Genomic DNA, 57,671 nt, shown 5'->3' on the forward strand with positions numbered 1-57,671 from the left:
GATACTGCCCGGCTGATGCTTATGCAGGCATTTACGGCCGATGTGCTTAAACTTATCCGCTTGGATGTGCTTAAAGACAGGTTGCAAGACCTTGTTGAAAAACGGTTCAAAGGCGAAACCGCCCGTTGTGGAAACTGTTCCATTTGCAAATAACCTAACACACAGAAGGATTCCTTTAAAACAAACTTATTATGCAACTTGATGTACAAAAAATACGGGCCGACTTCCCTATCCTATCGCAAACCGTGTACGGGAAATCTCTCGTTTATCTCGATAACGGAGCTACCACGCAAAAACCCGTATGCGTAATAGACAAGGTCAGTGAAGTTTACCGAACTATTAATGCCAATGTACATCGCGGTGTGCATCACCTCAGTCAAGAAGCAACGGAACAGGCCGAGGCCGTTCGCGAAAAAGTAAGGGCGTTTATCAATGCGAAACACAGCCACGAAATTGTATTTACCAGAGGTACTACCGAGTCGTTCAATCTTATAGCATCAAGTTTCTGCCAAGCATATTGCAAGCAAGGCGACGAAGTTATTGTGTCCACAATGGAGCATCATGCCAATATTGTACCTTGGCAACTGCAAAAAGATATCAGCGGAATAGAACTGAAGGTTACCCCTATCAATGACAAGGGCGAACTGCTTGTTGATGAATTTGAAAAACTTATTTCAGAAAAAACCAAACTGATTTCGATAACCCACGTATCGAACGTGATGGGCGTTATTAACCCCATAAAGAAAATCATAGAGATAGCTCACAAACATAATATTCCGGTGGTGATTGATGCCGCACAGTCTGTTCAACACATACCGATAGATGTTCAGGAACTGGATTGTGATTTCCTTGTTTTTTCGGCTCACAAAATATACGGGCCCACGGGCGTGGGCATTCTGTACGGGAAAGAAGAATTTCTGAACCAAATGCCTCCCTACCAAGGCGGTGGCGAAATGATTAGCCAAGTATCCTTTAAAGGAACAACTTTCAATGAATTGCCTTTCAAATTCGAAGCCGGAACGCCCAACTATGCCGATATCATTGCTTTCGGTACAGCGCTCGACTATGTTCTTTCCATAGGGCTCGATAATATCGGCCAGTACGAAGACTCCCTGTTGCAATATGCAACCGATCGGTTACTGGAAATAGATGGGCTGAGAATATACGGAACAGCCAAAGAGAAGTGCAGCGCAATATCTTTTCTCGTAGGTGATATACATCATTACGATATGGGAATGTTGCTCGACAAAATGGGAATAGCCGTGCGTACAGGCCACCACTGCGCCCAACCTCTGATGGAGCGGTTCGGTATAGAAGGTACGGTAAGAGCAAGTTTTTCGTTCTACAACACAAAAGAAGAAATAGACAGCTTGGTGGCAGGCATAAAACGTATTGTAACAATGTTTGCTTAAAGGAGAACAGAAAAAGACAGAGAGAGAAAAGGAATATCTTCCTACTCCTCTTACTCTTTGTTATCGTGGTTTATTCCCTGTAAATCGTTTTTCTTTAGCTTTATATCGTACAGGTAAATTCTTTTGTCGCCGCTAAGGTGCGACGCGTTTGCGTGTATATATCCCGAAATTTGGCAGACTTTTTTGTCCTTGAGTCTTGGTATCAGAATTTTATACTCCTTATTTTCCGTTATCTTTTGTTCTTGGATAACTACCGTGTCGGGATATTCGATACGAGCCTGAAAACGAACTGCCGTATTTTCACCTATTCCTTGTACCTTAAATTTCAAATCAAAGTCAGAGTACTGAACAGAATGGGCAGAATCGGCCGTGAACGACAAAGTAGGTGTGTACTTGGTTATGTAATATTTTTCGGGAAGTATGTCATCCGGTGTTCTTAATTTTGCGAACACAGGAGTTGATGGGGCTACTTCCGCTTTAATCCGATTAAGTTTTACTACCACCGAATCGTTAACTTTCAGATAAACGTCAACATGATCCGAATACCACATAAGGGAAGAATCTAAGTCTACCTGCGTTATCTTATGCTTTGCCAGCACCCCATCCATCAAAGCTTTCCTTGCCTCCGGGCTTCTATAATCGGGATCGCTCAAGTAAATCACACGGGCTATTTGAATATCAGATAGTACCGAAACCATTTCCTCTTGCGAGAGTATTTTTGCCTCCTTGCGGCAAGATGTTGCAAAAAGCATACAGCATACCACCAACAGAACAACATACAAGCTTCTTTTCTTACTATCCATACGTATCATATACAAGGGATTTAATTTTCACTCACTTTTTCTTCTTTATGAAAAGAAGCCGACATAGTTTTGCGATAAAACAACAGCAAGATAAAAAGGCCAACCGTAATTGCCGAATCGGCTAAGTTAAATATCGGGCGGAAAAATACAAACTCCTCCCCACCCCACACCGGAACCCACGAAGGAAATGTTCCTTCAATCAGCGGAAAATAAAACATATCTACAACCTTGCCGTGCAACCATTCCGAATAGCCTTCGCCAATAGGTACAAAGTCGGCTACATGCCCCGGATAACTGGCCGAGAATATTTCCCCATAAAACACACAATCTATTATGTTTCCGAAAGCCCCAGCCAATATAAGAGCTATACAAGCAATGTAGCCATAGTTATATTTTTCCTTAATCAGTTTACATAGGTAATAAGCTATAAAACCGATTGCTATAATCCGAAACACTGTAAGAAAAAGCTTACCTATAACCTCTATACCAAACGCCATTCCGTTGTTCTCCACAAAATATATCTTGAACCAGCTGGTTATCTCGATCGATTCGTAGAGCGACATATTCGTTTTCACCCATATCTTTATCACTTGGTCGGCAACAATTACCACCAAAACAACAAAAACGGCAATCAGCCATCGAGGTATTTTTTTCATTATCAGTAAACTTTTACTATCATTTATACATAAACAATCAGAAGAAGAAGCAGACAAAAATACTACTTCTCCCTCATGAATGTATATTCGTTATTTATAAAAATACTTATTTCACGCCGCTATTTTTGGCTTCGATGCTTAATGTGGCATGAGGCACAGCACGCAAACGTTCTTTGGGAATAAGCTTTCCGGTTTCGCGGCAAATTCCATAAGTTTTGTTTTCGATGCGTATCAGAGCAGCTTGCAAGTTCTGGATGAATTTCATCTGGCGTTGAGCCAAACGTCCGGCTTCTTCTTTCGACAAGGTCGATGCCCCTTCTTCCAGCACCTTAAATGTTGGAGACGTGTCTGTTACATCATTTCCATCCGAATTGGTTATCGATGCCTTAAGGCCTTCGTATTCCGATTTAGCTGTTTCCAGTTTTTCCAGAATCAACTGGCGGAATTCGTCCAACTCCTCATCTGTATATCTGGTTTTCTCGCTCATAATCTTTTTGTTTTAGTTATTACTATTATTGTTTTTTTACACCTATACTTTTTTTATAGATATTACCAAAACATAGTCGTCCATATCTATATCAACACCATTTTCTACATTTGCCGCAAGCTCAAACTTATCAGCCAAAACCTGAGTCGACATATAGTCTCTGTATTCTGTTACGGCATCCCTTATCTGTTCGTTGTCCGATACAGACACTTGTATGCGGTCCGTTATTTCAAAGCCTGCCGACTTCCGCAAGTTCTGAATTCGGTTAACTAATTCACGGGCAATACCTTCTTTTTTCAGTTCGTCTGTTATGGTTATATCAAGGGCAACCGTCAGTTTGCCTTCGTTGGCAACCAACCATCCGGGTATGTCTTCCGATATTATTTCCACATCGGCAAGTTCTACGGTAGCCTGTTGTTCTTCAATGCTGAAGCTAAAATTACCCTCTTTTTCAAACCGGGTAATATCGCTTTGTTCCATAGTTTGGATTGCTGCTGCCAGTTGTTTCATTATTTTACCGTAACGTGGCCCCAACTTTTTGAAATCGGGTTTCACCTTTTTCACAAGAATACCTGTTGCGTTATCTACATAGTTCAGGTCTTTCACGTTTACCTCGTTCAGTATCAAATCACGAACAGCCTCTATGGCCTCTCCCTGCTCTTTATTCAGAACCGGAACCATTATTTGTGTTAACGGTTGACGAACCTTAATGTTCACCTTGCGGCGAAGAGCCAATACCATAGACGATATACTCTGCGCAATGCTCATCCGTTCTTCCAAAGCCTTATCAATGTAGGCCTCGTTATATTCCGGGAAATCAGCCAAGTGTACAGACTCTACATTCTCCCTGCCACTAACCGAAACTAAATCCGTGAAAAGAAGATCGGCGTAGAATGGCGCAATCGGCGCAATCAGTTTAGCAACCGTTTCAAGGCACAAATACAATGTTTGGTAGGCCGATAGTTTATCGGTAGTCATTTCACCTCCCCAGAAACGTTTTCTGTTCAGGCGAACATACCAGTTACTCAAATGGTCGTTCACAAACTCGGATATAGCCCTGCCAGCTTTAGTAGGTTCATACGTATTCAGGTAGCCGTCTACATCTTTCACCAACGTATTGAGCAAAGATATAATCCAACGGTCAATTTCAGGTCTGTCTGACAAGGGGATATCTTTCTCTGCAAAAGCAAAATTATCGACATTGGCATAAAGGGCAAAGAACGAATAAGTGTTATATAACGTTCCGAAGAACTTACGGCGAACTTCTTCTACGCCTTCTAAATCGAATTTCAGGTTATCCCAAGGCGAAGAGTTGGTTATCATATACCAGCGCAAAGGGTCTGAGCCGTATTTTTCGATGGCTTCGAAAGGATCAATAACATTGCCCCATCGTTTCGACATCTTATTGCCGTTCTTATCCAACACCAAGCCGTTCGATATAACATTCTTGAAAGCGATGTTACCATTTATCATAGTCGAAATAGCGTGTAGCGTAAAGAACCATCCTCTGGTCTGGTCAACGCCCTCGGCAATGAAATCGGCAGGATACATCTCAAGGAAATCTTCGGCCTTTATGTTCGGGTAAAACACTTGGGCAAAAGGCATAGCTCCAGAGTCGAACCAAACGTCTATAAGGTCAAGTTCGCGCTTCATTGGTTTTCCACTGGGAGAAACCAATACGATATTATCTACATACGGACGGTGCAGATCTATTTTTTCGTAGTTCTGTTTGTCCATATTTTCTATTTCAAATCCTTTCCACGGAAAATCGGACATATAGCCTGCCGCTATCGATTTTTCCATTTCGGCATACAATTCTTTTACCGAACCTATACAAAGTTCTTCCTTGCCGTCTTCCGTACGCCATATCGGCAACGGTGTTCCCCAATAGCGGCTACGGCTCAGGTTCCAGTCTTGCAGGTTTTCTAACCATTTGCCAAACCGCCCTGCTCCTGTCGATTGTGGTTTCCAGTTGATTGTCTTATTCAGTTCAATCAGGCGGTCGCGGCACGATGTGGTGCGTATAAACCAACTGTCGAGCGGATAATACAAAACAGGTTTGTCTGTACGCCAACAGTGTGGATAGTTGTGAACGTGTTTTTCGATACGATACACCAAGTTGGCTTGCTTCAGCATTACACAAAGATCAACGTCGAGCGTAGTATCGTCTGCCGTCAAACTGCTGTCATATTCGTTCTTAACATAGCGTCCGGCATACTCCGTATATAGGTCTACATTCACAAATTTGCTTACATAGTCGGCATCCAAGTCTTTCAGCAAGAAATATTTTCCCGTCAGGTCTACCATCGGGCGTATATTTCCTTCTTTATCGGTAAGCGTAAGTCCAACTATATCATTCTGTTTGGCAACTTTGGCATCATCAGCTCCGAAAGTTGGGGCTATATGCACAACGCCCGTACCGTCTTCGGTGGTAACAAAATCGCCGGTTATGACCTTAAAGGCATTTCCGTTCGGTTTTATCCACGGGATTAGTTGTTCGTATTCCATTCCGGCAAGTTCGGCGCCTGTCCATTCTCCTACTACCGAATATGGTATCAGCTTGTCGCCTTCCTTATAGTCTTCGAGCTTCAATTCGGCAGCTTTCGGGTTAAACAAACTTGCCATCAACGACCTTGCGGCAATAACCGTTATTTTTTTGCTTGTATAAGGGTTATATGTTTGTACCGCTACGTAATTGATGTTAGGGCCAACAGCCAAAGCCGTATTAGACGGTAGTGTCCACGGCGTGGTTGTCCATGCAAGGAAATAGGCATCTCCCCACAACGACATTTCGTGCTTCGGATTGATTATCTTAAACTGGGCAATACAAGTCGTGTCTTTCACATCACGATAAGCACCCGGCTGATTCAATTCGTGCGTACTCAAACCAGTTCCTGCCGCCGGAGAGTATGGCTGAATTGAATAACCTTTATACAAATAGCCTTTATTGTAAAGGTCTTTAAGCAGATACCACAGCGATTCTATATAACGGTTATCGTAGGTGACGTAAGGATTGTTCATGTCTACCCAATATCCCATTTTGTTGGTAAGGTCTTCCCACTCCTTGGTATATTTCATCACTTCCCTACGGCAAGCGTTATTATAGTCTTCTACCGATATCTTTTTGCCGATATCTTCTTTTGTTATCCCTAATGTTTTTTCAACACTTAGTTCCACAGGCAAGCCATGTGTGTCCCAACCGGCTTTCCGGTTCACTAAGAACCCTTTCATGGTTTTGTAACGGCAGAAAATATCTTTAATAGAACGAGACATTGCGTGGTGGATACCCGGCATCCCGTTTGCCGACGGAGGTCCTTCGTAAAAAACAAAAGACGGAGCCCCGGCGCGTATATCCAAACTCTTCTGAAAAAGATCACTTCGAGTCCATTTATCTAACATTTGCTTGTTTATGTCGGATAAATTAAATTGGTTATATTCTTTAAATTTCCTGCTCATTTTTCTATTCTCCTTTATTCCTTATATAAAATTGTCGCAAATATAATGAAAAAAGATTAGATAACACTCGTTGTAGACATGCTACTTAAGGCAAACACATCAAAATATATACCAACAGCAAACCCGTACACGTTAGCCATTACGCAGAAAGATATAACGGCTATAACATTTCTGATAGACAAGCTTATTTTATACCTTTGCCACCTGATAACTTACAAGATATATTATACGTAAATATGGATGTAGCTCTTTTTTCAGTAATACTTTTCGGAGGTGCTATCTTCGCAGGATTTCTCGGCGCTTTAACCGGATTAGGAGGTGGCGTGGTGGTTATTCCACTGCTTACACTTGGTTTTGGGGTAGATATGCGCTATGCCATTGGGGCAGCCTTAGTGACTTCAATAGCCAGCTCATCGGGAGCGGCCGCAGCTTACATAAAAGAAGGAATTACCAACGTACGCATAGGCATGTTCCTCGAAATAGCAACAACAACAGGCGCCGTTATTGGTGCTTTTGTGGCAATGTATCTCGACAAGAAGTATATCGCCCTTATATTTGGTTGTGTTCTTATATTTTCAGCTATACGGTCTGTCAGAAAAAACAATGATAATTGCGACTATTCCTTACCAGGCGATAAGCTGGGGGAAAAACTGAAACTCAACGGCTCATATCCCACAAAAGAAGGTATTGTAAAATATAATGTACACAATGTGGCGGGCGGCTACTCGTTGATGACGCTTGCCGGAGTTCTGTCCGGCTTATTGGGTATTGGTTCGGGAGCCTTAAAGGTTTTAGCAATGGATACTGCAATGAAGATACCTTTTAAAGTATCGACCACCACCAGCAATTTTATGGTAGGGGTCACCGCGGCGGCCAGTGCCGTTATTTACCTGCAACGAGGATATATTGACCCGGGATTGGCTTTCCCCATTGTGGTAGGTGTGCTGTTGGGAGCTTTCATTGGGTCTAAAATATTACCTAAGGCAAATGTACGCAACCTGCGCTTGCTATTCAGTGTAGTGATTTTCTTTCTTGCCCTATCGATGATGTATAATGGGTTAACAGGCAAACTTTAAGATGAAGATGAGAATATTTACAAAACAATTTTGGATGGAACGCGATGTTGAGTTATACATCGGCCGTCTGCTTCGCTATGGTGTGATGCTATCGTGTGGTATAACCCTTTTGGGAGGTATAGTATATATGTTCCAATCGCACGATGACGACATAACCCGCCGCTACGCGGCTTCCGATATTCCAAATCAAGCTTTTGGAGTAGAGCATTATTTGCGCGAATTATCGACCATCGTTCCACGTTTATTAGCTTTCGACGGAGCAGCTATCATACAGTTGGGTGTCATTGTATTAATTGCTACACCAATAATACGTGTCGTATTCTCTGCCATTGCTTTCATTATTGAGAAAGACTATATGTATGTAGCCATCACGCTTGTTGTTTTATGTATCATCATGGCAAACATGTTGCTTGGATTGCACTAAAAAAACTACCATAGTTGTAAAAAACATAAGGCAATGATGCCAAAAAGAAAAACAGAAACGGCAGCAAGATTATTTCTCGCTGCCGTTATTCATTATTTATAGAAACCGGGATTACCCGTTTCTTTATTTAGCTATTTCTATTAATTGTTTTGCCAATCCGTTTTCAGGATCCATTGTTAATAGTTTTTCGCTATAACTCTTCATTTGAGCCTTATCTTCGGCCTTATTATTTGTAGCAAAACGTTTGTAGTAATATACAGCCAGATATTCGTAAGCTTCTTTCAAGTCAGAAGAACCGTTGCCTCCTTCTTTTGCTAAAATAACTTTAGCTGTTTCTTCGTAAGCATCTTTAGCCAAACCAAGTTCGGTTGTTGGATCTAAAGCAGATGTTGCCCTTGCTCTCCAGAAATAACCCAAATGACTTTCGGGAACCATTTCCGCCACTTTTGAGAAAGCTGCTACCGCTTTGTTCAGAAGTTCTTTACCCAGCTCTACATCAGCTTGATCAACTACAACCGATGCGTCTTGTTGCGCAGTCATCAGAACCCTTACCTTTGGAGCACCTGCCGAATAGTAATTCCTACCCACATTGTAGTAATCCAAAGCCTGAACCTCTTCGCCTAAAAGATTAATATATTTACTATAATAATCTCCAGCTTCGGCATATAATCCGGCTTCGGCACAAGCTTCCGATACTTCCAAATACAAATCTCTGTTTTCAGGCTCCAATTCTATGGCTTTTTTGTATTGAGCAACTGCAGATTCGGCTTGACCAGATTTTGCCAATAATTTTCCATATGTAATATAATCGAGAGAGATATACTTTGTTTTTGGATTTTTAGGTATAGCAAAGAATCGTTCCGAATATTTTATACCACCCGCATAATCTTCTTTTTGCAAAGCGCTATAAGCAGCAAGACGGTTCAATACAAAATCATCTGGAATAGAAGCCAAACCTTCGTTGATTATTTTACTTGCCTCGTCATATTGCTCCGTAAAATATAATGCACCTGCATAACTAGTCAAATCTTTTACGGTATAGTTACCACCGGCCATAAATTTCTTATATGCCTCGATAGCTTCATTATAACGTCCCGAATCGTAATAAATTCTACCAAGATATTTATATGCCAGAATGTAATCAGGATTTGTTTCCAATACTTTGTTTAGCTCCTCGATAGCTGTTTCATTGCCTGAGATTCCTGTATTTTCGTACACTAAAGCATTTTTTATGTAAGCGGGCACACATTTAGAATCGAAAGCCATTGCTTGGGCATATTGAGTTGCGGCTTCTCCTTCTTTACCTTCCGACAACCAAATATCTCCTTCCAGAATATACAGATAAGGGTATTTTTTATCCAGCTTCCGCAATTCGGCTATCTTCACCAAGGCTTGAGGCTTCATTCCCGCCTCAAAGTAAGCACGGGCTATGGCCAGATATACCATTTTATCTTTTTTGTTCAATTTTATGGCTGCATCGAAATGATTTTCAGCAGCTTTTGGGTCAGTTTTAAGTAATAATTTACCTAAACCTACTTCGTTCAAACCTAATTTTGGATTTTGAGCCAATCCATTTTCGAAATAAGTCTTTGCTTCAGCCATTTTCCCCTCTTGTAAGGCAATATCCCCCAAATAATAAGAAGTTAATGGAGACGATTGGTCGGCTTGTTTCTCGAAATAATTTTTAGCAGCGGCATACTCTTGTGTGTAGAAATAATCTTCGCCTAAACTCCCTTGGGCAAACGAAACCGTTGTGGCCAAGAAGAAAGACAAGCAAATTCCTAAAAAAAACTTTTTCTTCATCTTAAAATTATATTTATTAAATTATTTATCATCTAAACTCAAAACACTCATATCAAAACGATTCCTTTACTGATATAACCCTCATTGGGCTTACAGCGGGCAATAATCCGGCTTTAAGCACTATACGTTGCCCACGATCGCCGGCCATAAAATGTACTATCCCGGCAGGCAAGGTACCCCGTAGGTCTATCAATACAGCATACATATTCCGGGTTAAAGGGTATTCATTCAAAGCCAAAAATGCCGGAAAAGGTTTATAACTGTTGTCGGCTGTTGCTACATCCCATTTACTTACGGAAACTACACGCACTTTTTCGGTAAATTGATTATAGGTAGTATCGGTAGGACTACTTATCCAGTTTACACCAATAACACCCAACGCATTTGGTGTATTCGAAACTTTATCCAAAACTTCCTGATTCGATTTCTGAGCCATCAGTCCATCATACATTGGTTTGTCTGTGCATATCGAATCGTGTATATATCTTACCGTGCTCGACCGCGGATTGTCGAAGTACACAGCTATTTTATCATATTTAGAGTCGGGGTTGATTTGCTTCCACGAAATAATCTCGCCTGTCATTATTTTCTTCAAAGTAGACATACTCATTAATGAGTCGTTATTTTCTTTATTGATAATAAGAGCAATAGCATCGGTTGCTATTTTTTGCGTGCGAGGCACCAATTTTCTGCTTCTTATCACTTCTTTTTCTTTCTCCGTCAGGTCTCTTGCAGTGATTGCCAAACGGATACTATCTTTCAACAGCATATCAATAGCTGTTATCTCATCAGTATAATGAACTTCTACGGATGCTTCCTCATTCAAAGCCTCAAATATGTAGAGTTCTTCATTTACGATAGGTTCAAAACACTCGTCAGCAACCATCTTGGCAAATCCTTTAGTAAATGTATCTGTCCGTTTTGGTTTACCGCTACCATTATGACAAGCCGATGTTATGAACATCAAAGCCACTAAGTAAAATAAACATTTTTTTCTCATAACTAAAGATAAATATATTAAAACTCTGCTAATTGGGTCTGACAAATAGATGTTATTTTAATGATTTTAACAATACATACCCTCTATATAGACCATACAAAGAGAATGACACCGCTAAAAACACCCTGATAATAAGATACTCGTCTTTTGTAGAAAAGCTATCATGAAAACTATATGGAATCAGGTAGGTTGTAAAAGCAATAACATAAGCCAAGACAATATACACTACCGCCATAAAAGCATTCCATATGTTTCGGAAATTAAATTTCATTTCTCCTTTAATTTTAAAGAAGAGAAGCTAATACAGCTGATTAACCCCTCTTCTTTATTCTTATTCAATTACTTAGATGAATGCGTTCATCCAAATTATTTTTGAAGTTTAAACGTTACAGGAAGCGTATATTCTACAGGTACACTTTGTCCGTTTTGTCTACCGGGAATCCAGGCAGGCATAGCTTTCACTACACGTAGAGCTTCCCTGTCGCACGAAGGGTCGAGCGTTTTAACCACCTTTACATTCGATATAGAACCATCTTTACCCACAACGAAAGTAATAATAACCTTACCCTCAATGTTGTTTTGTGCTGCTATATCGGGATATTTGATGTTATTAGCCAAATACTTCATCAACTCAGCCGGACCTCCTTTAAATGTAGGCATTTGCTCTACAACCTTGAAAGGTTTCTGGACTTCGGTAGGCGTATTGGTGATTTGTTTGTTTTTAAGCAAATCTTCCGGATTAGCCGCACCTTTTTCTTTCGATCCTTCCTCGTTTGTAGTAAACGAAACCTGCAAGTCTTTTTTAGTAGTTAACTCTTCTTGCGTTTTTATTTCATTATCTTCCTTCACTTTACTGTCTTCCACAACAACGGGAGGCGTAAACTGAATAGAAGCCTTTACGGGAGGAGGTGGCGGTGCCAATTCCTGTTGTGGAATAACTTCCTCTTCTTTTTTCTCTTCTTCGGCCTGTACATTGGTCATTTCAAAAGTATCGTCAACACCACCCAAATTTTCTTTGCTTGGTTTTACCGCTTCTATGAAATAAGGTAGTGCAATAACCACTCCAACAAAGCAAAGCATCACAATAAGTGCCACAACATGCCTTTTGGAAGACGTTTTGCGCAGCCTATAAGCTCCGTATTCTTTGTTTTTTCCTTCAAAAACCAAATCACGCCAAGCCTCGGAATTCAAATTAATATCTTTTCCCATAATCTTTTCTTTAGAGTGATTTGTAATTAATTTTTAGGTGCTGGTGCCTGTGTAGACAAAGCTCCTTTTGTTTTCAAATTTTCAACCAAATAGTTATCGGCATCGGCCATGTCTACAACTGCATATCTCGAAACACTACAGATAGCCATTTCGTCCAAAGCATCAACCAGATTCTTGTAAGTAGCTGCATCAGTTGGTTTTATTATCACAATCTGTGCACTCTCATCTTTCTTAATTTCTTCTGATTTTTCTTTAAACACTTCCTCCGATATCTTTTTCTTGGCCCGGTCAATTCTGAGCTGGGTCATTTCCTTAACGATTTTCTCGTTACGCTCGGCCAACATTGTTCTCAAACCATTAGGAGAGTAATCTGTCTCTTTCAAGGAAGTATAATCATCAAATTTTGGTTTTCCGAAATAATAATAAACTTTATTTTCTTCACCCAAAATCAAAGTAATAGACTTCGATTCAGGGGCAAGCGATTGATCTTCTTCCTTTAGTCCTTCGATATTTTTTGTTGGCAAAACAATATCCATGGTTTGAGGCTTACTTAGAGTGGTACAGAACATAAAGAACGTAATCAAGAGCATATTCATGTCTACCATCGGTGTAAAGTCTACACGCAGGCTTATCTTCTTGGGTTTACCTTTCTTTTCTTCTCCGCCACCGGTATTTACTTCTGCCATATTTTATTTTCTGTTTTTTTTGATTAATAAAATTATAAGACTTAGTAACCTTCTGGCATACCTCTAAGTGTTGTCACCAAACTATATCTGTTTTCCTTCAAATCCTGAAGGGTCGAGAACACATTCTTAACTGTCAGATATGGAGTTCCTTGGTCTGCCTTAATAGCTAACTGCAAATTTTCATTTACATTCCTTGCAGCCTTAACCCAAACAGCAAGCTGGTTATTGGCACTTAATATAGTATCTGTTGGTACTCCTGGAGAGTTTTTCAAAATTTCATCCTGCTGTATCATAGTCAAGTCTAAAAATCCTGGTTTTCCATCAGAACCGACTAAACTTTTAATCGGCACACCAATAGATGTCAGGTTATAGAACGAGTCCATTTGTTTTTTGGTGAAATTTAGATTATAATCTTTTCCAATATTCTTCAATACTTCTTCCTTATGTTCCGGATCGTTGAGATTTAGGAATACGCGTCCTTTGGGATCAATTAGGATTGTCATTACGTTCGCTTCCGGAATTTTTGTTTCCGATACCGAAGCAGGAGTTATTACCTGCACCGGTTCTTTGGGAAGGAAAGTGGCTGTAAGCATGAAGAATGTCAGCAGAAGCACAGTAACGTCACTCATCGCCGTCATGTCGATGAATGTACTCTGTTTTTTTACTTTTACTTTAGACATATTCTTCTGTTTTATTTATATAGAGTGGAAAGTTCATAAAATTCCACAACTACAGTTCAATTTTTTATCTGATTAATGCTTTTTTGTATAAGTTTGACCAATAGCAAAGCCTACTTCGTCAACAGCATTCGTCATATCTTGAACTTTTCCAGAGAAATAGCTATAAGAAATAATAGCCAAAGCACCTGTACCGATACCCATAGCCGTATTCATCAAGGCTTCAGAGATACCCACAGCAAGAGCAGTTGAGTCTGGTGCACCTTCTTGACCCATCGCGCTAAACGACTTGATCATACCAAGTACCGTTCCGAAAAGTCCGAAAAGCGTACCCAATGTTGATATTGTTGCGATAACAGGTAGATTTTGTTCCAAATAAGGAAGTTCTAATGTTGTAGCTTCTTCAATCTCTTTTTGGATGATAGCCGCTTTTTCATCATTATTCATTCCTGCATAAGTTTCTACATCTTTGTATCTAACCAAAGCTGCTTTAAGAATGTTAGCTACCGAACCTTTTTGCTCATCGCAAAGTTTTTCAGCACCACTTACATCTCCAGCTTCAAGCTTAGCTTTTGCAGCAGCAACAAATTTACCTACATTACCTTTACCGCTTGCTCTGTTCATTGCGAAAAATCTTTCAACAGAAAGAGTAAGAACCGTAAGTAATAGGGTAATAACGATAGGAATCACCCATCCCCCTTGGTAAAGTGTACCTAACATATTCCCTGCAAGAGGATGTCCTTTATCATCAAAGTTAGTAGACAATCCAAAGACATCAAGAAAATTATCTGATCCGGCACCAGCTACTCCATAAAAAAACATGTGAGCAACAATACCACATAGTATAACTACAAGGAAAGCTGAAACCCCTTTTGATCTTGGTTTTTGACTTGTTTGTTGTTTTTTAGTCTCCATAATAATTTAAAATCTTAATTTTTGTTTTTTAATAATTTAATTTAATATATTTATTCTTGTCTCTAATTTATTCAGATAAAAGATCAAATTCATAAAAACAATAAAACTCTTCCCTGCCAATCTTTCTATTCTTAAAGACTTGACAGAAATCGTGTATAAAAGAACGAGGAATCTTTATATATATTTTATTGTATAGGGTTGTATTTCTCAATTTTTTCCTCAATGTAATATCTTGCTCAAGACAGTTTTTAAACTTTCCATCCTACAAATTTAAAAACTTATTATTAAGTATAAATTCCTTGAAAGCAAAAAAACAATAATTTTTGTGATTAAATACCGTTTTTGCGTTACGAATGTGCTGTACAACACGTTTCATTTCAAACATAACGCTTCGTTTAATGCCAATACCGCATCTTTATAATATTCGCGCTTTATCACAAACTGCATATTAACCTGCCTTAACGACTGCCCAAAACATTCTATATTTATATCTTTTTTGTACAATACCTTTGTTGCCCTGTATAAGAACCCTGGCATAGCTATATTTGTACCCATCACACAGACCATAGCAACCCGTTCGGTAACCACTTTATAAAAGTTTTCTTCTAATTCCGCTATCAACTCGCGCGATTTATAATTATCCCACACAACGACAGTGATAGAATTGGCATTTGTCGATTTTAAGATATAGCTTACTCCCACCTTTGCAAATACCTGCATGATGCGCAGGTCAAAGCCAACCTCGCCTACCATCATGGGGTCGTGTATCTCTATGGCGATAACCCTATTGGTACCCGAAACAATTTCGACCTTAGGTTCGGGCGAGATATACTCCCGTGTAATCAGTGTACCGGGATGCTCAGGCTCGAAAGTATTTTTTATACGGATATTTATTCCCGACAATTCTAATGGCTTGGCTGCTTTAGGATGGATTGCTTCCATACCTATATCGGCCAACTGGTCGGCTATTATGAAGTTGGTATACCCTACGGGCACAACCTTGTCTACACCCACAATATTAGGGTCGGCGCTCGACAAATGGTATTCTTTATGTATCACCGCTTCAACCGCTTTTACCTGTACAGCTATTTTACTGAAAGTAACTTCGGTATACCCCCTGTCGAAAGCCCGCATAATACCTTCCGTTCCTTTCGTATATCCGGTAGCTACACAAAGTACTTTGTCGAAGTCGATGCCGGTAAAAGCTTTTCTGATACGCTCATCTATGGTTAGCGGTACAGAATCGTTAAATCCGCATAAATCTATAAAACGAGCCGATATATTATTATTGTTCAAAATATTTACCATATTCCATGCCGAATGGGCTTCGCCAACCGATGCCAGAATTTCGCGCGCTGCCAAACAAATATCTTCGTGATTAACATAGCCCGATGCCATAACTTTACTCAAGCTATGCAACATGGTTTTGGCTTGTTCTATACGGTATTCTATAAACTCACGGGCTTCGCTCAGGTTTAAACCTATTTCCTCAAAACCTTTATTGATGAGAAGTAAACGCTGGCAAAGACTATCGAGGGCGATGCTATAATCGTCGTTCTCCAAAAATTTAATGTAAACACCCGGCTCGCCTGTCTTTTTATGTTCAAGCAACCAATTTGTTACATTATTATATGCCGAAACCACGAAAATGCGGTTATACAATTCTTCAGGTTTTCGGTTGCCGATAATAATATTTGATAGTACATCTCCGAATTTACTCATAGAGGTACCACCTATTTTTTCGACCGTAAGCATCTTTTTATCCAAACGCTAAAGTATTTATTGTTTTTATTTCATCATTCTTTTCGATAGCAAAAATAACAATAAAAAATCTTTGTATATCATTTATCAAATATAAAATGGAAGGAAAGAACGGAAATAAAATACAAAAAGCTATTCCGGTTTTTCAGAATAGCTTTTGGCATAAGGTTATTATTTACTACTTATTTCTAAATAGCCGTCCATCCTCCATCTACAAATATGGGTTGCCCTGTTATATAACTCGACCCATCGGCTGCAAGGAATATCAAGGCTGTATCCAATTCTTGGGGTTTGCCGGTACGTTCCAAACAGCAAGTGTTTTTCACAAATTCGGAAAACTCGTTTGTTTCGATAAACGCATCTGTCATTTCCGAGTCAAAAAATCCGGGACACAGGCTGTTCACCGTAATCTTGTGTTTTGCCCATTCGGCAGCAAGCCCCCTCGAAAGATTTATGACAGCCCCTTTCGAGGCGTGATAGCTCAAACAAGGCGTAAATTTATTCCCTACCTGCCCATACATCGAAGCAACGTTAATGATACGTCCGTATTGATTCTTTATCATATCCTTACCTGCCTCACGGGCAAAGTAGAATACACCGTTCAGGTTCACATCCACAACACTCCGGAAATCCTTGCCCGGCACGTTCTCGGTCTCTCCGCCGATTGCTATACCTGCATTATTTACCAGAATATCTATTTTCCCGAAATGCGCTACTATTTTCTTCACAGCCGCAACAACCTCTTCTTCGTTTGTTGCATCACACTTCACAGGAAGACATTTCACACCCAGAGCCTCTATCGTTTTGGCATGTTCTTCCAAACGATCGAGCCTTCTGGCCACAATCGCGATATCAGCACCCTGTTTTGCCAAAACCTCGGCAAACCTTTTTCCTAAGCCCGAAGAAGCTCCCGTTACGACAGCCACTCTTCCTTTCAAACTAAATAAAGACATAATCTACAAATGTTTTAAAGTTTCCGATCACTAAATTTAAGCATTATTTTTCATATATAGCAGATTTTTAGTCATTTATTTCGCTTGGGGCTAAAAACCACAAAAAGAGGCCACTTTCGCAAGCAGCCTCTCTTCGTCACAAAAGATTCGATTTGTAATCTCTAAAATTAATGTTTATGTGAGAGGTATTCCGAAATACCTTCCTGTGTGGCTTTCAAGCCCTCTTTTCCTTTTTCCCAGTTAGCAGGACAAACCTCCCCGTTAACTTCCGTAAACTGAAGGGCATCTATCAAGCGGAGAACCTCGTTAACATTACGTCCCAAGGGCATATCGTTAACCACCTGGTGGCGCACTATTCCGTCTTTGTCTATCAAAAACAATCCCCGGTATGCCTGTGGTAAGCCAACAAATACTTCTTCTCCGTCTTCGTTGTAATCAAAATCGCCTGCCAAAACATCATAACTTCTGGAAATCATTAAAGTCTGGTCGGCAATGATTGGATACATTACCCCTTTAATTCCACCTTCGTTTTGTGAAGTCTGCAACCACTTCCAGTGCGAAAACATAGAGTCGGTAGACGCCCCAACAACAGCAACACCTCGTTTTTCAAATTCGCTTAATTGCTCCTGAAAAGCAATCAGCTCCGTTGGACACACAAAAGTGAAGTCGGCTGGATAGAAAAAGAGAACCACATACTTCTTCCCTATATACTGAGACAATGAAAAACCTTCTATCATCTCATTGCCGTTTACCACTGCGTTTGCCGTGAAATTCGGCGCCTTTTTTCCTACTAATACTGACATAATCTTATATTTTAAAAGTTTTAACTCGTAGTGCATTTAGAAAACAAAAGATAATTATCTGAAAAACAACATAATCATTTTTGTCATCCTGAGTGTAACGAAGGATCTTGAATAAATAACACAGAGATTCTTCACTTTGTTCAGGAACAACATTCGAGGAGCGTCGACAACTTAATGACAAATACTATAAAATATTTATAATAAGTTATTTGATACAAACTCTCTAAATGAACTATGGGTAAGTTTTACTGTTTTCTTACTACAAAGATAAGGCTATAAACCAAAGCAGCACAATAAACACAATAGATATTTATTATACAATAATAGACAAAAACTATAATAACTAATAAAGGATGGATTTATTTAGAACAGCGTATCAGCACTTTCTTTTCATCGGCCATGGTGGTAGCAAACAGGTAATTACTACCTCCGTCTTTGAGATGAATTTTTTTTCGGATATCTTCCACTTTCATAGGGAAATTCCGTACCGATATATTTGCAAAAGTTATATCCGAAAGATTAGCCTTGATATCTTTTTTGTTTAAAGAAAAAGAAGCTTCTATCGTGAAAACCCTACCGGGAAATTCTTCGCATAAACTATCGGAAGTGTATAAATGGCTATTTGGGTGCAATTTTTTCAGACCGAAACGCTGGCCAATAATCTTATAAACCCCCGCTTTCAGCAGGGAAGCATTGGGCTCGTACAGATAACGCTTCAGTGAAGAGGTGTACTGGCATACAGCTTGTGCTTCATCTCTTTTAGAGAAAACGAGGCGAGAGGTATTTTCTCCATTTATATTTACACAAAAGATATTAGCCTCACCCTGCCAAGCTTTCTTCTTGAAAAACAGCAATTCTTTGCATTCGTTTCTGTACGAAACAATATGTACCTCAGCAATATTTTGAAGGGAATCGAGCGTTTTAGTCACATCGAGCATTGGCGACAACTTAATGAGTATATTATCGGCCTTCTGTTCCAGCAACGATTCTATCTCTAATACATTGGGCGAACAATCTTCGAGCAAAACAACCTTACGACCAGCCTCATTGCGGCGGGCAGGGTCGAGGTATATCATATCATAACAGCAAGCCGATCGCAAAAATTCCACACCATCGGCTTGTACAACTTCTGTATTGTTCAAACCTAATGTTGTAAAATTCTTTTTTGCAATACCTACCAATGAGGGTTGCTCTTCCACATAAACGGCATGCTTGAACTTTGACGACATAAAAGAAAAATCAACACCCAATCCGCCTGTCATATCGAGTAACGATTCGCCACCACACAAAGCGGCTTTATACGCTGCCGTAGCTTCCGACGAACACTGTTCCAACGACAAATGCTGCGGATAAATAACCTCTCGGTTGGTATACCACGATGGGATTTTCTCTTTTGCTATTTGCCGCCCTTTTATCTGGGTTAAGGCAAACGGCATATCTACATCGGGATAACGTTCCGATTGCAATGCAAGCTCCCTCACATCATCAGATTCGTGCATCGTGATGAATTCCTGCATTATCTTGTTCATAAAAAACTTTATTCTTTTATTTTTATAAAACGCCCTAAACTGCTTCCTATCATTGCTGAATCGGGGACAACGATTTTGACCGAATCCATTTTTATTAATGGTTCTTTTCTGCGGCTGAATATTTCCCGGACAACATCGAAGTCTTTTTTGAACATAATTCCCAACCCTTGTGTTTGTCCCGCGGTTTTGGTGTACCAATGTTTTTCGTTGTAATGGTTGTAGGCTTTCAGACGCCACACGCCGTTTTTATCCAACAGATATTCTATATCCACATCGCCAATAAAAGCACTTTCACGAACATCGTCGCGATAGCCAAAGTTTCCGTTTATAAGCAAACGGTCGTTGAACAAGTGGCTCGAAAGCACCAATTCAACTTCGGTTGTAGAAAAGTTTCCGTCGTTGGTACGCACATTAGCACCGAACTGCCATTTATCGTCTATCTGGCTCAACATTTTGGTCAATTGCGAAGACAATGTTGCCGAAGCTACGGAGGCAAGCTCTGTTGATTGATTTTCGGCCAAAGCATTATTGGGTGTATAGAAACGGGATAGCAACAGCAGGTAAACAATCTGGCGGTTTTTCATGTCTTCCGTACTCATTATGTCCTTTACCTGACGCTGTATCTCGGCATCGGCAGACGGTAAAGCAATATTCAGTTTCACATTCGGTTGTTTCAACGCTCCTGTCAGATTAAGAATACACTGAACCGGCACATTGCTCTGCCCCGAATTTTGTGCTATTGTTTGGTTAAGGTCGTTCAGATTGGCATTCAACCTGTAAATAGCTGTCACATCCAATATCGCATCGAACGGATTTCCGCTGAACTGTACCGTACTACCCGATTCTATGGCAAATATACGCTCAAATATCTTTTGGAATGTAAAGTTATAACTTCCGCTAAAGATGTTATAAATTCCATGTAACCGGGGGTCGGAGTTTGTTCCCCAGAAAAACTGCATTGCTCCGTTTCCTTTTCCGCGCAGTATATCGCCACCAACGGGGTCCATTACCAGTTCCACCACAGCATCGGGAGTTGCGTCTATATAGAAACTCATGTTGATTTCCATACCCGAATCGGTTTTAAACTTCCGAAGGCTTTCGTTTTCTTTGGTAACAATTGTATCCGGATGATGCGCTGCATCTTTATCTCTAAAGGTTATGAAAGAATATTCGTTCACGGTTTCGTCCATAAAGTTCATACGGACTTTTGTTTTTTCGTTGGTACGGATACGCACATCCAGATTCATCTGTTGTTCATCGCCGCTTATACTACCACCGCCCGACGCAAAAACGGTTCCCGAAAACAACGGATTCTGACTTTCGGGGACATTATAGAGCAAAAAGTTTTCGCCAACCAATTCTATCTGGTACAAGAAGTTCGAAAAATAATCGTGCGACACTTTTCCACTGGCCAAGGCCGAATGCCCGTACTGGTCGTGAAACTTAACATCATTGAAGTAAATGAGGTCGTTCTTCATGAAAATAGAGTCGGTAAATGTGTAGGTAGTGTTCAGGAAGTTTATACCCAATGTTCCCTGCTCTACAAAAGCTTTCCCTTCGACAGTCACCCTCGAAAAATTACCGTGTAGCCTCACCTGTCCGCTACCCTTGCCCGACACATTATTGAACAACGAGGAGGTATATTTATTTAAGAAACCTACATTTATCTTATCCGCATCGAAACTTAACGACAGTTCCTGGGTTAACGGGTTTATATATCCATCCACATCGGCCGTTTTATGACTATCATTCCAAATGGATCCTTTCATATTAACCCGCTTGGTGGCTTCGTCTAAGTCGCTGAAAAGTTCTAAATTGCCCAGATGCGCCTGATTAAATTGAAAATCCTTCACCTTCAGGTTCACCCTCGCATAAGGTTTGCCCTCTATACTCGATGCCGAAACTACTCCTGTTGCCAAACCGCCAAACTGCAAGGCATCAATATTGAGCGATGTAAATATGTATTCCAGATTTACATTCTGTAGTGTCAGCAGCAATACGTCCGAAGGGTCGGAAGCCGAATACCTCCCGTCTAATTTCACAGACTGGCTTCTGTCTTTGCTCGACAGAAAAAAGTTATCGACCTTCAGCAAACCATCATTCAGTGTTATGTGCGATTCATTAACAACCCACACCGAGTCGTTGAAAGACATGCCACCCGGATGTACGTTTATATCCGTTCTGAGGGGTGAAGTGTTGCCGTCTCTCGAAAAAGACGTTGTAAGCGACAGTTCGCCTTTCAGCCGTTGCTGGCTATTATTCTCGAACGCTAAGTTTGTTTTTATCTCATTATTCTTTGCCTGTAAGCTGACATCAATGGTATTAACTACATTTTTCTTGCCCAATATCCTTGCTTTCAGATCCGAAACAATTGCTCCGCCACTGTTTTCCACCGAAAAACGTCCCGATTCTATATTCATGCCCGCAGCTATAATACGGGGCATATCTACATTCAGTTTCAGTTTGTCGTCAAAGCCATTGTAGTGCCCGTTTATATCTATCGGTTCGATGACTGTTACAGGCAGCGATAGGATGGAACTCAGATTTTCCGTATTATCTATCGTAAAGTTAAAATTCAGGTTATTGTTCTGCTGGGCTTTATTGCCTGTTACCGGTTTATGGTTTGGGTATAGCGCCGGCAAAAACACATGAAGGGTGTTTTGTATGTTGCGGGCGATAGTAGAAAAAGAGCTTTTCCCCCGTACTTCGCCATTCATAATATCGGATGTTACCGTTATATGCTTATTATCGGCGTTGCCACTCACTTGCAGTAGGAATTGATTTAGTTTGAAGTCTTTTTCATTGCGCTGGAAACGCAAAGAGTCGACCGAAAGTTGACCTTGCCAGTCGTCAGGTTTCAAACCTTGGCTATTAGCCGTGATTGAAGCCGAAAGATAGGAGTTCTCATATTTATCGTACAAGTGAAGTTTATCTAAACGCACATTTTTCAGTTGTGCCTCAAAATCGAACTTGGGAATTTTGGTCGAAAAGTCGAACACACCATCGGCTAATAAAAATCCGTTCTCTCCATCAACCGAAACCATTCCTTCCATCCGTTTTCCATCGAACTTTCCGTTCAAGTTCACATTGCTGTAAGTGTAGTTCCGAAAATCGAATTGCTCTACCAAACCCTCCACCAAACCATTCAGTTGTCCATGCGCAGGTTTATTGATATCGACCGACAGGTGAAACGATAGTTTGTCCATATCGGCTTTTCCGAGGAGTTGCCCCAGCCGAAAGTCGGTTGTCGAAACATCACCCTTGAAGAAGGACGATAAACCATCGTTCGGTTTAAATCCGAAGTTAGCTTTCGCTATAATAGAGCCCAAATCTGTATTCAAAGTGCCGTTTGCATTCAGGTTTTTTGTGTATCCCGCTATTTCTCCGTTAAAAGATATCGTGCCCATATTAGTTATTTCTTGGGGCAGTTCTTTTTTGTTTTTCGAGAAATTATTTGCCAAACCCTCAATGCCGGCTTTGGTTATACTGAATTCCCTTACCGTTCCTTTAATATAAAGCTGCTCCGGCTTCAGTACATCATTCACGTATCCGCTGGCAAGCAGGTGCATTTTTTCGCCATAGTCTAACGCAAGGCTCGACATTTGCAGTTCGCCGATAGAGCCTTCTATTTGCGCACGTAACAGAAGCTTTTCCTTAAAGTTAGCTACTTCAGGAACAAAGGCCGCAACATCGCTCAAGGTTATATACGATGCTCCTATCTGGCAGTCGATTGTTGTTTTCGTCAGCAAATCCACACCTTGCGGGTTTCCCTGCAAGTCGGCTTCGCAACGGTCTAAGCGCAGATGCGAATTAGGTAAATCAATCGAGAAACCTTTTACGGTCAGCTTATCTTCTTTTTTAAGAAAACGCCCAACAAGGTTATTTACTTGTAAACCGCTTTTTTCTTTTAGCGAAAGTTTCTTTACCTGCAAATTCAAAGAGTCGCCCGATATATGTCTCAAAGCCAAGCGGGTATTAAGGTCGGTTACAGACAGATGATTTTCGTCAAAGCGCCCTTGTTTTTCGGGTTGGTCTTTCACGTTGTATGTTAAGCATCCATCGCTTATGGCAACAATACTTATCTTACGGAGTTCGAATAAAGGTTTTGAATCTTTTTCCTCCGACTTAAAAGCGTCAATAACAAATTGCAGATTAAGGGGAGCATCCTTCGTTTCTTTCGAGAGGTTAATCTCGAAATCGGACAAACGGACAGAATTGATAATAATCTCTTTATCAACCAACAACGAAACGATATCCACATTTGCATAGAAACGGTCGGCATCCAACAGCTTGTTGTTACCTTTATCGTAAAGATAAAGCCCTGTCAGTTCAATAGTATTAAACGGCTGAAAATGCAACTCGGCTATACCTAAATCCGTCCCCAGCTTTTTTTTCAGTTCCTCTACAATTTTATCTTTGGCATATTCCTGAACAAACGGAATATTCAATAACCCATAAACCAAAATAAGGAATCCGAAAAAGATTCCTAAAGCCGTAACCGATATATTTTTTATTTTCTTTATAAGGCTTCTTGTATTTTGTACGCAAAGCTAATAAAATCAAGCTATTTTACAGTATTGTAAGCCCTCGCGGACAAGCTTTTTAAAGAAATTTAAATTTCAAGTATAAATGTAGTATTATATAGCCTTCAATTGAACTTTTAGTTCTACGATGGTGTTATTATACAATAGTTTAAAATAATCATTTATAAAATAAATTTAGTTATGGAAGGATTAGGATTTATTTGGACAATCATTGTTGGAATACTGGCAGGTGCAATAGCCGGATTAATAATGAAAGGAAAGGGATTCGGATTTGTTTGGAATCTCATTGTAGGTCTTATCGGTAGTGTTGTTGGAGGTTGGATGTACAATCTGTTAGGATTAAGTTCCAATGGTGGAATATGGGGCAACTTAGTGATGTCGGTTGTTGGAGCAGTAGTACTATTATTTATTGTATCTTTATTTAGGAAGAAAGATAAATAAGCTGTATGTCAACTAATCTTGCTCAAAAACTTCGAGCAACAGCGTTTCACCATCAAAAACAGCATACGAAAAGAAGTTCAGCCAATCGCCCAAAATAACGATACGGCTGCTACGGGCAAGCATCAAATCGAGCATGATGTGCCGATGTCCGAACACAAAATAATTGATATTGGGAGCCAACTGCAAATGCTCTTTGGCAAAAAGCACAAGATGCTCTTTGTCTTCGCCCATATAGGGAGGATTACAGCCTGTTGTTCTGTTATGGTTAGACCACCAGTTGCCGAAAGCTACCGTCCAACGGGGATGGATGGCCGCAAAAGGCACACGGCATATTTTACTGTGGAATATCTTTCGCAACAGCTTAAAAGATTTAGACTCATCGCCCAACCCATCGCCATGAGCCATAAAAAACTTTTGTCCGTTTATATCTGCCACAAGAGGCTCCCGATGCACTATCACCCCACATTCGTTTGCCAGATAGTTGGTGAGCCAGATATCGTGGTTGCCTATAAAAAAATGAATATCAACACCCTTATCGGTCAGTTCGGCTATTTTACCCAAAACACGTACAAAACCACGAGGCACAACGTTACGGTATTCGAACCAGTAGTCGAAAATATCGCCCAACAGGTAGATTGTCTTCGCATCTTTACCCACCATATCGAACCAACGGCATAACTTCCGTTCTATATCATGATTTGGTATATACTCTGCCGGAGATGGTTTTACGTTAGGCAAAGTAGTCCGTTCTTTACCACCGACGTCACACCGTTGTGCGTGCAGTACAGAACCTAAATGAACATCCGACAGAAAATAAGTTTTCGTTCTTTCCACTCAATAATTCCTTACCTCAATAGTTTATAAGAAACCCAATTCAAGTTTAGCCTCTTCGCTCAGCATATCCTTGTTCCATTCGGGCTCGAAAGTCAAGTTTACGATAACGTTTTTCACCTCAGGTATAGACTCTACCCTAAGACGGACATCCTCCAATATAAAATCGGCAGCCGGACAGTTTGGCGCTGTCAGCGTCATGGTTATGGTAACATTACCTTCGTCAACCTCTACATTATATATAAGACCTAAATCGTATATATTGACGGGTATTTCGGGGTCGTATACCGTTTTCAACATCCTTACGATGTTTTCTTCTATGCTTAATAGGTTCTCGCTCATTCTTGTTTATAAAGCTAAATGAATTTCCGGGGGATAAAATTATAAAACCTTTTCGGTTTATCCCCTAAATTGCAGATAATTTTGTTTACACACAGTTACTCTATTACTCCATGAAACGAAATAGACTGGCGGTAATCTTGCGTAATACCCACTGTTGCGTAACCTGTTTTGCTTGCATCGATAGTGATTATCAATCCACTCAAATTAGTATCCTTCAGATCTTTGGGCACGATTACAAATTTACGACTTCCGTCTTTTGGGTTTTCTACCGACTCGCATTCAAAATCAGTACTTACAAAATTTATACCCATATCGTCCGATCCATAAGCATCCCTGTAAGCCTCGCCATAGTACGGCAAGTAAGCCGATACGGTATCGGCAGACAGTTTCAAGGAATAAGTATAGTCGACAGATGCAGCTCCCCCACCTATTGGCGAAACTGTTCTGGGGTGGAACGTAAAATCGGGTTTCGCCAACTTCTCTATCAATGCCTCTTCTGAGGCTTGCGCGTGAACAGACGTTTGCACCGTGCTACATGCTACCAACAAGATTGCAAGCCCAAAACTGATTATCAGAAATAACTTTTTCATAATCTTTAAGTTGTTTTATATACCAATAAAACGAATACTTTTCAGGTTTGGTTCACTCAATACCAAACAATCAGGTTATTCTAAAAAGAAATCACAATTAAAGGCGCTTTGCCTTCAACCGTAAACTGTTTGTAACAACGCTTATGCTGCTGAGTGCCATAGCCAAACCTGCAATCATAGGATTAAGCAAAAAACCGTTTATAGGGTAAAGCAATCCGGCAGCAATAGGTATAGCCAACATATTGTATATGAATGCGAAAAACAGGTTTTGCTTTATCGTGGCAACTGTCTCTTTCGACAACCGCACAGCTGTATGTATCTTCCGCAAATCGCCCGAAACGATTGTAGCCGCGGCCACATCCATCGCCACATCGCTACCCTGCCCCATGGCTATACTAACATCTGCCTGAGCCAGTGCCGCACTGTCGTTTATGCCATCGCCCACCATTGCCACAATCTTATTCTGACTTTGCAACTGTTTCACAAAATTCAATTTATCTTCGGGCAAAGCCTGTGCTACATAATGGTTTACTCCCGCTTGTTGCGCAATGGCTTGTGCCGTAGCCTCGTTATCGCCTGTGAGCATATACACCTCTATACCACTGTTTTGTAAATACTTTACGGCATCGGCCGATGCGGCCTTCAACTTATCGGACAGAGCTATTGCTGCTATAAGTTCCGACTTTGTTCCAAAAAACACAAGAGTATTAGCTGCGGATTCTTGCTTAGCTACCCAATCGTGCGCTTCATCGGTCATTAGCGTTTGAGGAAACATTGATTTACTGCCCACCAGATATTCTTTGCCTTCATAATCAGCTATAATGCCTGCTCCTACTCTGTTTTCGACCGACAAATCAGTATTTATCAACATCGTATCGCCAAAGTAAGAACAAATAGCATCTGCCAATGGATGTGTAGACGATTTTTCTATACTATACAAAATCTGTTTTCTTTCATCGGTTTCTTCCGCAAACCATTTCACGGCAGTTACCCTTGGTTTGCCCTCGGTTAAGGTTCCTGTTTTGTCCAGAAGCACAACATTTACGTTTTTGAGGCGTTCCAAACTTTCAGCATCCTTTATCAAAATACCTTGTTCGGCTCCCCGCCCTATCCCTACCATAATGGCAGTAGGCGTGGCAAGCCCCAAAGCACAAGGACAAGCAATAATAAGTACGGTAACAAAAGCCAAGAAAGCATGCATCAACTCCGATTCACCCCCAAAAACGATCCACAAAACAGCCGAAAGGATGGCTATAAGAATAACCACAGGCACAAAAACTCCGGCAATCTTATCTACCAACTTCTGTACGGGGGCTTTACTGCCCTGTGCCTCTTCCACCATTTTTATTATATGCGACAGTAGGGTTTCACTACCTACTTTTCCGGCTTTGAATCTGAAACTGCCTTTCTGATTTATTGTTCCCGCAAAAACCTTATCGTCTTTTTGTTTAGGCACAAAAACAGGTTCACCGGTAATCATGCTTTCGTCAACATACGACTCACCGTCAACAACAATCCCATCGACAGGTATTTTTTCGCCCGACTTAACAAGAATCGTATCACCAACCATAATCTTATCAATAGAAACCGGAACAGCCAAAAATCCTTTTACCACAGTTGCCGTTTTTGGTTGTAGGCCTATAAGTTTTTTTAAAGAAACAGTAGTTTTCTGCTTAGCACGTTCCTCCAAGTAACGCCCCAACAGGATGAAGGTTACAATCACTGCCGAAGCCTCGAAGTAAAGCTCAGCCGGAAGTCCCCTATCTGTCCAGAAGCGAGGGAAAAGAAGTGTAAACACACTGAACAGGTAAGCCACCCCCGTGCTCATAGCCACAAGGGTATCCATATTCATGGCTCTATGCTTTGCCTGTTTGTAAGCACCCACAAAAAACTGTTTACCACAATAAAACAGAACAGGAGTAGTCAATATCCACATCAGGTAACGTGCCCATGTGCTGTGCATAAGGGGAGTCATAGCAAGAATAATAAGACATGCGGATAGAATAGAAGCTATCAGGGTTTTCTTCTTCAAATCCTTAAGGTATCGCTTATCGGATTCCTCTATCCGGTCTTTTACGTTTTCATCTTCGGTTACTATCAGCTCATACCCACCCGACCGTACGGCATGCTGGAGTTGAGTCAAAGAAACTTCTGCCGGATTATACTCCACAAGAGCCGATTTTCCGGCAAAATTCACGTCTGCCCCTACCACACCTTTTTGGCTGCGAAGTATTTTCTGCACGTTTGCCGCACATCCCGCGCACGACATCCCCTGTACAGGAAAGGTTCGTTTTGTTATATCTTTTGTTGCCATATCATATCATGTTTTTAGTATATAACAAAGTTCGCCCCAAAAATACATTTGTGCGTTACATAATTCGGGATAAGATTTATATAATATTGGGATAAACTCAGGAAAGCTTGTCTATAAAACGGCGGTTTTCCTTATTTTGGTTTTTAAATTGCGTGGGAGTAAGTCCTGTTATCCGTTTAAACTGAGCCGACAGGTGCGCCACACTACTATAACCCAATCGGAAAGCAATTTCACCGAGCGTAAGCTCATTATAACTCAACAGTTCTTTTGCCTTTTCTATCTTTTGGAGGATGGTAAATTGCTCTATCGTGATTCCGGTTGTTGCGGAAAACAGCTTGCTCAGAGATGAATAATCCCTATGAAGCCTGCTTGCCAATAAATCTGAGATTGTTTGATGTTGGTCTTGTTTGTAGTGAATTTGCTCTATGATGATAAGCTTTATCTGTTCTATAAGTTTTTTGTTTTCATCATCGAGCAACTCAAAGCCCAAAGCCTCTAAATCGGCTTTCACCAATACAATTGCTGCATCATCAACAGCTTCGCTCGTAATAACCTCCCCAAGCTGAATATGCGCTAACTCAATATTGTAGTTTTCGAAAACGCTCTTCACAGCAAGAATACAACGAGGACAAACCATATTTTTGATATAGAACTTCATCATTCTTTTTTTAGCAAGATGGTTTTTATTTCTTCGTCGTCGAGCAATTTCACGTTGGTCAGCAAAAATTTTGTATCGAAGTGGCAACCCAGTTCGTTGCACTCTTTTATGGCTTCTTCAACAGCAACTCTGGGGTCGTGATTTAAGCCGCAAAACAAAAACATTTTCAGATAAGATGGCTTAAAATCTATCGACTCTATTTCAATCTCATTTTTTTCGAACGAAAATTGCAATTCACGCTTCAGTGTATCTTTCTGAAAACAGGAAAGTTCCGTGCGGTCATCTGTGGTAATTATCAGAAAATAGCGCAGTTTACCCTCCTTGCCACCTAAACCCGTGGATACGAAGAATTGTCTTTCGCCCGACAAATCGGAGTCCAGCAAAATGCGGCTTTCCATCAAAGCCAACGTAGACCAGTTTGCCAGTTCCGGTTCAAGCGGACTGCTATGGTAAGTTTCTATTGCCCTATATACTGCCACATCGGGCATGGCAGCCAACAATGCAAGATAAAAACGCTTGCTCTCCACACCCAACTCCGGGGTAAAAAGCCTTGCTATCAGGTATTCTTTCGTGAAATGCGAATCTACGGTTTCGGTACGTACATTTTTTACATAATCGAAATACCTCATTTGTTCCTCGATGGGGATAATCTCTCTGAGCATATGTAGGTTCGATTTCATCTCGCCCGACGAATCCCGCAATTTATCCAGCATTTCATTAAAGTTATCCATAACAATATATTTTCTCTATATTGAAAACAACAAATGCAGGTTTATTGTTCTGCCAAGGCCTCCAAAGCTTTCCACAAATTATCGTCCGGAACGGGAGCCGCAACTTCTATCAGTATTTTAGATACAGGATGAACGAAACTTATCTTCCGCGCATGCAGGCTTATGCCCCCATCCGGGTTTGAGCGCTCGGCTCCGTATTTCAAATCCCCTTTTATGGGGCAACCTATTTTTGCCAATTGGCAACGTATCTGATGATGGCGACCGGTTTCGAGATCTATTTCCAGAAGATTATATTTGTCCGAACGGGTCAGCAACCGATAATGCAGCACCGCTTTCTTAGAGTTTGGCTTCTCGGCATCGTATGCGTACGACTTATTCTGCTTTTCGTTGCGCGCCAAGTAATGAACCAATGTGCCTTCGGTTTTTTCCGGCAGATTTTTAACCACAGCCCAATATGTTTTTGTTACCTCTTTGTTTTTAAACATATCGTTCAGCCGTGGCAGAGCCTTGCTTGTTTTAGCAAAAACCACTATTCCGCTGGTAGGCCTGTCAAGGCGATGTACTACTCCGCAAAACACATTCCCCGGTTTGTTGTACTTGGCTTTGAGCCACTCTTTCACGGTTTCGGACAGAGGTTTATCGCCCGTTTTATCGCCTTGCACAATTTCACGGCAAGTTTTGTTGACGATAATTATATGATTGTCTTCGTACAGAACTGTCATCTGAAAAAGAAAAATTTAAAGGTTCACAGAGAGGTAATTATAATCGTCAACGATTTTCTTCAGAAAGGCATAGTTAGAGCCTTGATATTCGTAGCCCGTTACCGATTTTACTTTGCTGGTCAGTTGCTCAATCATATGCTGATTGGCCAGAAAATTAGGATTGTTCATTGCCGAACGGATTATACGGATATCCTTGTCGTCAAGTTTGTCCATCACATCGGGATAGGCCACCGTGTAATTTTCGTGAAACTCCAGGTCGGGCAACGAAAGTATCTGATCACGCTGCGTAGCTTTCAGGTTCACAACGGTTGTTCCGGCCAAATAATCGCCCAGCCGTTGCGAGTTTTTGGTACTGAGAATCATTATAAAAGCCAGCAGGTTGTATGTTATCGCAAAATCGACCAACCTGAAAAGCCATCTCACTAAGAAACTGCTTAACGAAGGTTTTGTACCGTCAACGTTCACAACCCGTATACTCATAATTTTTTTACCGGGAGTTTGCCCGTTCCATAAAATCTCGAACAACAGGTCGTAAAACACAAGCGGAACAATCATCAAAAACAGTATAACAAAACCGGCACTTGCGCCCAAATCGGCCCCTACCGAATATATCAGTACCGCAAAGACACCAAAATACCAAACCAAGAGTATAACCCAGTCGAGCAGATATGCCGCTATACGGAGCCCAACGCCGGCAGGCTCTTGCTCTAAAACAACATTCTGTGTAGTTTCTATTTGTATTGCCATTCCTGTTTACCTTCTTTTTTTTGACGTTTCAAAATTAGAAATATTTATGTTATTAGCCTAACTAAACCAGCCAAAATACTATATTTGCATCTTGTTACGTTAACACAAAGTATGAGAGAAGCTCTGTTCATCAAACAAAACAAAGACAAATGGCAGAAAATTGACGAAGCGGCAACGCTCCGCAATATTTCGGCCAAAGAATTGGCCGATAACTACATCGAACTGACAGACGACCTCTCGTATGCCCGCACCTTTTATCCGAAATCGAATACCGAGCGATACCTTAACCAACTGGCAAACAAATATTTTACACAAATATATTCTCATAAAAAGAAAGAAAAAGGCCGCTTCAAACGCTTTTGGGTAACGGATCTGCCGCTTATCATGTATCAGTATCGGAAAATGATGCTTCTCTCGTTTATCATATTTGCGGTGAGCATGTTTCTGGGTGCTTTTTCGATGAGTGTAGACAGTTCGTTTGCCGAGGCGGTTATGGGCAAGGATTACGTAAACATGACGCAGCACAATATCAACAAGAACGACCCGATGGCAGTTTATAAGGATGCCGACTCGGGGCTTATGTTCGGATATATTACTACCAACAACATAAAAGTGGCATTCATGGCTTTCATCTTCGGGATATTTTTCTCGGTAGGTTCGGCTTATATTATGTTCAGTAATGGTGTTATGCTGGGTACTTTCATGTATTTTTTCTATCAGAAAGGGCTTCTTGGCGTTGCCTTGCCAGCCGTATGGCTGCACGGAACGCTCGAAATATCGGCTATCATCATTGCCGGAGGAGCAGGCATGGTTTTAGGTAACAGTTTTCTGTTTCCGGGCACATACTCGCGAGCCGTATCCATGAAGAAGGGAGCTTTAGACAGCGTTAAGATTGTTGTGGGGCTGGTTCCTGTTTTTGTGGTTGCCGGATTCATAGAAAGCTATCTGACCCGTCTCACAGAGATGCCCCTTGCTTTCAACCTTACCATTATCGGGCTATCGGCTCTGTTCATAATACTATATTTTATATATTACCCATACAAATTAAACAAAAGGATAAATGCAACAACAAACTGATTTTGTTTTTTATAAACAAAGGGATTTTTCAGAAAAACTTTCGGCAACGATGGATTTTATTAAAATTCATTGGAGGCCTCTTATCATAAACCTGCTTTATTTACTGCCTGCCTTGCTCATTGCTTCCTATTTAGGAGTAAATCAGATTTCGCACGCTTTATCAGACCCTTATTCTTTCGATGGATATTCGAACATGATGATTGGAGGCGTATTTATAGCAAACATCATTTATTACATTACATATTTTGTTGCCATACTGTTTACCGTATCGTACATTGCCGAATGCACCTTTGCTTCGGATGGGCGCACCATCAATACCAAAGACGTTTGGCGGCGGGTAGGCTCTTCTTTTTTCAGAACGTTAGGGGCAGGTTTTTTGGCAGGAATTGCTACCGTTTTGGGGGCAATGCTCTGTATTATTCCCGGAGTGTTTGTAGGCGTATGCTTTTCTTTATATGCGTATTACTGCATTATAGACGAAGAATCGGCCGTGAGCAGTCTTACTTCGTCGTACGACGTTGTTAAAAGCCAATGGTTCCCAACTTTCGGTTATATGATTGTTTTGGGTATCATAGGCTATATGGTGAATATGATATTCAGCATTCCTGCCGGACTCACAACATTTGGTCTTTTTTTGGGGGGTGCTGATATGTATATTTCAGTTTTTTCTAACCCAATATTCATAACCATCACCAACTTTATTTCGTATTCGGGAATGATTGTTGTAGTTCCTTTCATCCAGATAGCTATGTCGTTCCAGTACTTCAACCTAAAAGAAATAGAAACCGGAACAGGCATAGAGCGCGAAATAGAGATGATTGGTAAACGAAACGAAAACGACTATAAATCTTACTAAACTTGCTAAAAAAGATATTCATATATGTTCTTTTTGCGGTATTAACCCTACCTGCGGTTGCCGACACCATTCAGTCTGCCCCTGTGGTTCAGGAGGCGGTACAACCGTCTTCCATGCAGTTGCGCCAAACAACACTGCGCATCCCCCAAAAACAGGTTATTGAAGAATACAAAAAGGATAGCGACTTCAATTACGAGCGTACCCCTTACAAAAAATCGTGGTGGGACACCTTCATGGCATGGTTCAACAGCCTCTTAGGCAAGGGAATGTCGGGGCTATTCAAAATGCACTTTTTCGAAGTGGGTGTAATCGTGTTGGTTATCATCTTACTGGTCGTTATCGTTCTGCGTATAACAAATACAAACATCAAAGCTATCTTTGGAAAACAAAAGCTCGAAAACGACGGGGTTGAAGTAAACTCCGAAGACGTGAACGAAATGAATTTCCCCGCACTCATTTCGACCGCCATTGCCGGAAAAAACTACCGATTGGCTGTCAGATACATGTACCTGCAATGCTTGAAGCAGATGTCCGACAAGCTGATTATAACATGGAATCCCAATAAAACAAACAGAAGCTATCAGCACGAAATAAAAAGCGACAGCCTTCGCCTGCAATTTCTGAAAACAACACAAGTATTCGACTATGTTTGGTATGGCGAGCAAGACCTATCGACATCCGACTTCAATACAGCCCAAGCACAGTTTAACGACTTCAACCGAATGATTGACAATGAAAAATAAAAGCTTCAAAATATTGCTCATTGTTATATCCGTGCTCATGGCAGGGCTTATTTATGTGGAATCGGTCAGGGAAAAACCCGTCGATTGGACTCCTACCTTCTACAATACCGACAAGATACCTTTCGGCACTTACATTACGTACAATCTTCTGGATTCGGTCTTTCCCAAGGGTTCGGTTCAATCTACCCGGAATACTGTTTACGAAGAACTTTATTACCCCGACTATTCCGGACGGAACAACGACAGCATATACCTCAATGCCGCGGAAGACGAAACGGGTATGGCATATATATTCATCGAAAAAGATTTCAGTATCAATAAGCTCGATCTGGAATGTCTGCTTAATTTTGTTTATGTAGGTAATGATGTATTCATTTCTGCCGAAGCTTTCAGCAAAAACATATTAGATTCCTTACAGATAAAGGCAAACACATCGGCCAGTTTCCTTAATAAAGACACTCTATATACACTGAAGGAGTATAATAAAAAACAATATGCCTTCCAATCAATAGAAGATAAAACAGGTTTACAAACTGACTCTGCCTCCTCGAACTACCATGTTTTAGGCATGAGTTCCCAGAACGATACTACCTTTGTTCGTATTGGTTACGGAGGTGGGAATTTTTACCTACACACTGTGCCTTATGCTTTCACCAATGTAGCTTTGCTCAATACCGATAAATACGATTATGCTTTCCGTTGCCTGTCGTACCTGCCTCAAGACAGTTATGTGATATGGGACGAATATCATAAACGGGGCGATGCCGGGCAGCAGGGGTTGCTGCAAGTAGCAAAGAGGTATCCTCCGCTCAAAATGGCCATCACCCTCACCGGGATAGGCATATTCCTGTTCCTTCTGTTCCGTTCAAAACGGGTACAACGCATCATCCCTGTTATAAAGCCTCCTGTTAATTCTTCGCTCGAATTTTTGAGTACCATAAGCAATGTATTTTACAAGAAACGCGACTACCTTAGCATAGCCGAAAACAGATATAACTTCTTCTTAGACAAAGTACGTAACCGTTACTATATGCGTACCGAACAGCTCGACGGAGAGTTTATGAAAACACTGAGCTTGAAATCGGGTGTGGAACAACCCTCTGTGGAGCGCATCTTTTACCGATACAACCGCCTGCGGCAGGAAACGCCGGTCAGCAACGCTACTTTCATAGCTTTTAACGAGGCCTTGGAGGAGTTTTATAAAAAAATTGAAATAACAAACAAAACCAGATAAAACTATGTCGGATTTAAATTTTCAGTCGAGAATAGATTTCAGCCAACTGAGCCAAAGCGTTCAGCAAATGAGGCACGAGATAAGCAAAGTAATAGTTGGCCAGCACCAACTCATAGAGCAAATGATTGTAGCCATTCTTGCCAACGGACATATTCTGATAGAAGGCGTTCCGGGTGTAGCTAAAACACTGTCGGCAAAGCTATTGGCAAGAACACTGAAAGCCGATTTTCATCGCATACAGTTCACGCCCGATATGATGCCCTCGGATATACTCGGAACAAGCGTTTACCTGCAAGGCGAAGGCAGATTCGAGTTCAAGAAAGGCCCTATATTCTCGAACATAGTACTGATTGACGAAATTAACCGTGCCCCTGCAAAAACACAATCGGCACTTTTTGAGGTAATGGAAGAGCGCCAGATAACAAACGATGGCACAACCTACCCTCTTGGTTATCCTTTCCTTGTGGTTGCAACTCAAAACCCTGTAGAACAAGAAGGTACATATCGCCTACCCGAAGCACAGTTAGACCGTTTTCTGTTTAAAATTGTGGTAGATTATCCCAACCTGAACGAGGAAGTTACGATACTTGAACGCCAAAACAGCGGTGAACTGCTGGCAGGAAACGATATTCAACCGATAATAGATGCCGAAACACTATCCCGCCTACGAGCTGATATAGAGAAAGTTCACGTTGAACACAATTTGTTGGAATATATTGCCCAGATAGTAGGTTCTACACGTCAAAGTTCGTGGATAACATTGGGAGCATCGCCCCGTGCGTCGCTTGCCATACTCAACTCGGCAAAAGCATTGGCTGCCATCCGTGGCCGCGACTTCATTACGCCCGATGATATCAAGGAGATGGCTTTGCCCGTTCTTCGTCACAGAGTTATCCTCACGCCCGAAAAAGAGATGGAAGGCACATCAACCGATACCATTATATGCCAGCTAATAGACAAGACACAAGTTCCCCGTTAATCAGGTTTTTCAGAGATTTGTATCTGCCCAACCGCTTCTTCATCGCACTGGCCGTTTGTGTGGTGGGCTTCGTTGTGAGCTATATCGTAGGACGGTATTTCTTCACGATGCAACTGCTGGCACTTGTGTTTTTCTTTATTTTTTTGATAGACCTTGTCTCCCTGTATAGGGTAAAACAAGGCGTGCTGGCTAAGAGAATCTGCCCCGAACGCTTGTCGAACGGCGATAAGAACCCTGTGGCAATAGAGGTTACCAACCGTTACCCCATACCCATAGGAATTGAAGTTGTAGACGAATTTCCTATTCAGTTTCAAGACCGGAAAACCAGTTTTAAAAAGAATATACTGGGACGCAAAAAATCGGTGATTTTCAGCTACACCCTGCGCCCAACGAAACGGGGTGTATATGGTTTCGGGCGGCTCAATGTATATGTATCGTCCGGTTTAGGGTTGGTAAGGCGGCGTTACAGGTTTAACCAATACGCAAATGTTGCTGTCTATCCCTCGTTTATCGAAATGCACAGATACGAACTTATTGCCGCATCCCATAGGCTTACAGAATACGGAATAAAAAAGATAAGGCGTATAGGCCATGCCTCGGAATTCGATCACATAAAGCATTACGTTATGGGCGACGACCCACGTACTATAAATTATAAAGCATCGGCACGTACAGGTCAACTCATGGTCAACACTTATCAGGAAGAACGTTCACAACAGGTCTACTGTATCTTAGACAAGGGCAGAACAATGAAGATGCCTTTCCGTGGAATGACGCTTCTTGACTATGCCATCAATTCGTCTCTGATGGTGTGTAGCACCGCTCTGAACAAAAGTGATAAGGCGGGGCTAATAACTTTTTCAAGCAAGATTGATGAAATGCTGCCTGCCGACCGCCGCCAAGGTCAAAAAAATAAGATTCTGGAAACGCTCTACGGGCAACAAACCAACTTTAGGGAATCGGACTACGAACGGCTTTACATTACCCTTAAAAATAAAATCACACAGCGAAGCCTTATCGTGCTTTATACGAACTTCGAAACAGTGAACGGTATGCGCCGCCAACTGAAATATCTGAGCCGTTTGGCAAAAGATCATCTGGTTTTGGTAGCTTTCTTCTTGAATTCGGAATTTAATGAAGTTTTAAACACCGAACCCGAAGATATTGAGGCCACTTTCCGAAAAGGTATGGCCGAAAAACTGTCGTACGACAAAGAATTGATAGTTAAAGAACTGAATCGTTACGGCATACACGCCCTGCTGACAACGCCCGAAGAGCTGACAATCAATTCAATTAATAAATACTTGGAATTTAAATCGCGCGGACTAATCTGATTCTTTGCTGTAAGCATCCATTGCCTTCTGTACCGAACCATGTTTTAAGAGCAGTTGCTCGGCTTGGCTATAACCGATATTTAATTCGTCGGAAAGCATACGAGTACCCCTGTCTACAAGCTTATTGTTCGATAGTTGCATATTTACCATACGGTTACCTTTAACCCTGCCCAATTTTATCATCGTTGCGGTAGAAATCATATTCAAAACCATTTTTTGCGCCGTTCCCGACTTCATACGTGAACTTCCCGTAACAAATTCAGGCCCTACAAGCGTTTCGATGGCTATATCAGCCTCCTGTGCTATTGGTGAGTGCGGATTACTGCTGATGGAGGCTGTGAGGATTCCCCTTTTGCGGGCTTCTTTCAAAGCACCAACAACATAAGGTGTAGTGCCCGATGCGGCTATACCCACAACAACATCTTGTTCCGTAACATCGTGAGTCAAAAGTTCTTCCCAACCAGCTATGGTATTATCTTCGGCTTTTTCCACAGGGTTACGCAGTGCCTTATCGCCTCCCGCAATCAGTCCTATCACATACGTGGCAGGCATACCAAAAGTCGGGGGAATTTCAGAAGCATCGAGAACACCCAATCGCCCACTTGTTCCGGCTCCTAAGTAAAACAACCGCCCTCCACACTGCATACGCAAAACGATTTGCTCCACAAGCTTTTCTATCTGCGGAATGGCCTTCCCGACGGCTAAAGCGACTTTCTGGTCTTCGGTATTTATATCTACAAGCAGTTCGTGTATGGTCTTATTTTCCAGATCATCATACAGCGATGGCTGTTCGGTAATCTTTACAAATGTCATGCCCGTGTATGGTATTGTAGTAAGCCTTCCATTGGCGACTGAAGGATTGTAGCGATAGTTAAACCATATTCGGCTGCTACTTCTTTCAGTATATCGGCATAATAATAAGCTATCGAACCGGTAAAACTAAGTTTGCATGTCTGATAGTTTTCGTATTTTACGATATTGTATTCGAAAAACTCACGGAATGTTTTTCTTACTATATCGCCAATCTCCTTCACGTTTATATGTTCAAGTACAAAAGGTGATACACTTGCCATAAAACGGCTTGCCTGCGGTTGCTTATACACCCTGTCGAGCAGAATCTCTACCGTCAGTTTATATTCGGCAATAAATTTATCGGCTATATCCTTAGGCATGTTTTTTTTAAAACAAGATTTCAGAAACTCCCGACCCAAGGCCGAACCACTCCCCAAATCGTCGAGAATGAAGCCAAGCGAAGTTATATTATCAACGATGTCCGTCCCATCATACAGGCAAGAGTTTGAACCCGTACCCAATATGCAGGCAATACCCCGTTCCTTGCCCAATAGGGAACGTGCCGCAGCAATCAAATCACTACCCACCTCAATCCACGGGGCGTTTATGCTTAAAGCTATAGCACGGCGCACATCTTCTTTCTTGTCATACTCGCAACCCGCACCATAGAAATATACAGCCTTGATTTTATGCTGCCTGATTTCGTTCATCAAGTTCATTTCGATCTCGTGGGCAATGGAGTCGGTTGTCTGATGGTAAGGATTTAATCCTTTCGTATATACTCTTTTTACAAGCTCTCCTTTATCGTTCACCAAACACCAATCTGTTTTGCTTGCTCCGCTATCTGCTATCAGTTTCATTGATATCGTTTTAGTTATGAAGTTATCTTGGTCTTTTCTACTTATTAATATATTCGATTGTCATTCTGAGCTTTAGTGAAGAATCAGTTTTGTGTAACAACAGATGCTTCCTATCGTCAGCATGACAAAATACTATAAGTAAAAGGTTCCTAATACATATTTATCCTTTTTCAAAGAAAATAAAAAAAGCGTAACATCCGAAATGTTACGCTTTAATATTTCGCAAAGCTTATTTTTTATTTAGTTTGTTCCAGTTTCAATGTTTTTGTTGGCTGATCGCAAACTTCGGTCGGCCCAAAGTATTGGATGGGACCCGGATACACATACTCGGTGTTTATAGCCCAGTTTTCGCGATTGGCAGCAAAGTACTTAAAGGGAGCACCATCAAGCATTACCAATGCTTTCTGTATAACGGGTTTAAGTTCGCCATGACGGCGTTCCATATTCATCATCATCGTAACCGGAACCCCGCCTGCAATCCACTCTTCGGCCGGAGCCGTTGTGTTGCGTACAGATGCCATATATCCCGTTTTGCCTGCACCGATAAGAGCCGAAGCCGTATATCCGAGTGCATAGCAATAATCGGCATCGTAGTTCGATGGTGCGGCACAACGGCCTTCGTAACCAAAGAAGTGTACCTGAGTAGAAAACTTACCGGTGTATTTTCCGTCCTGCTTCCATGCAGCCAATTTTGCGGCAACCATTTCGGCAAGCAATTTTTCTGTTTCGATAAGCGAAACCTGAACATTTCCGTGAGGGTCGCGGTCGAGCGTCAACTGACGGGCAACACCCTCAGGAAGGCTTGCATATACCTCTGAGTTTTCAGCGGATAAATGGTCTATAATATATTGACGCTGACGGTCTTTTTCGATAGCATTAAACTCATCCTGATGGTGTGCAAGGAAGTCGTTGAGTTCAGCAATAAGAGCCTTCATGGCAGGGATAAACTCAATCAGCCCTTCCGGGATAAGCACCGTACCAAAGTTATTTCCGTTCTTAGCACGAGCAGCCACTACATGGGCTATATCGGTAACGATTTCGTCCAGCGACTGGCCTTTTGCTTCAACTTCTTCCGAAATTAAACAATAATTTGGTTGTACTTGCAAAGCGCATTCCAAGGCAATGTGCGATGCCGAACGACCCATCAATTTGATGAAATGCCAATATTTACGAGCCGAATTACAGTCGCGCTGAATATTACCGATAACTTCCGAATAAACCTTACAGGCAGTATCGAAACCGAAAGATGTTTCTATCATTTCGTTTTTCAAGTCGCCATCTATCGTTTTGGGGCAACCTATCACTTGTACTCCGGCGTTGATCGATTTGTAATACTCTGCCAACACACAGGCGTTGGTATTTGAGTCGTCTCCCCCGATAATAACCAAGGCTTTGATGTCCAGACTTTTCAGAATTTCAAGTCCTTTGTCGAATTGTTCTTTTGTTTCCAACTTTGTACGTCCCGAACCGATGATATCAAAGCCACCCGTGTTACGGTATTCGTCAATAATGTCGGCCGTAAGTTCTATATATTTATGGTCGATAAGCCCTCCGGGACCCATCAAAAAACCATAAAGTTTACTATCCGGATTGGATTTCTTAATGCCATCAAAAATACCGGCAATAACATTATGCCCTCCCGGTGCTTGCCCCCCAGAAAGGATTACCCCTACATTAGCTGCCGGACTATTCACTTTTTCGCCCGATTCAACAAATTTGATGATAGGCATACCATAAGTGTTTGGGAAAAGCTGTTTCACGGCTTCCTGATCGGCTACCGATTGTGTTGCAGCACCTTCTTCTACTCTAACCGCCCCATACAACGCCTTAGGCATCTTAGGCTTGTAAGCAGATCTTGCTATTTGCAATGCACTTTTTGTCATCTCAAAAATCGTTTTATTGTTATTATAATTCAATTTCTTAAAAATCCGAAAGCATTGGTTTATATACACATACCAATGCTTCTGCTTTGTAATACCTTTTTTATTAAAAGGTTTATTTTATAAAGAACTTATCTGATCGTAAGGTAAGCGTGCCAAAGTGTCGGCAACTTTTGCTATGCCTTCCTGCAAGGGTTTAGACAGCATCGGCTTCAAAAACGGATTCAGATTCACCTTAACGGTGAGCTTCATCGCTGTTTCGGTTTCGGACTTAGCCTTCAATTGCACCCACATATTAATGTCGAAAGGCAGTTTTTCACCCTGCAATTTTATTGTTGAGTTTGGCTCACGTTCCACAATCACAAAACGAATGCTTCCTACCGGATCGACCGAAACCGTAAATGAATCCCTGTCGCACGAAAAGTTTTTCATTTTCTCCAGTTTATCTTCCGGCAAACGGTCTCTCACCAACTCCAGTTTACTTAAATCGGATAATACCGGAAATATAACCTCATCCGAGTATGGTATAATTTTTATTTCACTGGTAAATTCTGTCATTCCCCTTCAATTTATCAGTTTTATTTCCAATCGGCCGGAGCTTTTCTCCATTCTTGCAGTGTGGCCAAATCTTCCTTTGCTATATATTCTATTCTTACAGCTTCCTGCAATACTGCTTCGTAGTTTGTAAGGGTGGTTAGTTCTACCTTAGCATCGGCAAAACGTTCGGATGCAATAGGGAAACCATAGGTAAAATTGGCAACCATACCTATCACTTCCGAGCCATCGTTGCGTATAGCCTCAACAGCTTTCAGACTGCTGCTTCCTGTGGAAACAAGGTCTTCAACTACTACTACTTTGCTTCCTTGTTTTAAATCGCCCTCAATAAGGTTTTCCAAACCATGATCTTTTGGTGTAGCACGGACATAAACAAATGGCAATCCTAAAGCATCGGCAACCAAAGCACCGGGAGCAATAGCTCCTGTTGCAACTCCGGCAATAGCGTCAACTTCGGGGTATTTTTCCATGATAACGCGCGCCAACTCTATCTTGATAAAGCTTCTGATTGTAGTGTAAGACAGTAACCTACGATTATCACAATAAATCGGAGACTTCCATCCCGAAGCCCAAGTAAACGGGTTTGATGGTTGAAGCTTAATTGCTTTTATACGAAGTAATTTTTCGGCTGTGATAATTTCTAAAGAACTCATAAGGCTTTAAATATCTAAATATTGAATTTCTGAATTGCAAATATAATATAACAAAGGTAGAATAAAGCCGAAAAAACGAAAATTATTTTCTTTAATACTCGCCAATGCTTCACTTAAAAAATATTATTGAATACTAAGCATAAGTATCTGTACCAAAAATATTGCATATATTTGTTCTTAAATATTATAAAGCAGCTTTAAAGCAAAAATGAAGATAATTTGCACAAAATTTGGCTATTACAATTCACTGCACAATAATAACATAAAAAAAACGTTAATTGAGAGTAGTGCAAAGACGGAATATCCGGTTCTGTATCTGAAACCCGACTCTTCGATACAGAAAGGCGGGAAACCGTTTTACATCCCCGATTTCTCGGCCGACATCCGTTGTAAAATCGGGCTAATTGTAAAAATAGACCGTTTGGGAAAGAATATTGGCAAGAAGTTTGCGCATCGTTACTATAATGAGATTGCTGTTGGGGTAAACTTAACGGCGCACGATGTGGAGATAGACCTGAAAGAAAGAGGATTGCCCGGCGACTTGTCGCAAAATTTCGATTATTCGACTATTTTAGGCGATTTCGTTGGCATTAAAACTCTCGGTAAAGGCCTAAACGATTTGTCTTTATCGTTGTCTGTAAACGAAAGTGTTCAACAAAAATCGGCCATTGATAACTTGGAGGATATTATAGATAAAACCATTGCGTATGCCAGTTGTTTTTTTACACTGAAAATAGGTGATTTGTTTTTCTTCGATTTGCAAGAATCGGAAACAGCCCTGAAAATAGGCGACCATGTAACAGGAAAAACAGAAAACCAATTACTTGTTGATTTTCACGTACGGTAAACTGAACAAAAGGTATAAGCCCATTTTTAAAAATCTGTCATGACAAGAAAAAATATTAGATATTACATTCATCTGTTCATCATTACGCTTACCTTTCTTTTTTGCAACTTACAGCAAACACAGGCTGCAATGAATGATGGAAACCGTTATGCGGCAAATTCTGTTTTGGCAGAAAGCGATTGGTATAAAATACAGATAGCCGAAACAGGTGTTTATAAACTTACTTACGAAGACCTGAAAAAGATGGGGTTGCAGAATCCTCAGAATGTTCAGATATACGGCTACGGTGGATGGATTCTTGACGAAAACTTTGTAAAGCCTTATGTTGACGACCTTCCCCAAATATCTATATGGATGAGTAAAGAGCCCGCCAATTTTGGAGCAGGCGATTACATCCTCTTTTACGGGCGTGGAGATGTGAAATGGGAGTATAGCAACAGTTTACAGAAATTCATACAGACACAAAACCCTTACTCGCTCGAATCTTTTTATTTTGTAACAGAAAAAGCAACCGGGCAAAAACGCGTTGAAACAATCCCTTCCGACGAAGAAACCACAGCCACAATATCAACATCTACTTTCAACGATTATGCCCTGCACGAAAAAGAATTAATAAATCTGGGCGAAACAGGACGGCAGTTCTTTGGCGAAAGCTTTAATGTAACTACCAGCCAATCATTTCCTTTCACCCTTACAGGAAATATTGCCGACTCGATTACCATCATCGACTATAACTTCGCTTATGCCACAGGCTCCTCTGCCGCTGCAAAATTGGAGCTAAGTGCTAATGGTACAATTATCAATACCGCCGCTCTAAGCAGCAGTAACCTTGGCGATTATATAGTAGCTTTCGAAAAAAGCGGCTCGTTTTCAGAAAAAAATATCGGGGAAAACCCTTCGTTCAAATTGGCGGTCACAAAAGGGTCGTCGGCCGATAAAAACTTGTATCTCGACTACATTCGCATAAATTATACCCGCAAGCTAAAGCCTTATGGAGCATCAACCCTTTTCCGTAGTAAAAAAAACAGTCCGAGCTTAAAGTTCGAAGTCGCTAACGCAAACAGCAACACACTTATATTTGATGTTACCGACAATACAACAATAAAACAGATAAAGGGCAACCTCTCAGGGACAAATCTGTCGTTCGTTGCATCGAACACTGTGATGAGGGAATACGCGTTGGTCGATCTCAACCAAAGTTTTTCTAAACCCACGGTTATAGGAAAAATCAACAATCAGAACTTACATGCAGCCGAAACGCACGACATGGTTATCATAGTTCAGCCTTATCTGCAAAAATATGCCGAGCAATTGGCTCAAATACATGCCGACGATTCGGGGCTGACCTCTCTTATTGTTAACCCACAAGATATTTACAACGAATTTTCTTCGGGCAAACCCGATGTAATGGCATACCGCCGTTTTCTGAAAATGTTTTACGACCGTAAACAATCGGGAATGATAGACGAAAGCCCTAAATACCTGCTTCTGTTTGGAGATGGCTCGTACGACAATCGCTTTATTACCAACGAATGGAATAAAGCCGAAAAGAGAGGTATATTGCTTACATATCAGTCTGTTATTTCACTAACCAACAACGGATCTATCTGTACTGACGACAATATAGGGCAATTGAACGATGAAGAAACAACAAACAACAAACTACAGATTGGCATCGGGCGAATACCTGTACGCACTACCAGCGAAGCAGCAATTGCTGTAAATAAAATAGAAAAATATATCAAAAACGAAAATCCCGGAATTTGGCAAAATTCAATCACCTTGATTTCTGATGACCTATTGGGTGGAAAAAGTAGTACAATAAGTAGCGAAAGAAATCACATAAATGGCTCTGAGATTATTGCCAACAATATAAAAAAGAACTTTCCGGAAGTTATTACTCAAAAAGTGTACGAAGACGCTTACGAGCGGGTGATAACATCCAACGGTCCCCGCTACCCCGAGGCTCAGAAAGCGATGTTCGACTATATAGACAAAGGAACATTAGTACTTAATTATATTGGGCATGGTTCTCCGCGCGATTGGGCACACGAGTATATAATTGTACAGCAAGACATTGAAAATATGACTAATACATGCCTGCCTTTGTGGATTACCCAAACTTGCGACTTTGGCCGCTTCGATGCAAACGACCTTAACTATGCCTCGTCGGCCGAAACAGCATTGCTCAACCCAAAAGGAGGGGCTATTGCTTTATTTGCAACAACAAGAGTGATAGGTATTAGTGGGTCTAAATTACTAAACAATAATTTCTTTACCGAAATGTTTACCCCAAATAAGGATGGCAGCATGCCCCGCCTTGGAGATATCATCATGAAAGCAAAAAATCAAACAATAAATAGCGACAATAAAGTATTCATTCTATTGGGCGATCCTGCTTTGCGGCTCAACTATCCCAAACAAGAGTTCAAGGTAAAGGTTACTGAAATAAATGATAAACCTATTGGGAGCAGCAATTACCAGATGAAGGCTCTGTCGTACAACAAAATAAAAGGACAGATTGTAGATGCCGGCGGCAATCCGGTTACAGACTATAACGGAACGCTTCGCTCTATTGTTTACGACAGCGAGCAGGAGTTAAAAACACGGGGTAACCAACGGAATGGAACAGACCCTTCAATAGCAACAAACTATACAGATTTCACGAATACAATCTTTACCGGAAACGCCCAAATAGTGGATGGCGAGTTTGAGTTCGCCTTTGTTACCCCAAAAGACATTCTCTATACCGATGGACAGGGAAAAATGAACTTCTATGCATATTCCGACGAGATGGGCGATGCCAATGGTTACTTCAGCCAATATGTTGTTGGTGGTACAGATGGTTCGGCTGTTGAAGAAAATAACCCGCCGGTAATAGAAGCATTGTATCTGAATAAAGAATCGTTCAAGTCGGGCGACGTTGTCAACGCCACTCCTGTGTTCTATGCCCAGGTATCGGACGATACGGGCATCAACCAATCGAGTGCCATCGGCCATAATATATCAGTGATGATAGACGGAAAAGACAGTTACGACCTTACATCTTACTTTCAGTTGAACGATTCATTGCCAACCGTAGGGTCGGTCAGATACCAACTGCCCGAAATGAGCAACGGAAAACATAGCCTTATGTTTAAGGTATGGGATGTATGGAATAATTCGCAAACACAAAACGTAGAATTCGAAGTTTCGGATAACTATAAACCTAATATCTACGACTTCAAGATATGGGGCAACCCTGCACGGACAAGTACTAAATTTGTATTCACGTCCGACGTTCCGGGGTCAACGCTTAAAGTCAAGTACCAAGTATTTACAATGACAGGAGCTATGGTGTGGCAGCACGAAGAAAGCGGCACATCATCGACCATGAGCAATTACGTGTACGAATGGGATTTAAGAGGGGGCAACGGAGCGCGTATAGAAGCCGGAGTGTACATCTGCCGTGTTACGATAAGCATTGACGGAAAAGGCGAATCGGCAAAATCAGAAAAATTAATCGTATTAGGACAATAAAAAGTATCTTTGTCTGTTTATTTAGAAGATTGATAATTTAAAATACAAGAATGAAGAACGTAATAAAAAGATCGCTGCTGTGTGCATTGTTTGCTATGTGTGGAACGGTTGCTTTTGCCGATGATGATATAAAAGAAACAAAGCTTAACCCTATTATAACAGCTATGCCTTCGCTCTCTATAGCCCCCGATGCTGTGGGCGGAGCTATGGGTGATGTTGGTGCGGCAACAATGCCTAATATATTTTCGCAACACTGGAATCCCGCCAAATATGCCTTTATAAACAGTAAGGCAGGGGCTTCCATATCGTACACCCCTTGGCTTAGAAAGTTGGTAAACGATATCGCACTTATATACGGTGTTGGATATTACAAGATAGGGAGTGACGACAATCAGGCAATCAGCGCCTCGGTGCGTTATTTTACTATGGGTGACGTTCCCTTAACCAGCGAAACCGGTTTTGAAGACTATAAAGCAAGTCCTCACGAAATGGCTATTGACATTGCGTATTCAAGAAAACTGACCGAAACCTTTTCTGGTAGTATCGCTTTTCGCTACATAAGAGGTGACTATACAACCGGAACAGATGGCGACGATGGTACCCCCGGAAATGCCTTTGCCGCGGATATTGCCGGATACAACGAATCGTACCTCATGCTTGGCGACCGTGAATGTATGTTAGGTCTTGGATTTAATATCTCGAACATAGGTAGTAAAATATCGTACGACGACGGAAATACTTACAATTTCCTTCCAACTAATATGCGTTTAGGTGGTTCGTTAACCGTTCCAATCGACGATTACAACTCTTTCAGCATCAGCGCCGACATAAACAAGCTTTTGGTACCAAGTAAGCCCGAAATAAAAGAAGGCGAAACTGCAACCGAAAGAGACCAACGCTACAGCGATATGAGTTCTATCAGCGGTATATTCAAATCTTTTGGTGACGCACCCGGTGGATTCAAAGAAGAGCTGAAAGAGGTAATGTGGTCGATAGGTGCTGAATATCTGTATAACAATCAGTTTGCTATCCGTGGTGGTTATTATTACGAAAACAAGGAAAAAGGTAATAGAAATTATTTCTCTGTAGGTGCCGGTTTCAAGATGAGCGTATTTCAACTGGACGCCGCTTACCTAATATCTACAGCACAGTCTAACCCGTTAGATCAAACGTTGCGTTTCTCAATATCGTTCGATATGGATGGTTTACGTAATCTGATGAAGTAAAGACAAAAACTATGCAGATAAGAGTTGGTTTTGGATACGATGTACACCGCTTAGCCGAAAACAGGGAACTGTGGCTGGGCGGCGAAAAAATAGAGCACGAAAAAGGCTTGCTGGGACATTCGGATGCGGATGTCCTTCTGCATGCTATCTGCGATGCTATGCTCGGTGCTGCAAACATGCGCGATATAGGTTTTCACTTCCCCGACACAGCCGGAGAGTACAAAAATATTGACAGTAAAATACTTTTGGCACGTACTTCGGAAGTCATCGGGCAGAAAGGATACCGGGTAGGTAACATTGACGCTACCATTTGTGCCGAAAAGCCCAAAATAAACCCTCATATCCCCAAAATGCAAGAAACCATTGCACGGATACTGAACATAGAAACAGACTGCGTATCTATAAAAGCTACTACTTCCGAAAAAATGGGCTTCGTTGGCCGTGAGGAGGGATTCTCGGCCTATGCAGTAGTACTTATCGAAAAAGATTAAGAACGATGCTTCAATCTGCTCGAATTGAATCTACAGCCGATGGCTCTCCTACTTTATATATACCCGAGTTAGACGAACATTATCACTCCGTTAACGGGGCAATACAAGAGTCCAAGCATGTATTTATAGATGCAGGGTTGCGTCCGATTGCTCAAAAAAGTAAAAATATATCTGTCTTGGAAATAGGCTTTGGTACAGGGCTGAATGCTCTGCTTACTCTGCTGGAAGGAAAAAAACTGAACCTTAATATACATTATACAACCTTAGAACTATATCCCCTGCCCTTAAATCTGGCCGAACAATTAAATTACCCCGAAGTTTTACAAACTAAAGATGAAAACCTTTTCATTAACTTACATCAGGCAGAATGGGGAAAGGTGGTAGAAATAACACCCAACTTCACTCTCCACAAAATCGAAACCGACTTTAGCAAGCCCAACTTCGAGACAGGAAACGAAGCGTTTAACCTCATATACTTAGATGCTTTTGCTCCCAATAAACAAAATGGCGTATGGACACAAACCGTCTTTAACCGTCTTTTCGGCAAAACCATCCAAGGTGGAATACTTACCACCTACTGCGCTAAGGGAATAGTAAGGCGAATGATGCAGCAGGCAGGATATACGGTTGAACGCCTTCCCGGACCTCCCGGTAAAAGAGAAATGCTCAGAGCATTCCGGCCAGGAGGATGAAAATTAATATTCTTCATAATTCCCGAATATGCTAAAAAAGCAATATATTTGCTTAACAAACTTTTAACAAAAGCTCTATGGTTAGCAATAAGAAGAAAGTATATGCAATAATCAATCCCGTATCAGGAACATCGTCAAAACACAGTCTGCCTCATCATTTGGCCGAAGAACTTGATGCACACCGTTTTGAGTTACATATATTTATCACCGGATATGCCGGTCATGGTTCAGAGATTGCACAATTGGCCATAGATAACAACGTAGATTATGTTATCGCTGCCGGAGGCGACGGTACTGTAAACGAAGTGGCCCGCACCCTTATCGGCTCCGACACTGCTTTGGCTATCATTCCGTTGGGCTCGGGTAATGGGTTGGCTCGCGACCTGCACATTCCTCTTAACCCCAAGGCAGCCATCCAGATTATAAAGGAAGAGAATGTCAACGCCATCGACTATGGCATTGCCAACGATCATATATTTTTCTGTACGTGTGGTATGGGCTTCGATGCCATGGTAAGTCAAAAAGCAGCCAACGAGAAAAAAAGAGGTTCTATAATGTACCTGAAAACCATGCTCGAATCCTTTTTTCAGCTAAAGCCACAAGAATACGAAATTATCTGCGCCGAAGGCACACTGAAAGATAAAGCCTTTGTTGTTACCTGTGCCAATGCCAGTCAATATGGGTACAATGCTTACATTGCGCCAAATGCCGATATTCAAGACGGTTTGATGAACATTGCCATACTAAAACCACTCAACATATTGGATGTGCCGCAAACAACCTTGCAGCTTTTCTCCAAAAATATGGACAACAACAATAAATTAATAGAAATACTTACCAACGAGGTAACTATAAAAAGAGAAAAAGAAGGGGTTATTCATGTTGATGGCGATCCTGTTGAAACAAGTAAAGATATCCATGTCAGGATCATACCTAAGGGCTTGAAAGTTCTGACACCCACAAACGTAACTAACAGCAAATTTACACCTACCGAAATACTATCTAATATACTCCGTTGGGTTTAGCCATCAGAAAGCCACATCGAGGCTTATCCTTATACCATGTTTATCTATATTGGGATGGTCTAAATAATTAAGGCGGCGCACATAATCTATGCGGAATATTTTGAGTATATTTTCCAAGCCAATATTGATTTCCATATAGGGCTTTTTATCTATTGTATAAACTTCTTCGGGAAAAGCCAATAGTTTTCTGTTATGATCCGGATTGTTCTTTTTAGACAATGAGCCCCAAACACCTCTGAAACCAAATATCTCGCGCCAACCGAAATGCTTAATAAGAGGTATGCGGTTCAGCAACCATCCTCCCATCCTATAATTTATATCCCATGTTACTTGTGCATCGCTGACAAACTCCATCGGGTTCAGCAAATAGAACGATCCCTTTTGTACGGTGTAAGATGTATTGGCATTGGGCGACACCAAGGCTGTAAAAGGTGCTTCGCCAAACAGTTTTTCGGCAGTTACGTTTGTATAAACCTTGCCAAAGGGGGCTATCCAAAACTCTTTTGTCATCGAAAAATTAAGACGGTGGTATGCGAAATCGCCTCCCATAACATCTTTCAGACTTGCCAAATACGACAGGTTATAAATAAACCCTGAGGTAGAAAGTGTTCGCCTGATACGCCTCTGTTGAAAGAATTTTTCTTTGTAGGCATAACGCAAGTCGAGTCCTACTTCCGTAGTTTTCAGCCTATCCCAGATATGCGAATTTCCATATTCATCTATTTGTTTGAACACCAAATTCTTGACTGGCTTTTCATCGTGTGTACGGGCAAAAAGGTTGTATGAAAAACCGCTGTGATATTCACGCTTATAGGCTATTTGTGTCGAAAAATCGTAAGTCATACGGTCGTATTTACCCGATTTGCCCGACATAAATATATTATCTCTTTCGGCTTGCAAAAAGCGTTGTCCCAGAGCATTAAGATCGTATTTTACGGTAGCGCTCAGGTTATTGACCGGAAATTCATCTTTATGATATTTCGGCTTATTAAACGCCCAGTTTACTTCGCCCATATATTTAAATTTCTGATCCTTTATACCGTAAGCCCCATAACCGTACAAGAAAAGGTGCGGATGAAAATGGCTTGTAGTAGTCCCCGTTAGCCTGAAACGTGCCCCTTCAATATCGTTATAACTGAAAAAAGTCAGCACAGTACCTATATCAAATTTATTTTTCTCTTCATCCTTCGATGTAGGTATGTAAGACGATGACAATATGTTAGCAGCTCCTACGGCAATTTTGAAGAACCGCTTTTTCATCAACTCTTCCATCATTTCGCCAACCTCATAATCTTTATTGAAGGTTGTTGGCCGGCTCGCATCCCAATATTCTTTCGACATCTTATCGTAGCCCGAAAGATACAATACAGGGTTCGGATTTATAAAGACAGCATCCATCGGCTGATTGAATTCAAAATCGTTGAAGTCTTTTACTTTTTCTACATAAAATTTGGCAACATCCACCAACGACAAATCCATAGCCATAATATATTGCTTGGGAATCCACACACCGGGTTTTGTTTCCTCAAACTCCTGCTCTATAAGCATAGCTTCAACAAAGTTCAGGTTCGCATTTGTAGGCACACGCATCGAAAGCCGCTTTATGGCATACGCAGAGTCGGTCGACACATACAGATTGCCCATAAAACCTACATCGCGTGTATTGAAAGGCACAAAGCCCAGATTTACATACTGCCGTTGGTCTATACTCACAGTATCAATGATATACCACTTATAAAAATTGACCGAAGCAACCGAACTGAGTGGCCCTACAAAGTCGCGAAAAAGGATATTTATACTATTATCGGTTATATCTACGTCTTTAATTACCTCCTTCAGAACGGCGTCGATCGACTCAAGGTTCATTCCTTGATCCAGACCTTCCGTTTTATGTGCTTTAACAATACGTTTGGTATCTTTTGGCGATTTACGGTAATAGAAACTCGACAAGGTTTCGCGCAAAGACAGAGGCAGGATAGGTTTATTATCAATCCTTGAAGTATCGCCATATTTTGCGAGGAACTGCATGTTTTTCTTTTCGGCCTTTGTTTCATCAAACTCGTTCAAGGCTATAAAAACACGGTCGAACTCCTCTACCTGATAGTTATTTTGTGCCGTGGCCAGATGTTCGTGCTTATGCTCAATTACTTTCTTTATGAGTTCTACGGCAGGATTATTCTTTTTGGAGTATTTTTCTTTTTTTGGGCGGATTATTACTTCATCAAGTTTTATGCCTTCGGGCTTCAGCCTGATATCCAAATTTGTGTTTTTTCCAATGGGTACGGTTATCGTGTCGCTTACATATCCCATATAGGATACTATAACCCTGTTTTTTTGGTTGCGATTACTGAATTTAAATTTTCCCTTCTCGTCGGTATTACCGCCAATCGTAGAATCGTCAAAACGTACTGTGGCAAACTCTACCGGATCGCCCGAAACAGCATCCCTAACCACTCCGTTTACAGTTGTTGTTTGTGCAGAAACACTTATCTGAACAGCAAAAATAAAAACAAGAAAGATGGCAAACCTAATGATAATATTCGTAATAATGTTTGTGTGCATATAAACTTCAAAAATGCCCAAGATTGGATGTTCTCGGGCATTTTATTTATTTGATATAATAATTACCTCGGTCAAAGATATTTCTATTTAAGCTGAAATCAATAACTATAAGGTTATATTTATCTATTTTTTTCAAAAAAAACGGTTCTTTATACCAGAGTTTACTCCATTAGCTTACGGTAGCGTACCCTTTTGGGCTCAACATTACCCAGACGGGCTTTTTTGTTTTCTTCGTATTCGCTATACGAACCTTCAAAGAAAAACACTTCCGAGTTGCCCTCGAATGCCAAAATGTGAGTACAAATACGATCGAGAAACCAACGGTCGTGCGAAATTACAACAGCACAGCCCGCGAAATTTTCCAGACCCTCTTCCAAAGCCCGCAATGTGTTCACGTCAATATCGTTGGTAGGTTCGTCCAGAAGCAGCACATTGGCCTCGGCTTTCAACGTTAAAGCCAAATGCAAACGGTTACGTTCTCCACCCGACAGTACCCCGCAAAGTTTTTCCTGATCGGCTCCCGCAAAGTTGAAGCGCGACAGATAAGCCCGTGAGTTTATTTCCTTGCCTCCTACCCTCACAAACTCCGAACCACCCGATACAACCTGATAAACAGATTTATTCGCGTCAATATCTTCGTGTTCTTGGTCAACATAAGCCGTTTTCACCGTCTCACCAACTTCAAACGTTCCTTTATCGGCTTTTTCCAAGCCTTGAATCAAACGGAAAAGCGTAGTTTTACCCGCACCGTTAGGGCCTATAACACCAACAATACCATTCGGAGGAAGCATAAAGTTTAGGTCGTCAAACAGCAATTTGTCGCCATAAGCCTTAGCAACACCGTGTGCCTCTATTACTTTGTTTCCCAAACGGGGACCGTTAGGAATAAATATTTCAAGTTTTTCTTCACGTTCTTTTTGGTCGGCATTCAATAATTTCTCGTAATCATTAAGACGTGCCTTTCCTTTTGCTTGGCGGGCTTTAGGAGCCATGCGTACCCACTCTAACTCACGTTCGAGGGTTTTGCGACGCTTACTCACTTGCTTTTCCTCTTGTTCCATGCGTTTGGTTTTCTGCTCCAACCACGATGTATAGTTTCCTTTCCAAGGAATACCTTCGCCACGGTCAAGTTCAAGAATCCACCCTGCCACATGGTCAAGGAAGTAACGGTCGTGCGTGATGCAGATAACCGTTCCGGCATATTGTTGCAAGTGCTGCTCCAACCAGTCGATAGATTCGGCGTCCAAGTGGTTGGTAGGCTCGTCCAAAAGCAACACATCGGGTTGCTGAAGCAACAAACGGCAAAGAGCCACACGGCGTTTTTCACCTCCCGAAAGGTGTTCTGTCAGTTGGTCTTCGGGCGGGCAACGAAGAGCGTCCATGGCACGCTCCAGCTTATTGTCCAGATTCCAAGCATCGGTAGCGTCTATTTTATCTTGCAACTCGGCCTGACGGGCAAACAAGGCATCCATCTTATCGGGATCTTCGTAATACTCCGGAAGTCCGAATTTTGCATTAATTTCTTCATATTCGTTCAAAACATCAAGAACGGGTTGCACACCTTCCTGCACAACTTCGCGAACGGTTTTCGTAGGGTCAAGCTTAGGGTCTTGCTCCAAATAACCTACCGAAAAACCTTTGTCCGAAACTATTTCTCCCTGATATTCTTTGTCGATGCCTGCTATTATTTTCAGCAAAGACGACTTACCCGATCCGTTCAGGCCGATAATACCAATCTTTGCTCCATAATAGAACGACAGGTAAATGTTTTTAAGTACTTGTTTTTGGGGTGGATAGATTTTGTTAACCCCAATCATCGAAAATATAATTTTCTTATCGTCAGCCATAGATGTATTTAAATATATATTTTAATGTTTTGATAATTTCGGTTTTCTTTTCTGCGAGTGCAAAGATAAGGCAATTTAAGAGGTTAGACAAACACCCTGACAAATCAGTGCATTATTTTAAAGAGTAACTCTTTCAGCAGCTCGCCATCGCCTACCGAGGCATTGTTCACGCCTTTGCATTTAGCATCGTAGGCTCGCAACAGCGATATCACCTCCATCGATTTGAACGCGTTATAACTTCTTAAAGCAGCCACATAATCCTTTGCCTGATAAGGGTTGCGAAAACCCAGTTCGGAGGCAATGCCATTTTCCGATTTATCTTTTGCCCAATAACAAACCATCAGGTTACTGAAAAAATTGAACAATACGACCAAGGTAACAATCAATGGATTGTTTTTGGGGTTTTTCTCAAAATAATCGGCTATCCGGTTAGCTTTGAAAGTATTTCGTTCTATAACGGCTTTCAGCAACTCGAAATTATTGAAGTCTTTGCTGATGCCAACATTTCGCTCTATGAGGTCGGCTGTTATGCGTTTCTCACCTTCGGGCAACGACAACAGAAGTTTTTCCAGCTCGTTTACCAATCGACTGAGGTCGTTCCCTACAAAGTCGGTTAGCATTTGCGATGATTTCTGATCAATACCCAACCCCTTCATCGTGAAGTACGACTGAATAAAAGCCGGTAGTTTATATTCGGGTATCTTTTTCGACTCAAAAACAACCCCGTTTTTTTCTATCTCCGCATACAATTTTTTACGCTTATCCAGATTCCCATTCTTATAGTTAAGGATAAGTATAGTTGAGGCAAGAGGATTTTTTACATAAACCTCAAGTTCTTCAATTTTCTTCAGATTTTGAGCCTCTTTCACCACTACCAACTGATAATCAGACATCATGGGAAAACTGCGGCACAGCGTCACCACTTGCGCCACATCGGTTTCCATGCCATAAAGTATGGTTTGGTTAAAGTCACGCTCTTCTTCGGGTAGTACTGTATCGACTAATAAATCTGTCAGTTCGTCTATATAATAAGGCTCATCGCCCATAAACAGATAAACAGGACGAAATTTGCGTTCTTGTATGTCTTTTCTCAGGTGATCGAAATTCATAGCGCAGGGAAAGGGGGATTAGAAACGCAAGTGTTTTACGGTCGACCCATTATTTATCAGTGTAGTAAGGGCCTTGATGCCTATTCTGACATGTTCCTCCACAAAATTATCGGTAACCACCTGATCGCTTTTTTCGGTTTTAATGCCCGACGATATCATCGGTTGGTCTGAAACCAACAACAAAGCCCCCGTTGGTATCTGATTGGCAAAACCACAGGTAAACAGCGTGGCGGTTTCCATATCGACAGCCATCGCCCTAATGCTGCGTAGGTACTCTTTAAATTCTTCGTCATGCTCCCACACCCGGCGGTTGGTTGTATAAACCGTTCCTGTCCAATAATCGTGGTTAAAGTCGCGAATGTTTGACGATAACGACCGCAACAAACTAAATGCGGGCAGCGAAGGTACTTCCGGAGGAAAATAGTCGTTAGACGTTCCTTCGCCTCTTATGGCTGCAATAGGTAAGATATAATCGCCCAGCCTGTTATGTCTCTTTAAGCCTCCGCACTTACCTAAAAACAATACAGCTTTTGGCGATATGGCACTCAGCAAGTCCATAACAGTAGCCGCATTGGCGCTACCCATTCCGAAGTTGATGATGGTTATTCCCCCACCCGATGCGTTGGGCATATTCCCGTCAAGCCCCAATATCGGCACTTTAAAATGCTCGGCAAATATCTCAACATAGCGGCTGAAATTTGTCAATAATATATATGGTGTAAAATCTTCGAGCGCCCTTTTGGTGTACCGGGGCAGCCAATTTTTAACGATTTCTTGCTTTGTCTTCATTTTAATCCTAATTTTACGTTCACGGATTCCCGCTTTCAAGAACAAATCAGCAGAAAACAAAGATACAAAAAAATGCTTGCGCTTAACTTACCCCCTTTCAATATAAAGCTAAAGAAAGCTAATGGAAAAATCATGGTTTGGGATGGTTTACGTGGCAAGTACGTTGTTCTCACACCCGAAGAATGGGTACGCCAACATTTTGTAAACTATCTGGTACACGAAAAAGGTTATCCGCCAGCTTTGATGGCCAACGAAGTACAAATAGAGCTGAATAACCTAAAAAAAAGATGCGATACCATTATATATAATCGCAACCTTACTCCATTAGCAGTAGTTGAATATAAAGCGCCCGATGTGAAGGTAAGTCAGGAAACCTTCGACCAGATAATCCGTTATAATATGGCGCTAAAGGTCGGTTACCTGATAGTATCCAACGGTTTGGAACATTACTGTTGTTGCATTGATTATCAAAAACAAACTTTCTCTTTTATGGAAGATATACCTCACTACGGCTGCTTGCATCAACTATAATTTTGTTTTGAAGAGCAAGTTATTTGAATTCGGGTCTTAAATAATTTACCTTTGCGTAAAAAAATTTCCAATTAGAATGATTCAGATAGACGATACAATAATATCGCTCGATATTGTTGAAGAAAATTTCCTGTGTAACCTTTCGGCATGTAAAGGCGAATGTTGTGTAGATGGCGACTCAGGCGCACCCTTAGAACCCGAAGAAGTAAAACTTCTGGAAGAAGCATTGCCCCATGTCTGGGACAGCCTCTCGCCTCAGGCACAAGCCCTGATTAAAGAGCAAGGTGTTGCCTACAAAGATCGTGATGGCGACATGGTTACATCCATCGTGAATGGTAAGGACTGTGTTTTCACTTATTACGATAGCGACGGAACGTGTAAATGTGCAATAGAAAAAGCTTACCGCGAGGGCCGTATCGGTTTCTACAAACCAGTTTCGTGCCACCTCTACCCCATCCGCCTTGGCAAATATAGGGAATTCACAGCCTTGAACTACCACC

51 protein-coding genes (2 of these 51 cut by a window edge) are annotated in these 57,671 nt (G+C 41.3%); 19 read left to right on the forward strand and 32 right to left on the reverse strand.

Annotation, left to right across the window (positions count from 1 at the left end):
- Window positions 1–153: the 3' end of a Fe-S cluster assembly protein SufD gene (gene sufD / locus M2132_RS01500; RefSeq protein WP_280670608.1), read on the forward strand. Its footprint begins 1,188 nt before the window's first position; only the last 153 of its 1,341 coding nucleotides appear in the window; its start codon lies off the left edge, out of view; its stop codon occupies window positions 151–153.
- Window positions 154–191: 38 nt separating this feature from the next.
- Window positions 192–1,412 carry an aminotransferase class V-fold PLP-dependent enzyme gene (locus M2132_RS01505; protein ID WP_280670610.1) on the forward strand — a complete coding sequence of 407 codons (1,221 nt, stop codon included), beginning with the start codon at window positions 192–194 and terminating at the stop codon, window positions 1,410–1,412.
- A 50-nt stretch (window positions 1,413–1,462) separates the two neighbouring features.
- On the opposite strand, the gene M2132_RS01510 is transcribed toward M2132_RS01505, so the two are convergent.
- From M2132_RS01510 to ileS, 4 genes are all read right to left on the reverse strand, one after another.
- On the reverse strand, window positions 1,463–2,224 hold the full coding sequence (locus M2132_RS01510; protein WP_280698179.1) for a DUF4296 domain-containing protein: 762 nt from the start codon (window positions 2,222–2,224) through the stop codon (window positions 1,463–1,465).
- Window positions 2,225–2,235: 11 nt separating this feature from the next.
- A complete protein-coding gene (locus M2132_RS01515; protein WP_280670614.1) occupies window positions 2,236–2,871 on the reverse strand; it encodes a lipoprotein signal peptidase in 636 nt (211 codons plus the stop codon).
- Between the two features lie 106 nt (window positions 2,872–2,977).
- Window positions 2,978–3,358 (reverse strand): TraR/DksA C4-type zinc finger protein, encoded by a 381-nt coding sequence (locus M2132_RS01520; RefSeq protein WP_280670616.1) that lies wholly within the window; start codon window positions 3,356–3,358, stop codon window positions 2,978–2,980.
- Between the two features lie 42 nt (window positions 3,359–3,400).
- Window positions 3,401–6,814, reverse strand: a complete 3,414-nt coding sequence (gene ileS, locus M2132_RS01525) for an isoleucine--tRNA ligase (RefSeq protein WP_280670618.1) — start codon at window positions 6,812–6,814, stop codon at window positions 3,401–3,403.
- Between the two features lie 236 nt (window positions 6,815–7,050).
- On the opposite strand from ileS, the gene M2132_RS01530 reads away from it, so the two are divergent.
- Complete coding sequence (locus tag M2132_RS01530) at window positions 7,051–7,890, forward strand: sulfite exporter TauE/SafE family protein (RefSeq protein ID WP_280670620.1); 840 nt, start codon at window positions 7,051–7,053, stop codon at window positions 7,888–7,890.
- 7 nt (window positions 7,891–7,897) lie between these two features.
- The gene (locus tag M2132_RS01535; protein WP_280670622.1) at window positions 7,898–8,314 is read left to right on the forward strand and encodes a DUF1634 domain-containing protein; all 417 of its coding nucleotides are present in this window, start codon (window positions 7,898–7,900) and stop codon (window positions 8,312–8,314) included.
- A gap of 123 nt (window positions 8,315–8,437) precedes the next feature.
- On the opposite strand, the gene M2132_RS01540 is transcribed toward M2132_RS01535, so the two are convergent.
- The 11 genes from M2132_RS01540 to M2132_RS01590 form a co-directional block, all read right to left on the reverse strand.
- Entirely contained in the window at window positions 8,438–10,117 is a 1,680-nt protein-coding gene (locus M2132_RS01540; RefSeq protein ID WP_280670624.1) for a tetratricopeptide repeat protein, read from the reverse strand.
- 52 nt (window positions 10,118–10,169) lie between these two features.
- A complete protein-coding gene (locus tag M2132_RS01545; protein WP_280670625.1) occupies window positions 10,170–11,117 on the reverse strand; it encodes a PstS family phosphate ABC transporter substrate-binding protein in 948 nt (315 codons plus the stop codon).
- A 366-nt stretch (window positions 11,118–11,483) separates the two neighbouring features.
- The gene (locus M2132_RS01550) at window positions 11,484–12,326 is read right to left on the reverse strand and encodes an energy transducer TonB (protein ID WP_280670627.1); all 843 of its coding nucleotides are present in this window, start codon (window positions 12,324–12,326) and stop codon (window positions 11,484–11,486) included.
- A 26-nt stretch (window positions 12,327–12,352) separates the two neighbouring features.
- The gene (locus M2132_RS01555; protein ID WP_280670629.1) at window positions 12,353–13,012 is read right to left on the reverse strand and encodes a biopolymer transporter ExbD; all 660 of its coding nucleotides are present in this window, start codon (window positions 13,010–13,012) and stop codon (window positions 12,353–12,355) included.
- 41 nt (window positions 13,013–13,053) lie between these two features.
- Window positions 13,054–13,692: a biopolymer transporter ExbD gene (locus M2132_RS01560; protein WP_280670631.1), complete on the reverse strand. Its 639-nt coding sequence runs from the start codon at window positions 13,690–13,692 to the stop codon at window positions 13,054–13,056.
- Between the two features lie 72 nt (window positions 13,693–13,764).
- Window positions 13,765–14,604: a MotA/TolQ/ExbB proton channel family protein gene (locus tag M2132_RS01565; protein ID WP_280670633.1), complete on the reverse strand. Its 840-nt coding sequence runs from the start codon at window positions 14,602–14,604 to the stop codon at window positions 13,765–13,767.
- Between the two features lie 372 nt (window positions 14,605–14,976).
- Entirely contained in the window at window positions 14,977–16,371 is a 1,395-nt protein-coding gene (locus M2132_RS01570; RefSeq protein ID WP_280698180.1) for an aspartate kinase, read from the reverse strand.
- 182 nt (window positions 16,372–16,553) lie between these two features.
- Window positions 16,554–17,318 carry an SDR family NAD(P)-dependent oxidoreductase gene (locus tag M2132_RS01575; protein ID WP_280670635.1) on the reverse strand — a complete coding sequence of 255 codons (765 nt, stop codon included), beginning with the start codon at window positions 17,316–17,318 and terminating at the stop codon, window positions 16,554–16,556.
- A gap of 167 nt (window positions 17,319–17,485) precedes the next feature.
- A complete protein-coding gene (locus tag M2132_RS01580) occupies window positions 17,486–18,121 on the reverse strand; it encodes a peroxiredoxin (protein ID WP_280670637.1) in 636 nt (211 codons plus the stop codon).
- A 359-nt stretch (window positions 18,122–18,480) separates the two neighbouring features.
- Window positions 18,481–19,650: a class I SAM-dependent methyltransferase gene (locus tag M2132_RS01585; RefSeq protein WP_280670639.1), complete on the reverse strand. Its 1,170-nt coding sequence runs from the start codon at window positions 19,648–19,650 to the stop codon at window positions 18,481–18,483.
- An 8-nt stretch (window positions 19,651–19,658) separates the two neighbouring features.
- Window positions 19,659–24,113, reverse strand: coding sequence for a translocation/assembly module TamB (locus M2132_RS01590; protein WP_280670641.1), 4,455 nt, complete (start codon window positions 24,111–24,113; stop codon window positions 19,659–19,661).
- Between the two features lie 261 nt (window positions 24,114–24,374).
- Here M2132_RS01590 and M2132_RS01595 point away from each other — a divergent pair, with 261 nt between their 5' ends.
- Window positions 24,375–24,635, forward strand: coding sequence for a GlsB/YeaQ/YmgE family stress response membrane protein (locus M2132_RS01595; protein WP_280670643.1), 261 nt, complete (start codon window positions 24,375–24,377; stop codon window positions 24,633–24,635).
- A gap of 12 nt (window positions 24,636–24,647) precedes the next feature.
- Here the strand turns inward: M2132_RS01595 and M2132_RS01600 are convergent, their stop codons facing one another.
- From M2132_RS01600 to M2132_RS01635, 8 genes are all read right to left on the reverse strand, one after another.
- Window positions 24,648–25,469, reverse strand: coding sequence for a UDP-2,3-diacylglucosamine diphosphatase (locus tag M2132_RS01600; RefSeq protein WP_280670645.1), 822 nt, complete (start codon window positions 25,467–25,469; stop codon window positions 24,648–24,650).
- Between the two features lie 24 nt (window positions 25,470–25,493).
- The gene (locus M2132_RS01605; RefSeq protein ID WP_280670647.1) at window positions 25,494–25,808 is read right to left on the reverse strand and encodes a metal-sulfur cluster assembly factor; all 315 of its coding nucleotides are present in this window, start codon (window positions 25,806–25,808) and stop codon (window positions 25,494–25,496) included.
- A 95-nt stretch (window positions 25,809–25,903) separates the two neighbouring features.
- A complete protein-coding gene (locus M2132_RS01610; protein WP_280670649.1) occupies window positions 25,904–26,398 on the reverse strand; it encodes a DUF4251 domain-containing protein in 495 nt (164 codons plus the stop codon).
- A 97-nt stretch (window positions 26,399–26,495) separates the two neighbouring features.
- Window positions 26,496–28,712: a cation-translocating P-type ATPase gene (locus M2132_RS01615; RefSeq protein WP_280670651.1), complete on the reverse strand. Its 2,217-nt coding sequence runs from the start codon at window positions 28,710–28,712 to the stop codon at window positions 26,496–26,498.
- A 97-nt stretch (window positions 28,713–28,809) separates the two neighbouring features.
- Window positions 28,810–29,373, reverse strand: a complete 564-nt coding sequence (locus M2132_RS01620; RefSeq protein WP_280670653.1) for an AraC family transcriptional regulator — start codon at window positions 29,371–29,373, stop codon at window positions 28,810–28,812.
- On the reverse strand, window positions 29,370–30,101 hold the full coding sequence (locus M2132_RS01625; protein WP_280670655.1) for a hypothetical protein: 732 nt from the start codon (window positions 30,099–30,101) through the stop codon (window positions 29,370–29,372). The genes M2132_RS01620 and M2132_RS01625 overlap by 4 nt, the downstream gene beginning before the upstream one ends.
- A 41-nt stretch (window positions 30,102–30,142) precedes the next feature.
- On the reverse strand, window positions 30,143–30,823 hold the full coding sequence (locus M2132_RS01630) for an RluA family pseudouridine synthase (RefSeq protein WP_280670657.1): 681 nt from the start codon (window positions 30,821–30,823) through the stop codon (window positions 30,143–30,145).
- Between the two features lie 15 nt (window positions 30,824–30,838).
- On the reverse strand, window positions 30,839–31,570 hold the full coding sequence (locus M2132_RS01635) for an RDD family protein (RefSeq protein WP_280670659.1): 732 nt from the start codon (window positions 31,568–31,570) through the stop codon (window positions 30,839–30,841).
- Between the two features lie 111 nt (window positions 31,571–31,681).
- Between M2132_RS01635 and M2132_RS01640 the strand changes: the two genes are divergently transcribed.
- Genes M2132_RS01640 through M2132_RS01665 form a run of 6 tightly spaced genes read left to right on the forward strand, consistent with a single transcriptional unit; the run spans window position 31,682 to window position 37,793 of the window.
- A complete protein-coding gene (locus M2132_RS01640) occupies window positions 31,682–32,647 on the forward strand; it encodes a stage II sporulation protein M (protein ID WP_280670661.1) in 966 nt (321 codons plus the stop codon).
- 49 nt (window positions 32,648–32,696) lie between these two features.
- A complete protein-coding gene (locus M2132_RS01645; protein WP_280670664.1) occupies window positions 32,697–33,503 on the forward strand; it encodes a hypothetical protein in 807 nt (268 codons plus the stop codon).
- A gap of 2 nt (window positions 33,504–33,505) precedes the next feature.
- The gene (locus M2132_RS01650; protein WP_280670666.1) at window positions 33,506–34,246 is read left to right on the forward strand and encodes a DUF4129 domain-containing protein; all 741 of its coding nucleotides are present in this window, start codon (window positions 33,506–33,508) and stop codon (window positions 34,244–34,246) included.
- Entirely contained in the window at window positions 34,236–35,480 is a 1,245-nt protein-coding gene (locus M2132_RS01655; RefSeq protein ID WP_280670668.1) for a DUF4350 domain-containing protein, read from the forward strand. Before M2132_RS01650 ends, M2132_RS01655 begins: the two co-directional genes overlap by 11 nt.
- 4 nt (window positions 35,481–35,484) lie before the next feature.
- Window positions 35,485–36,459, forward strand: a complete 975-nt coding sequence (locus M2132_RS01660; RefSeq protein ID WP_280670670.1) for a MoxR family ATPase — start codon at window positions 35,485–35,487, stop codon at window positions 36,457–36,459.
- A complete protein-coding gene (locus M2132_RS01665) occupies window positions 36,423–37,793 on the forward strand; it encodes a DUF58 domain-containing protein (protein ID WP_280670672.1) in 1,371 nt (456 codons plus the stop codon). The genes M2132_RS01660 and M2132_RS01665 overlap by 37 nt, the downstream gene beginning before the upstream one ends.
- On the opposite strand, the gene murQ is transcribed toward M2132_RS01665, so the two are convergent.
- The 5 genes from murQ to pyrE form a co-directional block, all read right to left on the reverse strand.
- Window positions 37,785–38,606 carry an N-acetylmuramic acid 6-phosphate etherase gene (gene murQ / locus M2132_RS01670; protein WP_280670674.1) on the reverse strand — a complete coding sequence of 274 codons (822 nt, stop codon included), beginning with the start codon at window positions 38,604–38,606 and terminating at the stop codon, window positions 37,785–37,787. The genes M2132_RS01665 and murQ overlap by 9 nt on opposite strands.
- Entirely contained in the window at window positions 38,603–39,445 is an 843-nt protein-coding gene (locus tag M2132_RS01675) for an ATPase (RefSeq protein ID WP_280670676.1), read from the reverse strand. The genes murQ and M2132_RS01675 overlap by 4 nt, the downstream gene beginning before the upstream one ends.
- Window positions 39,446–39,681: 236 nt before the next feature.
- Entirely contained in the window at window positions 39,682–41,328 is a 1,647-nt protein-coding gene (locus M2132_RS01680; RefSeq protein ID WP_280670679.1) for a diphosphate--fructose-6-phosphate 1-phosphotransferase, read from the reverse strand.
- A gap of 117 nt (window positions 41,329–41,445) precedes the next feature.
- On the reverse strand, window positions 41,446–41,883 hold the full coding sequence (locus M2132_RS01685) for an SRPBCC family protein (RefSeq protein WP_280670681.1): 438 nt from the start codon (window positions 41,881–41,883) through the stop codon (window positions 41,446–41,448).
- A 20-nt stretch (window positions 41,884–41,903) separates the two neighbouring features.
- Entirely contained in the window at window positions 41,904–42,533 is a 630-nt protein-coding gene (gene pyrE, locus M2132_RS01690) for an orotate phosphoribosyltransferase (protein ID WP_280670682.1), read from the reverse strand.
- 208 nt (window positions 42,534–42,741) lie between these two features.
- Here pyrE and M2132_RS01695 point away from each other — a divergent pair, with 208 nt between their 5' ends.
- The 6 genes from M2132_RS01695 to M2132_RS01720 all read left to right on the forward strand — a co-directional run bounded on the left by M2132_RS01695 (window position 42,742) and on the right by M2132_RS01720 (window position 50,333).
- The gene (locus M2132_RS01695; RefSeq protein WP_280670685.1) at window positions 42,742–43,380 is read left to right on the forward strand and encodes a fumarylacetoacetate hydrolase family protein; all 639 of its coding nucleotides are present in this window, start codon (window positions 42,742–42,744) and stop codon (window positions 43,378–43,380) included.
- Window positions 43,381–43,419: 39 nt separating this feature from the next.
- Window positions 43,420–46,899: a type IX secretion system sortase PorU gene (porU, locus tag M2132_RS01700; protein ID WP_280670687.1), complete on the forward strand. Its 3,480-nt coding sequence runs from the start codon at window positions 43,420–43,422 to the stop codon at window positions 46,897–46,899.
- A gap of 50 nt (window positions 46,900–46,949) precedes the next feature.
- Window positions 46,950–48,125: a type IX secretion system outer membrane channel protein PorV gene (porV, locus tag M2132_RS01705; protein WP_280670689.1), complete on the forward strand. Its 1,176-nt coding sequence runs from the start codon at window positions 46,950–46,952 to the stop codon at window positions 48,123–48,125.
- Window positions 48,126–48,136: 11 nt separating this feature from the next.
- Entirely contained in the window at window positions 48,137–48,616 is a 480-nt protein-coding gene (gene ispF, locus M2132_RS01710; protein ID WP_280670691.1) for a 2-C-methyl-D-erythritol 2,4-cyclodiphosphate synthase, read from the forward strand.
- Between the two features lie 5 nt (window positions 48,617–48,621).
- Window positions 48,622–49,308, forward strand: a complete 687-nt coding sequence (gene mnmD, locus M2132_RS01715) for a tRNA (5-methylaminomethyl-2-thiouridine)(34)-methyltransferase MnmD (RefSeq protein WP_280670693.1) — start codon at window positions 48,622–48,624, stop codon at window positions 49,306–49,308.
- Window positions 49,309–49,385: 77 nt separating this feature from the next.
- Window positions 49,386–50,333, forward strand: coding sequence for a diacylglycerol kinase family protein (locus M2132_RS01720; protein WP_280670695.1), 948 nt, complete (start codon window positions 49,386–49,388; stop codon window positions 50,331–50,333).
- A gap of 3 nt (window positions 50,334–50,336) precedes the next feature.
- Here the strand turns inward: M2132_RS01720 and M2132_RS01725 are convergent, their stop codons facing one another.
- From M2132_RS01725 to M2132_RS01740, 4 genes are all read right to left on the reverse strand, one after another.
- Window positions 50,337–52,895: a DUF5686 and carboxypeptidase-like regulatory domain-containing protein gene (locus M2132_RS01725; protein ID WP_280670697.1), complete on the reverse strand. Its 2,559-nt coding sequence runs from the start codon at window positions 52,893–52,895 to the stop codon at window positions 50,337–50,339.
- Window positions 52,896–53,056: 161 nt separating this feature from the next.
- Window positions 53,057–54,742, reverse strand: coding sequence for an energy-dependent translational throttle protein EttA (gene ettA / locus M2132_RS01730; RefSeq protein ID WP_280670699.1), 1,686 nt, complete (start codon window positions 54,740–54,742; stop codon window positions 53,057–53,059).
- 104 nt (window positions 54,743–54,846) lie between these two features.
- On the reverse strand, window positions 54,847–55,851 hold the full coding sequence (gene holA / locus M2132_RS01735; RefSeq protein ID WP_280670701.1) for a DNA polymerase III subunit delta: 1,005 nt from the start codon (window positions 55,849–55,851) through the stop codon (window positions 54,847–54,849).
- A gap of 18 nt (window positions 55,852–55,869) precedes the next feature.
- Window positions 55,870–56,640: an AMP nucleosidase gene (locus tag M2132_RS01740; RefSeq protein ID WP_280670703.1), complete on the reverse strand. Its 771-nt coding sequence runs from the start codon at window positions 56,638–56,640 to the stop codon at window positions 55,870–55,872.
- Between the two features lie 72 nt (window positions 56,641–56,712).
- On the opposite strand from M2132_RS01740, the gene M2132_RS01745 reads away from it, so the two are divergent.
- Both M2132_RS01745 and M2132_RS01750 read left to right on the forward strand, forming a co-directional pair.
- Complete coding sequence (locus M2132_RS01745; protein WP_280670705.1) at window positions 56,713–57,171, forward strand: type I restriction enzyme HsdR N-terminal domain-containing protein; 459 nt, start codon at window positions 56,713–56,715, stop codon at window positions 57,169–57,171.
- A gap of 76 nt (window positions 57,172–57,247) precedes the next feature.
- A protein-coding gene (locus tag M2132_RS01750; RefSeq protein ID WP_280670707.1) for a DUF3109 family protein crosses the window boundary here: on the forward strand, window positions 57,248–57,671 show its 5' portion. 161 nt of this gene lie beyond the right edge of the window; 424 of the gene's 585 nt are visible here — the first part of the coding sequence; its start codon is at window positions 57,248–57,250; its stop codon lies off the right edge, out of view.

The organism is Dysgonomonas sp. PH5-45, from assembly GCF_029893235.1.
Taxonomy (GTDB): domain Bacteria; phylum Bacteroidota; class Bacteroidia; order Bacteroidales; family Dysgonomonadaceae; genus UBA1309.

Bases quoted from the DNA above. Each gene is read 5' to 3' on its own strand.
- M2132_RS01580 (WP_280670637.1), bottom strand. From the start codon at position 18,121: ATGTCAGTATTAGTAGGAAAAAAGGCGCCGAATTTCACGGCAAACGCA.
- M2132_RS01645 (WP_280670664.1), top strand. From the start codon at position 32,697: ATGGATTTTATTAAAATTCATTGGAGGCCTCTTATCATAAACCTGCTT.
- M2132_RS01655 (WP_280670668.1), top strand. From the start codon at position 34,236: ATGAAAAATAAAAGCTTCAAAATATTGCTCATTGTTATATCCGTGCTC.
- M2132_RS01615 (WP_280670651.1), bottom strand. From the start codon at position 28,712: ATGGCAACAAAAGATATAACAAAACGAACCTTTCCTGTACAGGGGATG.
- M2132_RS01635 (WP_280670659.1), bottom strand. From the start codon at position 31,570: ATGGCAATACAAATAGAAACTACACAGAATGTTGTTTTAGAGCAAGAG.
- M2132_RS01530 (WP_280670620.1), top strand. From the start codon at position 7,051: ATGGATGTAGCTCTTTTTTCAGTAATACTTTTCGGAGGTGCTATCTTC.
- holA (WP_280670701.1), bottom strand. From the start codon at position 55,851: ATGAATTTCGATCACCTGAGAAAAGACATACAAGAACGCAAATTTCGT.
- M2132_RS01515 (WP_280670614.1), bottom strand. From the start codon at position 2,871: ATGAAAAAAATACCTCGATGGCTGATTGCCGTTTTTGTTGTTTTGGTG.
- M2132_RS01665 (WP_280670672.1), top strand. From the start codon at position 36,423: ATGCCAGCTAATAGACAAGACACAAGTTCCCCGTTAATCAGGTTTTTC.
- M2132_RS01640 (WP_280670661.1), top strand. From the start codon at position 31,682: ATGAGAGAAGCTCTGTTCATCAAACAAAACAAAGACAAATGGCAGAAA.
- M2132_RS01620 (WP_280670653.1), bottom strand. From the start codon at position 29,373: ATGATGAAGTTCTATATCAAAAATATGGTTTGTCCTCGTTGTATTCTT.
- ettA (WP_280670699.1), bottom strand. From the start codon at position 54,742: ATGGCTGACGATAAGAAAATTATATTTTCGATGATTGGGGTTAACAAA.
- M2132_RS01675 (WP_280670676.1), bottom strand. From the start codon at position 39,445: ATGAAACTGATAGCAGATAGCGGAGCAAGCAAAACAGATTGGTGTTTG.
- M2132_RS01540 (WP_280670624.1), bottom strand. From the start codon at position 10,117: ATGAAGAAAAAGTTTTTTTTAGGAATTTGCTTGTCTTTCTTCTTGGCC.
- M2132_RS01595 (WP_280670643.1), top strand. From the start codon at position 24,375: ATGGAAGGATTAGGATTTATTTGGACAATCATTGTTGGAATACTGGCA.
- M2132_RS01545 (WP_280670625.1), bottom strand. From the start codon at position 11,117: ATGAGAAAAAAATGTTTATTTTACTTAGTGGCTTTGATGTTCATAACA.
- M2132_RS01505 (WP_280670610.1), top strand. From the start codon at position 192: ATGCAACTTGATGTACAAAAAATACGGGCCGACTTCCCTATCCTATCG.
- M2132_RS01680 (WP_280670679.1), bottom strand. From the start codon at position 41,328: ATGACAAAAAGTGCATTGCAAATAGCAAGATCTGCTTACAAGCCTAAG.
- M2132_RS01625 (WP_280670655.1), bottom strand. From the start codon at position 30,101: ATGGATAACTTTAATGAAATGCTGGATAAATTGCGGGATTCGTCGGGC.
- M2132_RS01685 (WP_280670681.1), bottom strand. From the start codon at position 41,883: ATGACAGAATTTACCAGTGAAATAAAAATTATACCATACTCGGATGAG.
- M2132_RS01510 (WP_280698179.1), bottom strand. From the start codon at position 2,224: ATGATACGTATGGATAGTAAGAAAAGAAGCTTGTATGTTGTTCTGTTG.
- M2132_RS01660 (WP_280670670.1), top strand. From the start codon at position 35,485: ATGTCGGATTTAAATTTTCAGTCGAGAATAGATTTCAGCCAACTGAGC.
- M2132_RS01745 (WP_280670705.1), top strand. From the start codon at position 56,713: ATGCTTGCGCTTAACTTACCCCCTTTCAATATAAAGCTAAAGAAAGCT.
- murQ (WP_280670674.1), bottom strand. From the start codon at position 38,606: ATGACATTTGTAAAGATTACCGAACAGCCATCGCTGTATGATGATCTG.
- M2132_RS01725 (WP_280670697.1), bottom strand. From the start codon at position 52,895: ATGCACACAAACATTATTACGAATATTATCATTAGGTTTGCCATCTTT.
- M2132_RS01550 (WP_280670627.1), bottom strand. From the start codon at position 12,326: ATGGGAAAAGATATTAATTTGAATTCCGAGGCTTGGCGTGATTTGGTT.
- M2132_RS01605 (WP_280670647.1), bottom strand. From the start codon at position 25,808: ATGAGCGAGAACCTATTAAGCATAGAAGAAAACATCGTAAGGATGTTG.
- M2132_RS01535 (WP_280670622.1), top strand. From the start codon at position 7,898: ATGAGAATATTTACAAAACAATTTTGGATGGAACGCGATGTTGAGTTA.
- porV (WP_280670689.1), top strand. From the start codon at position 46,950: ATGAAGAACGTAATAAAAAGATCGCTGCTGTGTGCATTGTTTGCTATG.
- M2132_RS01560 (WP_280670631.1), bottom strand. From the start codon at position 13,692: ATGTCTAAAGTAAAAGTAAAAAAACAGAGTACATTCATCGACATGACG.
- M2132_RS01575 (WP_280670635.1), bottom strand. From the start codon at position 17,318: ATGTCTTTATTTAGTTTGAAAGGAAGAGTGGCTGTCGTAACGGGAGCT.
- M2132_RS01555 (WP_280670629.1), bottom strand. From the start codon at position 13,012: ATGGCAGAAGTAAATACCGGTGGCGGAGAAGAAAAGAAAGGTAAACCC.
- M2132_RS01520 (WP_280670616.1), bottom strand. From the start codon at position 3,358: ATGAGCGAGAAAACCAGATATACAGATGAGGAGTTGGACGAATTCCGC.
- M2132_RS01740 (WP_280670703.1), bottom strand. From the start codon at position 56,640: ATGAAGACAAAGCAAGAAATCGTTAAAAATTGGCTGCCCCGGTACACC.
- ileS (WP_280670618.1), bottom strand. From the start codon at position 6,814: ATGAGCAGGAAATTTAAAGAATATAACCAATTTAATTTATCCGACATA.
- ispF (WP_280670691.1), top strand. From the start codon at position 48,137: ATGCAGATAAGAGTTGGTTTTGGATACGATGTACACCGCTTAGCCGAA.
- pyrE (WP_280670682.1), bottom strand. From the start codon at position 42,533: ATGAGTTCTTTAGAAATTATCACAGCCGAAAAATTACTTCGTATAAAA.
- M2132_RS01585 (WP_280670639.1), bottom strand. From the start codon at position 19,650: ATGAACAAGATAATGCAGGAATTCATCACGATGCACGAATCTGATGAT.
- M2132_RS01720 (WP_280670695.1), top strand. From the start codon at position 49,386: ATGGTTAGCAATAAGAAGAAAGTATATGCAATAATCAATCCCGTATCA.
- M2132_RS01695 (WP_280670685.1), top strand. From the start codon at position 42,742: ATGAAGATAATTTGCACAAAATTTGGCTATTACAATTCACTGCACAAT.
- porU (WP_280670687.1), top strand. From the start codon at position 43,420: ATGACAAGAAAAAATATTAGATATTACATTCATCTGTTCATCATTACG.
- M2132_RS01610 (WP_280670649.1), bottom strand. From the start codon at position 26,398: ATGAAAAAGTTATTTCTGATAATCAGTTTTGGGCTTGCAATCTTGTTG.
- M2132_RS01630 (WP_280670657.1), bottom strand. From the start codon at position 30,823: ATGACAGTTCTGTACGAAGACAATCATATAATTATCGTCAACAAAACT.
- mnmD (WP_280670693.1), top strand. From the start codon at position 48,622: ATGCTTCAATCTGCTCGAATTGAATCTACAGCCGATGGCTCTCCTACT.
- M2132_RS01565 (WP_280670633.1), bottom strand. From the start codon at position 14,604: ATGGAGACTAAAAAACAACAAACAAGTCAAAAACCAAGATCAAAAGGG.